General features: G+C 45.2%; 54 protein-coding genes and 1 pseudogene (1 of these 55 only partly in view). 25 read left to right on the forward strand and 30 right to left on the reverse strand.

Annotation, left to right across the window (positions count from 1 at the left end; all coding sequences use genetic code 11):
* Positions 1 to 1,027, forward strand: the 3' portion of a protein-coding gene (locus AR383_RS07875) for an iron-containing alcohol dehydrogenase (protein ID WP_055732636.1). The gene continues 131 nt to the left of window position 1, outside the view; only the last 1,027 of its 1,158 coding nucleotides appear in the window; its start codon lies beyond the left edge, outside the window; its stop codon occupies positions 1,025 to 1,027.
* Between the two features lie 45 nt (positions 1,028 to 1,072).
* On the opposite strand, the gene AR383_RS07880 is transcribed toward AR383_RS07875, so the two are convergent.
* Genes AR383_RS07880 through AR383_RS07915 form a run of 8 tightly spaced genes read right to left on the reverse strand, consistent with a single transcriptional unit; the run spans position 1,073 to position 10,505 of the window.
* Complete coding sequence (locus AR383_RS07880) at positions 1,073 to 3,472, reverse strand: carboxypeptidase-like regulatory domain-containing protein (protein WP_198150219.1); 2,400 nt, start codon at positions 3,470 to 3,472, stop codon at positions 1,073 to 1,075.
* 9 nt (positions 3,473 to 3,481) lie between these two features.
* Positions 3,482 to 4,597 (reverse strand): glycerophosphodiester phosphodiesterase, encoded by a 1,116-nt coding sequence (locus tag AR383_RS07885; RefSeq protein ID WP_055732638.1) that lies wholly within the window; start codon positions 4,595 to 4,597, stop codon positions 3,482 to 3,484.
* A complete protein-coding gene (locus AR383_RS07890; RefSeq protein WP_055732639.1) occupies positions 4,576 to 4,956 on the reverse strand; it encodes a hypothetical protein in 381 nt (126 codons plus the stop codon). Before AR383_RS07890 ends, AR383_RS07885 begins: the two co-directional genes overlap by 22 nt.
* Positions 4,940 to 6,427 (reverse strand): hypothetical protein, encoded by a 1,488-nt coding sequence (locus AR383_RS07895; RefSeq protein ID WP_055732640.1) that lies wholly within the window; start codon positions 6,425 to 6,427, stop codon positions 4,940 to 4,942. Before AR383_RS07895 ends, AR383_RS07890 begins: the two co-directional genes overlap by 17 nt.
* Complete coding sequence (locus AR383_RS07900) at positions 6,427 to 6,720, reverse strand: hypothetical protein (protein ID WP_055732641.1); 294 nt, start codon at positions 6,718 to 6,720, stop codon at positions 6,427 to 6,429. The genes AR383_RS07895 and AR383_RS07900 overlap by 1 nt, the downstream gene beginning before the upstream one ends.
* Positions 6,713 to 6,982: a hypothetical protein gene (locus AR383_RS07905; RefSeq protein WP_055732642.1), complete on the reverse strand. Its 270-nt coding sequence runs from the start codon at positions 6,980 to 6,982 to the stop codon at positions 6,713 to 6,715. The genes AR383_RS07900 and AR383_RS07905 overlap by 8 nt, the downstream gene beginning before the upstream one ends.
* A gap of 3 nt (positions 6,983 to 6,985) precedes the next feature.
* Positions 6,986 to 9,862, reverse strand: coding sequence for an FtsK/SpoIIIE domain-containing protein (locus AR383_RS07910; RefSeq protein WP_055732643.1), 2,877 nt, complete (start codon positions 9,860 to 9,862; stop codon positions 6,986 to 6,988).
* A gap of 10 nt (positions 9,863 to 9,872) precedes the next feature.
* The gene (locus AR383_RS07915) at positions 9,873 to 10,505 is read right to left on the reverse strand and encodes a hypothetical protein (RefSeq protein ID WP_055732644.1); all 633 of its coding nucleotides are present in this window, start codon (positions 10,503 to 10,505) and stop codon (positions 9,873 to 9,875) included.
* A 555-nt stretch (positions 10,506 to 11,060) separates the two neighbouring features.
* Here AR383_RS07915 and AR383_RS07920 point away from each other — a divergent pair.
* The 5 genes from AR383_RS07920 (at position 11,061) to AR383_RS07940 (ending at position 15,657) form a co-directional block, all read left to right on the forward strand.
* Positions 11,061 to 13,103, forward strand: coding sequence for a PhoX family protein (locus AR383_RS07920; protein WP_055732645.1), 2,043 nt, complete (start codon positions 11,061 to 11,063; stop codon positions 13,101 to 13,103).
* Between the two features lie 72 nt (positions 13,104 to 13,175).
* A complete protein-coding gene (gene tatA / locus AR383_RS07925) occupies positions 13,176 to 13,391 on the forward strand; it encodes a twin-arginine translocase TatA/TatE family subunit (RefSeq protein ID WP_055732646.1) in 216 nt (71 codons plus the stop codon).
* A 2-nt stretch (positions 13,392 to 13,393) separates the two neighbouring features.
* On the forward strand, positions 13,394 to 13,693 hold the full coding sequence (gene tatB / locus AR383_RS07930) for a Sec-independent protein translocase protein TatB (RefSeq protein WP_055732647.1): 300 nt from the start codon (positions 13,394 to 13,396) through the stop codon (positions 13,691 to 13,693).
* Positions 13,690 to 14,442, forward strand: a complete 753-nt coding sequence (gene tatC / locus AR383_RS07935) for a twin-arginine translocase subunit TatC (protein ID WP_055732648.1) — start codon at positions 13,690 to 13,692, stop codon at positions 14,440 to 14,442. The genes tatB and tatC overlap by 4 nt, the downstream gene beginning before the upstream one ends.
* Positions 14,443 to 14,550: 108 nt before the next feature.
* The gene (locus tag AR383_RS07940) at positions 14,551 to 15,657 is read left to right on the forward strand and encodes an adenosylhomocysteinase (protein ID WP_055732649.1); all 1,107 of its coding nucleotides are present in this window, start codon (positions 14,551 to 14,553) and stop codon (positions 15,655 to 15,657) included.
* Positions 15,658 to 15,932: 275 nt separating this feature from the next.
* Here AR383_RS07940 and AR383_RS07945 read toward each other — a convergent pair whose 3' ends face one another.
* Positions 15,933 to 17,114 (reverse strand): EAL and HDOD domain-containing protein, encoded by a 1,182-nt coding sequence (locus AR383_RS07945; RefSeq protein ID WP_055732650.1) that lies wholly within the window; start codon positions 17,112 to 17,114, stop codon positions 15,933 to 15,935.
* A gap of 240 nt (positions 17,115 to 17,354) precedes the next feature.
* On the opposite strand from AR383_RS07945, the gene AR383_RS22520 reads away from it, so the two are divergent.
* The 8 genes from AR383_RS22520 to AR383_RS07980 all read left to right on the forward strand — a co-directional run bounded on the left by AR383_RS22520 (position 17,355) and on the right by AR383_RS07980 (position 26,492).
* Positions 17,355 to 17,918 (forward strand): sugar O-acetyltransferase, encoded by a 564-nt coding sequence (locus AR383_RS22520; protein ID WP_198150220.1) that lies wholly within the window; start codon positions 17,355 to 17,357, stop codon positions 17,916 to 17,918.
* Between the two features lie 169 nt (positions 17,919 to 18,087).
* Positions 18,088 to 19,551 (forward strand): SLC13 family permease, encoded by a 1,464-nt coding sequence (locus AR383_RS07955; RefSeq protein ID WP_055732651.1) that lies wholly within the window; start codon positions 18,088 to 18,090, stop codon positions 19,549 to 19,551.
* Between the two features lie 226 nt (positions 19,552 to 19,777).
* A complete protein-coding gene (locus AR383_RS07960; RefSeq protein WP_055732652.1) occupies positions 19,778 to 20,527 on the forward strand; it encodes a hypothetical protein in 750 nt (249 codons plus the stop codon).
* A gap of 166 nt (positions 20,528 to 20,693) precedes the next feature.
* Positions 20,694 to 22,190, forward strand: a complete 1,497-nt coding sequence (gene dgt / locus AR383_RS07965; protein WP_055732653.1) for a dGTPase — start codon at positions 20,694 to 20,696, stop codon at positions 22,188 to 22,190.
* Between the two features lie 198 nt (positions 22,191 to 22,388).
* Complete coding sequence (locus AR383_RS21725) at positions 22,389 to 23,525, forward strand: Na/Pi cotransporter family protein (protein ID WP_198150221.1); 1,137 nt, start codon at positions 22,389 to 22,391, stop codon at positions 23,523 to 23,525.
* A gap of 2 nt (positions 23,526 to 23,527) precedes the next feature.
* Positions 23,528 to 24,109 carry a hypothetical protein gene (locus tag AR383_RS21730; RefSeq protein WP_198150222.1) on the forward strand — a complete coding sequence of 194 codons (582 nt, stop codon included), beginning with the start codon at positions 23,528 to 23,530 and terminating at the stop codon, positions 24,107 to 24,109.
* Positions 24,110 to 24,222: 113 nt separating this feature from the next.
* Positions 24,223 to 25,812: a putative bifunctional diguanylate cyclase/phosphodiesterase gene (locus tag AR383_RS07975; protein ID WP_083481541.1), complete on the forward strand. Its 1,590-nt coding sequence runs from the start codon at positions 24,223 to 24,225 to the stop codon at positions 25,810 to 25,812.
* Between the two features lie 110 nt (positions 25,813 to 25,922).
* The gene (locus AR383_RS07980) at positions 25,923 to 26,492 is read left to right on the forward strand and encodes an NnrU family protein (protein WP_055732655.1); all 570 of its coding nucleotides are present in this window, start codon (positions 25,923 to 25,925) and stop codon (positions 26,490 to 26,492) included.
* A gap of 52 nt (positions 26,493 to 26,544) precedes the next feature.
* Here AR383_RS07980 and AR383_RS07985 read toward each other — a convergent pair whose 3' ends face one another.
* From AR383_RS07985 to AR383_RS07995, 3 genes are all read right to left on the reverse strand, one after another.
* Positions 26,545 to 26,970 carry a VOC family protein gene (locus AR383_RS07985; RefSeq protein WP_055732656.1) on the reverse strand — a complete coding sequence of 142 codons (426 nt, stop codon included), beginning with the start codon at positions 26,968 to 26,970 and terminating at the stop codon, positions 26,545 to 26,547.
* A gap of 205 nt (positions 26,971 to 27,175) precedes the next feature.
* Positions 27,176 to 27,514 carry a tRNA-binding protein gene (locus AR383_RS07990; RefSeq protein WP_055732657.1) on the reverse strand — a complete coding sequence of 113 codons (339 nt, stop codon included), beginning with the start codon at positions 27,512 to 27,514 and terminating at the stop codon, positions 27,176 to 27,178.
* 112 nt (positions 27,515 to 27,626) lie between these two features.
* Positions 27,627 to 28,334, reverse strand: coding sequence for an AraC family transcriptional regulator (locus AR383_RS07995; RefSeq protein ID WP_055732658.1), 708 nt, complete (start codon positions 28,332 to 28,334; stop codon positions 27,627 to 27,629).
* Between the two features lie 154 nt (positions 28,335 to 28,488).
* Here AR383_RS07995 and AR383_RS08000 point away from each other — a divergent pair, with 154 nt between their 5' ends.
* Complete coding sequence (locus AR383_RS08000) at positions 28,489 to 30,222, forward strand: GGDEF domain-containing protein (RefSeq protein ID WP_055732659.1); 1,734 nt, start codon at positions 28,489 to 28,491, stop codon at positions 30,220 to 30,222.
* Positions 30,223 to 30,886: 664 nt separating this feature from the next.
* Here AR383_RS08000 and AR383_RS08005 read toward each other — a convergent pair.
* The 6 genes and pseudogenes from AR383_RS08005 to AR383_RS08030 all read right to left on the reverse strand — a co-directional run bounded on the left by AR383_RS08005 (position 30,887) and on the right by AR383_RS08030 (position 35,696).
* The gene (locus tag AR383_RS08005; RefSeq protein ID WP_055732660.1) at positions 30,887 to 31,519 is read right to left on the reverse strand and encodes a sensor histidine kinase; all 633 of its coding nucleotides are present in this window, start codon (positions 31,517 to 31,519) and stop codon (positions 30,887 to 30,889) included.
* A 41-nt stretch (positions 31,520 to 31,560) separates the two neighbouring features.
* Positions 31,561 to 32,478 carry an IS5 family transposase gene (locus tag AR383_RS08010; RefSeq protein ID WP_055732661.1) on the reverse strand — a complete coding sequence of 306 codons (918 nt, stop codon included), beginning with the start codon at positions 32,476 to 32,478 and terminating at the stop codon, positions 31,561 to 31,563.
* Between the two features lie 65 nt (positions 32,479 to 32,543).
* Positions 32,544 to 33,416, reverse strand: a complete 873-nt coding sequence (locus tag AR383_RS08015) for a sensor histidine kinase (protein WP_157051673.1) — start codon at positions 33,414 to 33,416, stop codon at positions 32,544 to 32,546.
* Between the two features lie 25 nt (positions 33,417 to 33,441).
* Positions 33,442 to 34,169: pseudogene (locus AR383_RS08020) on the reverse strand (winged helix-turn-helix domain-containing protein).
* A 105-nt stretch (positions 34,170 to 34,274) separates the two neighbouring features.
* Positions 34,275 to 34,994, reverse strand: coding sequence for a spondin domain-containing protein (locus tag AR383_RS08025; RefSeq protein WP_055732663.1), 720 nt, complete (start codon positions 34,992 to 34,994; stop codon positions 34,275 to 34,277).
* 6 nt (positions 34,995 to 35,000) lie between these two features.
* Positions 35,001 to 35,696: a spondin domain-containing protein gene (locus AR383_RS08030; RefSeq protein ID WP_055732664.1), complete on the reverse strand. Its 696-nt coding sequence runs from the start codon at positions 35,694 to 35,696 to the stop codon at positions 35,001 to 35,003.
* Between the two features lie 651 nt (positions 35,697 to 36,347).
* Here AR383_RS08030 and AR383_RS08035 point away from each other — a divergent pair.
* The 4 genes from AR383_RS08035 to AR383_RS08050 all read left to right on the forward strand — a co-directional run bounded on the left by AR383_RS08035 (position 36,348) and on the right by AR383_RS08050 (position 39,651).
* Positions 36,348 to 37,199, forward strand: coding sequence for a helix-turn-helix transcriptional regulator (locus AR383_RS08035; protein ID WP_055732665.1), 852 nt, complete (start codon positions 36,348 to 36,350; stop codon positions 37,197 to 37,199).
* Between the two features lie 18 nt (positions 37,200 to 37,217).
* Positions 37,218 to 38,090, forward strand: a complete 873-nt coding sequence (locus AR383_RS08040) for an AraC family transcriptional regulator (protein WP_055732666.1) — start codon at positions 37,218 to 37,220, stop codon at positions 38,088 to 38,090.
* Between the two features lie 100 nt (positions 38,091 to 38,190).
* On the forward strand, positions 38,191 to 38,670 hold the full coding sequence (locus AR383_RS08045; RefSeq protein WP_083481543.1) for a DoxX family protein: 480 nt from the start codon (positions 38,191 to 38,193) through the stop codon (positions 38,668 to 38,670).
* A gap of 12 nt (positions 38,671 to 38,682) precedes the next feature.
* Positions 38,683 to 39,651, forward strand: coding sequence for a hypothetical protein (locus tag AR383_RS08050; RefSeq protein WP_055732668.1), 969 nt, complete (start codon positions 38,683 to 38,685; stop codon positions 39,649 to 39,651).
* Positions 39,652 to 39,860: 209 nt separating this feature from the next.
* Here the strand turns inward: AR383_RS08050 and AR383_RS08055 are convergent, their stop codons facing one another.
* The 9 genes from AR383_RS08055 to AR383_RS08105 all read right to left on the reverse strand — a co-directional run bounded on the left by AR383_RS08055 (position 39,861) and on the right by AR383_RS08105 (position 45,852).
* Positions 39,861 to 40,448, reverse strand: coding sequence for a TetR/AcrR family transcriptional regulator (locus AR383_RS08055; RefSeq protein WP_055732669.1), 588 nt, complete (start codon positions 40,446 to 40,448; stop codon positions 39,861 to 39,863).
* A gap of 293 nt (positions 40,449 to 40,741) precedes the next feature.
* Positions 40,742 to 41,224 (reverse strand): TlpA disulfide reductase family protein, encoded by a 483-nt coding sequence (locus tag AR383_RS08065; RefSeq protein ID WP_083481544.1) that lies wholly within the window; start codon positions 41,222 to 41,224, stop codon positions 40,742 to 40,744.
* 119 nt (positions 41,225 to 41,343) lie between these two features.
* Positions 41,344 to 42,099, reverse strand: coding sequence for an HvfC/BufC family peptide modification chaperone (locus AR383_RS08070; protein ID WP_055732672.1), 756 nt, complete (start codon positions 42,097 to 42,099; stop codon positions 41,344 to 41,346).
* A complete protein-coding gene (locus AR383_RS08075) occupies positions 42,099 to 42,992 on the reverse strand; it encodes an MbnB/TglH/ChrH family RiPP precursor modification enzyme (protein ID WP_055732673.1) in 894 nt (297 codons plus the stop codon). The genes AR383_RS08070 and AR383_RS08075 overlap by 1 nt, the downstream gene beginning before the upstream one ends.
* A gap of 24 nt (positions 42,993 to 43,016) precedes the next feature.
* On the reverse strand, positions 43,017 to 43,304 hold the full coding sequence (locus AR383_RS08080; RefSeq protein WP_055732674.1) for a BufA1 family periplasmic bufferin-type metallophore: 288 nt from the start codon (positions 43,302 to 43,304) through the stop codon (positions 43,017 to 43,019).
* Between the two features lie 12 nt (positions 43,305 to 43,316).
* Positions 43,317 to 43,643, reverse strand: coding sequence for a thioredoxin family protein (locus AR383_RS08085; protein ID WP_055732675.1), 327 nt, complete (start codon positions 43,641 to 43,643; stop codon positions 43,317 to 43,319).
* Positions 43,644 to 43,649: 6 nt separating this feature from the next.
* The gene (locus AR383_RS08090) at positions 43,650 to 44,126 is read right to left on the reverse strand and encodes a YHS domain-containing (seleno)protein (RefSeq protein ID WP_055732676.1); all 477 of its coding nucleotides are present in this window, start codon (positions 44,124 to 44,126) and stop codon (positions 43,650 to 43,652) included.
* A 584-nt stretch (positions 44,127 to 44,710) separates the two neighbouring features.
* Positions 44,711 to 45,175 (reverse strand): nucleoside deaminase, encoded by a 465-nt coding sequence (locus AR383_RS08100; RefSeq protein WP_229711274.1) that lies wholly within the window; start codon positions 45,173 to 45,175, stop codon positions 44,711 to 44,713.
* On the reverse strand, positions 45,169 to 45,852 hold the full coding sequence (locus tag AR383_RS08105) for an FMN-dependent NADH-azoreductase (protein ID WP_055732678.1): 684 nt from the start codon (positions 45,850 to 45,852) through the stop codon (positions 45,169 to 45,171). Before AR383_RS08105 ends, AR383_RS08100 begins: the two co-directional genes overlap by 7 nt.
* A gap of 133 nt (positions 45,853 to 45,985) precedes the next feature.
* Between AR383_RS08105 and AR383_RS08110 the strand changes: the two genes are divergently transcribed.
* Together AR383_RS08110 and AR383_RS08115 are read left to right on the forward strand one after the other, a co-directional pair.
* Positions 45,986 to 46,840, forward strand: a complete 855-nt coding sequence (locus AR383_RS08110) for a LysR family transcriptional regulator (protein WP_055732679.1) — start codon at positions 45,986 to 45,988, stop codon at positions 46,838 to 46,840.
* A gap of 443 nt (positions 46,841 to 47,283) precedes the next feature.
* On the forward strand, positions 47,284 to 48,201 hold the full coding sequence (locus AR383_RS08115; protein WP_055732680.1) for an IS5 family transposase: 918 nt from the start codon (positions 47,284 to 47,286) through the stop codon (positions 48,199 to 48,201).
* Positions 48,202 to 48,390: 189 nt separating this feature from the next.
* Here AR383_RS08115 and AR383_RS08120 read toward each other — a convergent pair.
* Positions 48,391 to 49,568, reverse strand: a protein-coding gene (locus tag AR383_RS08120; protein WP_157051634.1) for an IS3 family transposase whose coding sequence is annotated in 2 segments (ribosomal slippage) — positions 48,391 to 49,298 and positions 49,298 to 49,568 — 1,179 coding nt in all. Because the reading frame shifts where the segments join, the coding sequence is not laid out codon by codon here.
* 428 nt (positions 49,569 to 49,996) lie between these two features.
* Here AR383_RS08120 and AR383_RS08130 point away from each other — a divergent pair.
* Entirely contained in the window at positions 49,997 to 52,057 is a 2,061-nt protein-coding gene (locus tag AR383_RS08130; protein WP_055732681.1) for a bifunctional metallophosphatase/5'-nucleotidase, read from the forward strand.
* Positions 52,058 to 53,396: 1,339 nt separating this feature from the next.
* Here AR383_RS08130 and AR383_RS08140 read toward each other — a convergent pair.
* On the reverse strand, positions 53,397 to 53,951 hold the full coding sequence (locus AR383_RS08140) for a carboxymuconolactone decarboxylase family protein (RefSeq protein WP_055732683.1): 555 nt from the start codon (positions 53,949 to 53,951) through the stop codon (positions 53,397 to 53,399).
* Positions 53,952 to 54,261: 310 nt separating this feature from the next.
* Between AR383_RS08140 and AR383_RS08145 the strand changes: the two genes are divergently transcribed.
* On the forward strand, positions 54,262 to 54,849 hold the full coding sequence (locus AR383_RS08145; RefSeq protein WP_055732684.1) for a TetR/AcrR family transcriptional regulator: 588 nt from the start codon (positions 54,262 to 54,264) through the stop codon (positions 54,847 to 54,849).
* 57 nt (positions 54,850 to 54,906) lie between these two features.
* Positions 54,907 to 55,584 (forward strand): haloacid dehalogenase type II, encoded by a 678-nt coding sequence (locus AR383_RS08150; RefSeq protein WP_055732685.1) that lies wholly within the window; start codon positions 54,907 to 54,909, stop codon positions 55,582 to 55,584.
* A gap of 447 nt (positions 55,585 to 56,031) precedes the next feature.
* Here the strand turns inward: AR383_RS08150 and AR383_RS08160 are convergent, their stop codons facing one another.
* Entirely contained in the window at positions 56,032 to 57,030 is a 999-nt protein-coding gene (locus AR383_RS08160; protein ID WP_055732687.1) for a hypothetical protein, read from the reverse strand.
* Between the two features lie 184 nt (positions 57,031 to 57,214).
* Between AR383_RS08160 and AR383_RS08165 the strand changes: the two genes are divergently transcribed.
* Positions 57,215 to 57,589, forward strand: a complete 375-nt coding sequence (locus AR383_RS08165) for a LysR substrate-binding domain-containing protein (RefSeq protein WP_083481545.1) — start codon at positions 57,215 to 57,217, stop codon at positions 57,587 to 57,589.
* Positions 57,590 to 57,671: the final 82 nt, after the last annotated feature.

Genomic DNA, 57,671 nt, shown 5'->3' on the forward strand with positions numbered 1-57,671 from the left:
CGGCGTTTACCAACAAGTGATGGATGCACTGAGCCAGCAGCAAGTATTTGAGTTTTCCGGCATCGAGCCCAACCCGCATTTTGAAACCTTGATCCAAGCAACTGAGCTGGCGAAACAAAAAGAAGTTGAGTTGATCCTCGCCATTGGTGGCGGCTCGGTGATTGATGGCTGCAAATTCATCGCGGCGGCCGCTTGTTATCAAAGCGACGCATGGCAGATCATGGAAACAGGCGGAGCCTGCATTGAACAAGCCCTGCCCTTGGGCTGTGTACTCACTCTGCCGGCCACCGGCTCAGAAATGAATAAGAACGGCGTGATCACCCGAGCGGCCACTCAAGACAAACTGTCTTTTGGCTCTGATTTAGTGCGCCCACGCTTCTCCATTCTCGATCCCGAAGTCACCAACTCACTACCGGCCAAGCAAATAGCCAATGGCGTGGTCGACAGCTTTATTCACGTATTAGAGCAATACCTTACCTATCCGGTAAATGCCAAAGTAACCGACCGCTTCGCCGAAGGCTTACTGCTTACCATTATTGAAGAAGGGCCGTTGGCGCTGCAGCAACCGCATAACTATGAAGTGCGTGCCAACCTGATGTGGGCCGCTACTATGGCGCTTAATGGTACGGTTAAAAATGGCGTGCCCACCGACTGGGCCACCCATGCCATCGGCCACGAGCTCACCGCCCTATATGGCCTCGATCATGCTCAAACACTAGCCATCGTATTACCAGCGCTATGGCGTTACAAGCAGCAACAGAAACACGCCAAACTGCTGCAATACGCTAAACGCGTCTGGCAACTCGATGATGCTAACGAGCAGCAATGTGTAGAACAAGCCATCACTCTTACCGAACAGTTTTTTAACGCCATGGGCGTTGCCAGCAAGTTATCTGACTACCAGCTCGATCAGAGCCACATTGAAGCGGTAATCGACAAACTAACTGAGCATGGCATGACTGCCCTAGGCGAGCATAAAGATATAAGCCCAGAAGATGTGCGTAAGATCTTAGAGCTAGCCCTGTAAACCGTGCAAAAAGCCGCCTAGTTAGGCGGCTTTTCAAGCTTAGCGCTAGCTTTTACTGATATTAATTTGGTGGGTTTGGGTTTTCTGATTATGTGCTACCCATACTCGCTTAGTCTTAAAGCCCGGCGCGCTCACCTCAACATTGTAGTTACCAGAGGGCAATTTAATTCCCTCGCGGTACTTCGGCTTAATATTCATTACCCGAATTTGCGCGCCAGGTGCATTGGTTTTAACCACAAAGGGCAACTCAAGCAATTGACCCGATTTAGCAATAGCCTGCTGCTGCTCATCAAAGCCAGCTTGCATCTCTTCAGAAGCCCCCGCTTTTTGGGTGTTTAGCTTAGCCATTACAAAGCTATCCATGCGGCCAATTGGCTGCTCCAATACGCGCTTAAACAAAGCAGTAATTTGCATATTATCATCTAGCTTGGCCCCAATCGGTTGCACCATGGGCTGAGTATGCAATACCCACTTCATCACCAAAGATCCCGCAGGAGAAACCGTTTCGTCAAACTTATCAAGGAAGTAACTGGTGGTTGATTTAGCTTCAGTAAACTTAGAACTGCCCACCACCAAAGGAACCACAAACAGGGTGACAATTAGCAATACTGACAATACTGGGCTAAGGTATTTTTCCCAAGCCGCTTGTTGCTGGCTGAAATCTTTATCGTAATCAATTAAAGCCCAGAATTTAAAGGGTAATTTCAGCACCGTTAATAATACCAACAACAAGGACAGCGACATGGAAATAGGCGGCACGATGATTGAGCGAAGTGCCGATTTGCCATTTTCAGCTAAGGGCGCACCATCTTCAAACTGAGCGCGAGCAGATTCAATATAGCTGAGCCAATATTCGGCCTCTCGCTGAATATTGACCTTCATAACCTTGTTATAAAACTGCTTGTTGTTCCAGTCAGCCATCATCGGTTTAACGTAATTACGCTCACCCATTGCTTGCAGGATGCGTTGTTGAATTTGCGGATGCTGCTGGAAGGCTTTCCACGATAAATTCGGTTGCAGACTCAAGCCGCGTTTGGCTATTTCTCGCTTCCACTCAGCATTGATACGACGACGCGCTTCCTTTTTAACGGCACTCTTAAACACCGAAATCTGCGTGACGCGCCAACTCTTATCTAAGGAAATCCCCTCTTTAGCCACTCGCTGACGCACCTTTTGCGAGGTAACAGGGTGAAGACGAAATGTTCGAATGCTATCGAGTCCCATTGGATAGCCTGTTTCCTTTTCAAACTTGTCTTTCCACAACAGCAAAATGCGTGGTGTGTAAAAAGCCACTTCGTTGGTATAAACGTTGCGGATGTCTTTTTCCCCGGCGTCTCCTGAAACGATTTCTAAGCCCGCTAAAATAGCAGACAAGCCCAGCGTCATCGCAGTTTCACCCAAGCTTGTTTCACCTTTGGTTCGACGCACTTCCTGCTCTAACCAATAGTCCATTTCAACAAAGGGTAAACCCGCCTGCTTTAAGGTTTTCGCATATTGCTTTTCTTCATCAGTAATACAGCGGTTCAAACGTTCCGCTTTATTCTTTTTATTAGCATAACGGTCAATACATCGATTTCGGTCTTCGAAATGCTTGTATATTTTGGGCGCAACGGTTTGAGCTCGTGCTTCAGCGCGCGCTAGATAAGCTTTTTCGGCGTTCTGGTAGTCTTTCCAACCCTGCATAATTTGCGTTTCAACGTCCTCCCATGCTTGATTGGCTCGCCCTGAAATCGCTTGAATATTACTGTTATATTTTTTCACACCTTGCTGGTACTGCTGATAAGAGCCCGCCACTTCATCACGCATTTTTTTGTACTTATTGAAGTAGTCATCAAACTGACTATTGGCCTTATTTTCGATGTAACGATTTAAAATCTGCCGCTTCTTATCTTCAACATGCTGAATAAATTCATTATTGGCGTACACCAAACCGCCCATCATCGCTAAGAAGGTCATCTCGGTTGCAGAGGTCGCATGGTCGGCATCATAGGGAAGGCCTTTAATTTTTACTGCATTTAGCGCCAAACCGGAGCGCAAAATAGAAGCAAAAAAAGCCTCTTGGCGTTGTAAAGAGCTAGAAGGCTCCACTAGCAGTTTATCCACCAACAGCTTTTGGCCAAAGAATACGCTTGGCCATACGAGCAGAGCGACCGCAATAAAACTGAAAATGGCTCTAGGTACAGTGCTAACAAACCGCCCTTTCAGCAATAGGTCGGCTAACAATAGGGTCACCCCAATTCCAGAAATAGAGCGACCAAACAACTCAACTAAATGTAAGGTTTGCTCATCTATCCCGGCCCCTCCGGCCACCTCCACTAATTTAGCGTTAAATACGATCTCGGGAATAAGATAGAGCAAGGAAAGAACGAATAGGGTAATGGCTAGCCACTTAGGCTTAGGATTAGCGGATTTCACTGGCATAGTTTGCTTATTATCTGCGGACATAAGGACGTCTTAGTTTGGGATCTCAATATTGATAGGAGTCAGTTCGAGGTTCAGCTCTTCATCTTCTGGAATATACACGGCCGATGTAGTTGGCTGATGAGGCTGTGTTACTGCAGCCTTCGGCTTAACCGCAGGTTCTTTTAAAGAGCGGATCTGACCATTGGCAGTAATATAATGCTGGTCCCTCAAATACATTTGTTGCTCTTGCAGCAGGCTAAAGTTGGCATCGTTCGGTAAGCTCATTACCACCCTTCCCAGCTCAGTTATTGGCTGATAATTCACCTGCTGAGAAGCCAAGTTGGGATATAAGCGATGGCAAATTTCGAACTTGGAGGTATCCATAATCGCCTGGTCGGGTAATGGCCGAGCCATATTTTTCAATGCCAATAATTGGCTCTGATGGAAATCACTGCCATTAATACTATAAGTCACCACTTTGGCTAAGCCCGCCTGCTTAGAACGGCTATAAATGGTGGGCGCACCAACAAAACTGCGAATATCTACGTGCAGGCCACTATTTAAACCCAGCGCTTCACGTACCGTTTTAGCCGAGTATTTTTGCGATTTACTGCGTGAGCGTTTACGCGCTTCATAATCAGATACCCAGTTAATTTGCCGTTGGTATTTTTGGTACAAAACATCGGATTTAGTGGCCTTACGTGCCACCGCTTTCACCTCGGCAATGGAACTAGAATGTGGCTCCCATACATAACCCAAGTAAATGTTACTATCGAGTTCACGTACTTTCTTCAATACATCTAACTCTAAGGAGCTAAAAAAATAGCTACCTTGCGGTAGGCTCTGACGAGCCATTTTCAGTAGATGGTTTAATTCAACAATATCAGCATCTTGTTTTATCTCGATGTTGAGTTGCTGACCTAACTGGTAACTATTAGCCCATCGCTTAAATACATCAATAGCATAGGGCGCACGCTCTTGGCTTAACTGGCCGTCTTTATCGCGTACCACCAAGCTATTCCATTGCTCAGCCTTAATCCGCGACATTCTAAAGTGTTTTCCATCACTACGGCCAGTAGCGCGACCAGTCACACTGTCATGGTGCACAACCCAATAGCCATCACGGGTTAACATCACATCAATTTCTACGCCATCGAAGCCGCCCAAGGCCCCATCAATACTGAGGAAGCTGAGTTTTCAGGGTAGAGATAATGACCGCGGTGGGCATAAACATCCAGCGGACAACTTTGCTGGTCGAGGTAGGCCGGGGTTTGCGCGGCTGTCCAATAGAGGCCTCGCGCTTGCAGCGCATATTGAATATCTTGAATTTGCGGCTCAGAGTAAGCCGAAAGCTTAAATACACGTCCTTCGGCGCCAATTGGCAAGTGGCTCAAGCCAGCAACCTCATCTTGCAGCGCCTCATCTGGTGACTCACTGGTACTGGCACACCCTACTAAGCCCAAGGCTAGCCCCAACAAAACCAGCTTCAGGCTGCCACTCATACTGCGCTTAGATTTTTGCCACATAAGTCCCCGCCGCTTGTTTTTTTTGCGCGATCAGCTGCTGCTGTTCTTCCACCTGTTTACACAAGCTCTCGCTAGTACGCAAACTGCGGTCTCGCTCTTCACTCTGCTCACTTAATTCACCAAACAAACGGTTGTGCTGCTCCTGATGATGAGCGGCTTCCACCAATAATTGGCTCAAACGTTCAAAAGCTTGTGCGCACAGTTCGGTGGTATCGATAAACTGCTGGCTATGGCGCAACAACAGCGCGTAAGAATCGGCCAATGGCACCATGTTGCGACTATCAACTTGACGCCCAGCAGCGTCGTTCCAATGCGAACGCAGGACCTCCCAGTGTTCTTCATAATTACTCTTAGAGTAAAAGGTGTTTTCACGCTCTTCTGCCAAATGGCTTAAGCTGGTTCGAAAATAACTCGGTTCAAATGACGGCATAGGGACTCTGTAGCGATTAACGACGCCCAAGGGCTGGTCGAAGGCAAGTAGTAGTGCGGCTTTATCTTGCAGCGTATATTTCAATGAAAAGGCTTCACCTTGAATAGCTTCCTGACTGTTGGCAACATCGCGTAGCTGCAGCAGAGCTTGGTTGGCTTGATTATCCAATTGCGCTAGCACATCGCTTTGCTGCTGACAGGTTTGCTTAAATTGCTGTAAGCCCGTTTTCACCTCTTCCAGTACTTGCAAGCAGTGTTGTGAGTAACTAAGACTGGAGCTGGCTTGGCGCTGCCCATCATGAGCTAATTCCAAAGCCTGCTCCGCCATATCAACGGAGGTGCTGGCATCAGCAAGGGCTTGGCGAGCGCCGTGTAGCTGGGCATCGGCTCGGTCACGCTCAGCCACTGCGGCTTGTTGTGCCGACACCGCTCGGTTTAACGCTGCACGACAAGCGTTAACTTGACTCTGTGCCGCCGCGACTCGCCCTTCTTCGTAGCTGGTATCAGGGGGATAATATTCATAAATAGCCCGCCCTTGGCTATCTTTACCCACATATACCTCGCGGCGAGGACCGGCTCGAGCAATGCGTAACTGAGTCTCAGCCCGGCTTAGCTCACTATCGGCCCTATCACTGTCCACTCTTGCTTGGCGAGTGGCTTCAATACAGGCGCTTAAGTGTGTTTGGGCTTGTGATAACCAGCTTTCCGCCATCTCGGTCTGCTGCTGCCAAGTCTGTTTTAAGGCATGGGCATCATCTAGACTTTGACTGCTGTGTTTAGCCACTGAGCTGGCATTATCGGATTGTTCTTCAACACGGCGGTGACGCATCTGAGCCTGCTGGCTCGCGGCTTGATAGGCCTGCTCTAAACTGTCATACAGTTCATGAATCGCAAACACATCTGATTTAGCAAAACCAATATAGTCTAGGCTTAAACGATTAAGCGCTTGGGCTTGTTGTAATAATGAACCGACCAGTTCTAACTGATAATCAGTTTGATAATCTAATTCTTCCAACTGACTGACTAACCATCTCGGTTGCATTAGGGCTGCTCCTTGGCTTGCTCTGTCGAGGTCACCCTAACATCACCACCCGATTCGATATCTGGCTCACATTGCTCACGCCAATCGGCTAGCTTATTTAGCAATTGCTCGGTCTGGGCGAAGATAGTGCTAATTTCCGATTCCACACCTTCGGCAGCTAAGCCCAAATAATGTTCACGTAAAGCTGCCCAACGGCTTCGCATGGCATCTAGCCCATTTTCAATGTGACTATGGGCTAAATTAGTACTAGCAATTAAATCCTGTAAGGCCGCCTGCTGGCGCAACTTAGTCATGTAAATAACTCCTAAGTTGGGCCAACTTCAGCTGCAGTTGCTCGCCAAGTTCGGCGCAGCGAACCTTGGCGATCAGGTTAGCGAGATCTTCAATCTCAACTAAGTCACGCTGTAAACCGAGCAATTTTGCTTCAGGCAATTCTGGAAGAGAGCGCTCCGCCTGCACATTTAATTGAGCAACTTGCTTAATCATCAACGAGCTGAACGCTTCCAGCTCGCCCAGCAGTAAGGGAATTTGCTCTTCAACAAGGTCTAAAGACATCGATTAATTCCATTGTGCAAAGAGCTGAGCAAGGTGGTTTAAGTTAGCTTCTAAGCCTACTGCATCGTTATAGCAATAGGGTTTAAACTTACTCGGCCGATTTTGCATCTGATCGATGTGCAGCGCATAAATCGGCTTCTTACCGTCGACTTGCAATTTCGCCGCATCTCGCGTTTTGAGCAGTCTGAAACTGTCTTCCTCAGACATTTGTAGCGCAACCTTATGCCGCACCCCTTCGATGTCGTTGCGATCGAAGGCCTTGCTCACTGAACGCACATTATCAAAGCTGAAGATTAAGTGAATGCCGTATTCTGAGCCGTGCTCAAGCAGGGCTGCAAAATGATTAGCACTACCCTCGGCATATTCTTTCATACCGTAGGCATTGTCTTGCTTAACCAGTTCCTTAACCCGTTGCGCTTCGTTGATCACGAGGAAAATAGAAGGCTCCGCCAACATATCCTCTTCGTCCATCGCTCGCCGTTTATCGAGCTCGGCGGCCACGGCATCAAGATGCACCGCAAAATCACTGAACTTTTCACTAAAACTGGCTGAATTATTTAAGGCCTGTTGATTAGCCGCGCCCATAACGCCATACCATTGTGAGCCTTTAATACTGCGGTCTAGTAGGTGAACTTGGTATTGCTCGGTGCTGGCATTGACCGGCATTTGCGCCACCAAATAAGCCAACATTCCGCTACGGGCTTCGTTACTGTCGCCCACCAAGAGCATGTGCTCGTTAGCGCGTCGACGGAACACCACTTTGGCCTGGCCGTGAATGTTCATTTCCTTACCCAACCAAAACACCGAGGGGCGCTCAATCGGGTACCACTCATTTTCGTTCAAGCCACCTAGGTGTTGCGGCTTGTTGGCATATTCAATCCACTGATCTTCGTTGGGGCGCTGAGGATGAGAGGCAAACAGTGTGTTCAACTGCAAGTTGTCCGCTAACTCGGGTTGCTCTGAACCATCCAGTAGTACGGTCTGATTTTCTCCGCCTTGCTGCTGCCATTTATCCACCAACTGGCTTAATAGCTGCTTGCGTTGACCCTCTTCAATGTAGGCCACTCGGCCGGTATCACAAGGCACTTCGTCCACACCACCATTGTGGCTTACCACCACTTGACCCGTTTCAGTACACGCTCGGATCAATTGCTTACCTTTCGCGCCAAATTCTTGTAGTGAAGTGATTTCTTCACCACTCATCTTCATGGCGACCCGCAGGTTAATGTTGCTGAATGTGGCCTGAGGTTGAGACATCCCAGGAACCACAAATTTTTGCGAGCCGACAAACATGTGAATACCCGCACTACGGCTTTGCGAGGCGATATTGATCATCAGCTGTGAACCCAAGCCGGTTTTATCGTCTTCAAACAAGGTTTGATATTCGTCGATAACCAACATTAAACGCGGCAACTTCCCATTTGGAGAGCCTGCTTTTCGATAGCTGATGAAGTCAGAGAAACCGAGAGACTTAAACAGATCATTACGGCGGTTCATTTCATCAAGCAATTCTTGCAGCACGCTGCGCGCTAACTGAGGACTGGTGTTTAATGACACCACTCGGGCGTGTGGCAATTGCGGATAGTTTTGAAACTCCACCCCTTGCTTACCATCAATTAAGTAAAACTGAACATCTTCAGGGCTGTAGCGGCTAGCAATCGACAAAATAAAGGCATGATATAAATTCGACTTACCGGCACCAGTCATGGCGGCCAACATACCGTGAGAGGAAGGTTGTTTATTACGTTCGCCAAACCACAACTCAATATCATTTTTACGGCTGCCGGAACCGCCAATGGGCGCCGACAGTACTTCCGTGGCATCTTCCTGCCACCACTGGCTAGGGTCGGTGGCAATCACATCGGAAAAGCCGAGTTTCGTTTCCTTAGGTTTAGCACGACTCAAGCCATCTAAAATGGCATTCATCATATCCGAGCTCTTGATACCTTCGGCAAAGCCCTTACCCAAACCCCAGGTGAGTTGATTGCTATTTAAGTAAGCATCACGTAACTCGGGAAATAACTGCTTGAGTTGCAAGCCGTTAGGCAGTTCGGCCTTGTTATCAAGATCGAGCAACACCATTTTACCTGCTTTAGGACCGGTATTGGCGATTTTGGCTAACAGCTCAATGGAACGTCGGTCATAGGCCTGAGGAAAATCCTTGGCCACAATCAACTCAAACTTGGCATTGCCGAGGATCTCCTCATCAACATCGATGAGGCGTTCAGTATTGTTGTCGAGGTAAGTACTTTGGATACGTACAATATCATTTAAAATATCTTCCAGTACTTTTGCCACATCGTTATCCACCATACGCTTGAATGGCAAACGTTTGGTATAGGGAAAACTCTGCCCCATTTTTAGCGGATCAATCAAAGTGAACTGCGAGGAATAAGGCAGCATCGCCGCAAGGCGAAATACAAAGTAGTTAATCCGATTAACCGAATCCTCATCGCTATCAAAAAAATAACAATAATCAGATGCATAAAAAGGAATTTCTTTTGGCACTCTCACCACCGCAGTGCGTCCATCGCCTAGCGGGTATTCTAGTTTTTCAAAACAAAATGGTAGGTTTCGCGGCAAGTAGTTTTTATCAAAGGCATAGGCGTTCCAATCAACTCTTTCGAGTAGCGGTTGCAAGGGCTCGGGTAAACGCGCCAGCACGGCATTCATATCGGCAAGACTTTGACTTAGTTGTTGCTCACTGTCTGCCACCGCACTACTGGCATGTTGTTTTACCTGCGTGAGTAAGTCTTGCTCCAGAACTTGCAGCTCACTCAAGCTACTATCAGCGTTACTATCGATGCATTCTATTAACTCTTCAGCCAAACGTTGACGCGCAAGGGTGGCGTCTTTAAGTTCACTATCTAATTCAATCATCTCTACCACCTTAGGCCATCATTTGGACTTGAATAAAGCCAGCCACAACGAGAATAAATGCCGCTGTAAGAAGTAATTTTTTCTTTAAACTCTTACGCTTAGCTTGAGCTTTTTCTTGTGCCACCTCCAAACGAAGCTGCTCTAAACGTTGTTTCTTTCGTAAATCGGAATAACGACTAAAGTAGCTTTGTTCCATATGACGCAGCTGTGCAAGCGTATTAGTTAGCGGTTGCCATTGTTGAGATAATTGTTGACGTAGTGTGGTAAGTTTTTCAGTAGCGGGCTGGTCGAGCGGAACGCTCTTAGAGAGCTCGCTAAGTTTTTCAATTTGAGTGGTAAACTGTTGGATGACATGGGCTTGCTCACGCTCTTCTATAAGCTCTTCAGAAGGATCGCCATCATCGTTCAAGCCGTCTAGGGAAGTATTGAGTACCGTGTTTTGCTGCTTCCGGTAGCGACGAATCTTTTTCACCCCTGCTTGTAGCTCTGCGCAATATGCTTGAATAAGCTGCTCACTTTCTGCCACCGATTGCTGTGCATTTTGGATATTATTGCCTGCATTTACACGCGCACTGTGCACCGGTAAAAAGGCACGTCTAAAATCTTCGATACTCTCGAAGGATCCTAAGCCTTGATTTTGCATATCTTCCCTAATAAGTAATGAATACCGTTCAAGTTATCAACAGAACAGTGCCGTATTCAATTTAAACACAATGAGAAAATGACCAAACGGTCACTTTTTTGATATAAACAACAATAAAAACAGTGTTATATGGCTGTATAATAAGGAAAAACTCTAGCACAGCACTATTAAGCATTCAATTTGCTAGACGGATAAAAACCCATTTAATTTGTATTATCTTAACCCTTAACAAGCGATCTTTGCTGAGTGGCCTAGAGGCGGATAACAGACAATAAATGTATCAGTGATATCCTGCAAAACACCGAAACAAATTAGCTATCATTAGAAAACTCACCTATCACAACAAACTCGCTAGCTAAGCATCTTAAAGGCAAACTGCTAAGTTCCTATCAAGCGCATATCGCCACTAAAGACAACACAAATTGATAACAAGATTAATACAAGAGAAAAACCCAGCTGTCTCATTTCGGTAAAACTTTTGTCACATTTCTTTTCTATGTTACTCCGCACTCGTATGGATTAAGCCAGCGAAAAACAACGACTCAGGAGAGAGAAATGAGCAAGGAAATATTTAACCCTACTCGCTTTAACAAAAGTGATAATCCAGATTTTGACCAAGTATTAGAAGCCCACTTAGCTCGCCGTAGCGTATTAAAGGGTGGTCTGGGTTTAGGGGCAATGGCCACTTTTGGCGCCTTTGGCTTAGCTGGTTGTAACTCCAGCAGCAGCGATACGCCTGCCCCCACAGTGTCTAAAGCCAAATTAGGCTTTAACTCAATTGCTGGCTCGAAAACAGATGCGGTAAGTGTGCCAGAGGGCTACAGCGCACAAGTGCTTGCGCCATGGGGCCAACCACTGACTGACCGAGCCTCGGCTTGGCAAGCAGACGGCAGCAATAATGCCGTTGATCAAGAAAATGCCATGGGCATGCACCACGACGGTTTGCACTTCTTCCCCCTAAATGACTCAGGCAGCGATGGCCTACTTTGTGTTAACCACGAATACATCGACCAAAATGCACTACACCCCACGGGTAGCGATGCCGATGCTAACGGAGTGCGTAGCAGTGTTGATCAAATACGCAAAGAAATTAACGCCCACGGCGTGGCAGTAGTGCGTATTCAACTGCAAGACAACGGCCAATGGAAGGTGGTGGATAATGACCCACTAAACCGCCGTTACACTGGTGCCACCACCATGGATATTTCTGGCCCACTGGCTTACTCAGATAAGTTGGCTACGCCGTTTTCACCCGATGGCAGCCAAGCGCGTGGCACCTTAAACAACTGTGGTAATGGTTATACGCCTTGGGGAACTTACCTCACTTGTGAAGAAAACTGGCCGGGCTACTTCATCAATACCGGCACAATCACTGACGATCAAGAGCGTATTGGTATCAGCACTTCTGGCACCGGTCGTTATGGCTGGGAAACCCTTGCAGGTAATGCCGAAGAGCGAGTGGATGAATTCTCTCGTTTTAACGTCACCCCAAGTGGTAGCAGCGCCATGGATGACTACCGCAACGAAGCTAACGGCCACGGTTTCATTGTAGAAATTGACCCTTACACCGCTAACTCACGTGCAGTAAAACGTACCGCTTTAGGTCGCTTCCGCCACGAAGGCTGTACCTTTGGTAAGCTAGTAGCAGGCCAACCGATTAGCTTTTACTCTGGGCACGATTCGCGCTTCGAGTACATGTATAAGTTTGTTTCAGCTGCAGCATGGGATCCTGCCGATGCTAACGCGAGCGATCGCCTAGCCATGGGTGACAAATACATGGATGAAGGAACCCTGTATGTAGCGAAGTTTGACGCCGACGGCGTTGGTAGCTGGCTACCCCTTAGCATGGACGGCGCAACTCAAGATGGTGGCAGCTTAAGCGATCATTTCGACAGCTTGGAAGACATCATCCTAAATACCGCGGGTGCGGCCGATTTAGTAGGCGCTACGCCAATGGACCGCCCAGAATGGTGTGCGGTAGACCCTATCACCGGTGCGGTTTACCTAACCCTTACCAATAATACCCGTCGTAATGAAACCACCGGCACCAACCCGGCCAACCCACGCCTAAACAATAAGTTTGGCCACGTGATCCGTTGGGACGAAGGTGACAGCGTGAACGAATTCACTTGGGATATTTTCGTATTTGGCTCAGACGCTAATGGCGACGCCGCAACCAACCTATCTGGCCTTAATGAATTTAACCAATTTGCCAGCCCCGATGGCCTGTCTTTCGACCAACGCGGTATTTTGTGGATCCAAACCGACAACGGCGCCAGTGAAGTCACCTCTTATACTAATGACCAAATGTTAGCAGTAGTGCCTTCAACCATTACCGACGATGAAGGCAACTTAGATACCATTAACGCCGATAACCAAGGCGAATTACGTCGCTTCTTCGTTGGGCCAAACGGTTGTGAAGTCACTGGCTTTACCATCACTCCAGACTACACCACCATGTTTGTGTCGATTCAACATCCCGGTAACTGGCCCTACAGCAGCAATGCTGCCGAAGCCACTCCAGCCGGGGTAAACATTCGACCACGCGCGGCTCTGGTAGCCATTCGTAAAAACGATGGTAGCCCATTAGGGGTTTAAGCCTCCTTTTAGCTCAACTAGGCAGGCCTTCAGGCCTGCCGCTTTTAACGACTCAAAATGTAAGGAAATATCATGGCAGGAATTAGCATTTGGCAGCTCGCCATCATCGCAGTAATCGTTGTATTACTGTTTGGCACCAAGCGCCTACGTGGGCTAGGCGGCGATCTGGGCACCACTATAAAAGGCTTTAAACAAGCCATGGCTGAAGATAAAGACCCAGAGCAACTTAGCCAAGCCAAGCAAACGGCTTCAGCAAACGCAGAACTTAAACAACAGCAAGGTAGCTAAGCGTGTTTGATATCGGCTTTTGGGAACTGAGTCTTATCGCCATTGTGAGCCTAGTATTAATTGGGCCACAGCGCTTACCCGACACTCTGCGTAGCGTGTTTGCTGGCTGGCGACGAGCCAAACAAATGGCGACTGAAGTAACAAACAAACTAGAAAGCGAGTTGGGTTTAGAAGAACTTAATCAAGGTATAAAACAGGTGCAACAGCCGCTAGTTAGCCCCAAAGTACGCCCTCGAAAAAGCGCGGCTAGCATCAGCCAAAGCGACTCATCAACTAATGCAAAGCTTAAGGAGCAAGCATGAGCCGCCGGCAAGCTTTAGTGCAACACCTCATAGAGCTGCGTAAGCGCTTATTACTGGCGCTAGCCTGGCTAGTATTAAGCTTTATTGGCTTGCTGTGGTTTGCTAACGACATTTATCACTATCTAGCTACTCCCTTACTCAAGCTGCTTCCCGAAGGCAGTAGCATGATTGCCACTGACGTAGCTGCGCCGTTTTTCACCCCGATTAAGCTAACCTTGTTTTGCGCTTTTGCCATCTCAATACCGATGCTTATCTACCAGGCATGGCGCTTTATCGCGCCGGGCTTAAAAAGCCAAGAGCGTAAGCTATCTATGCCGCTGCTAGTATCAGGCTCATTACTGTTTTACTCAGGCGTAGCTTTTGCCTATGGCGTAGTATTACCGGCGGCATTTAGCTTCTTTACCGCCACCACTCCTCAGGGCGTAGCCATGGCCACCGACATCAGTAGCTACCTCGACTTTGTATTGGCCTTGTTTAGCGCCTTTGGACTGGCCTTTGAAATCCCTGTAGTGGTCTTTCTGCTATGTAAACTAGGGATCTGCGAAGTCAGCAGTTTAAGTCAGGCGAGACCGCATGTGGTGGTAGCTAGCTTTGTGCTGGGCATGCTGCTCACGCCACCGGACATCATCTCGCAAACCTTACTGGCAATACCGATGTGTTTGTTATTTGAATTGGGCATACTGGCTAGCCGCTGCTGGGCTAGTACTTCGGTAAAACAGACGACAGTGGCCAACCACATAATCAGTTAATAGTAATCTTAAACTCATAATTCAAGTAAACATAAGCTAGAACAGCCACTTACCTTAAGCTTTAAAAACGGTAGTATGATGTTTTGGTGATAATTTGGAGCTTGGATAATGTATCAAGATTTCGCAGCTGAGCTGGCGTGGGCCACTCAGCATATGCCCAGAACGGCTGCGGCAATTGCCGCATTGCCCGATTTAGCAGGTGTGAGACTCGCCTGTAATATGCACCTCGACCTAAAAATGGCGCCATTGGTCGCCGGCCTGCTGGATAAAGGCGCAGCCATATTCTTAACTACCTGTAACCCAACAACAGTGCAAAACGAGGTAGTGGCTTACTTGGTGGAAAAAGGTGCCCAAGCCCACGCTTGGCGAGATATGAGCGAAGCGGATTGGTCAGACTCATTTGATCAAGCACTAGCATGGCAGCCCAGTCATTTATGTGAAATGGGCGCCGACTTAAGCACTCGCCTACACCAGAGTGACAAGGGCCCGCAAATTATTGCCGGTCTAGAAGCCACGGGTTCTGGTATCAATCGCTTAGGCGGTGTTACGCCACGTTACCCCATTTTCAATTGGGACGATTTGCCAGTAAAAGAAGGTTTGCATAACCGCCACATGGTAGGGCTAACCGCTTGGCATACTTTTTTTCAAACCACCCACCTCACCTTACACGAGAAAAAAGTACTGGTTATTGGCTACGGCTTAGTGGGCCAAGGCGTGGCTGCGGCCGCCAAAGCCTACGGTGGTCAGGTTGAAGTAGCCGAGCTGAACCCCGCCCGAGCACTGCAAGCCAAATACGATGGCTGGCCAGTGGTGGATTTGGCCGAGGCCATTCCCCATTGCGATGTTATCGCTACCGCCACCGGTGCTTACGGCGTATTGGGCGGCGCGCAATTGGATGCCACCAAACCAGGGGCGTTCATATTAAATGTTGGCCATGTGGCACAAGAGATAGACGTCCCCTATCTGAAACAACATGCAACTCACTGCCAACCGATGCCCTATGTTGATGCCTATACACTCGGCGAAAAAACCCTCTACCTATTAGCAGACGGCTCCATGTTCAACCTAACAGCTGGCTATGGTGATAGCTTAAATGCCTTTGATGTTACCCTAGCGGTGATGGCCGCAGGCATTGGCCACATTGTGGGCGAAGGCGCCAAGCATGATAAGGGCTTGTATTTACTGCCAGAAAGCGCTTGGATGAAGTCGCTTTAAGCTCTGTAGAGCCAATAGTGTTTTCTAGCGGCTGTTAATAAAGATTGTCACTGTGGGGAAATAACAACTGGAACGTTGAGGCTACCAATAGGCGATAGCAAAGGCTTAATACATAGCGAGCTAGTATGAACACGCCAAATTGCTCGCCTTTAGGATCCCTTACCCAATAAAGCGGTTTAGTGTGAAACACATTGCGCTAAACCCCAGCCCGCATTTTTAGGCCTACTAGCATTGCTTAAAATAAAAAACCGCTTTAACTGAGGAGTAAACGCGACTTACAAGCCATGGTAGAAACCCAGTAACTCGTTAACATTGAGTTGGTGGGCCTTAGTGTGAGCAGCAAGCAGTTGCCAGTTACCTTGTTCAATAGCATCAATCATTTGCAACAATTCCCCCCAAGCGCCCTCTCTTGAGACCAGCGCTTGGCTAATGTCTTCTGGCAAACGTAACTGCTGGCATATTTCCGCCATATCCACCGCGAGAATGGCATCAAATAAAGACAATAAGCCCACACTGTAGGCAACCTCAGCATCGCCACCTAAGCGATAGTTGTTAGCCATAAAGGCCATGGTCTGGGCTCGTTTAATGGCATTACTGTATAGAATGGGAGGACGATTTACCGCCAGTTCCGCAGTAATCACTATACGAATCAACTTTTTCAGCTCAGCCAAACCAATGTAACTCACCGCATGTTTAATGCTAAGAATAGGTTTACTCACCATGCGGCTATTATCGTTGGCTTTACGTAACAACACCGTCATTAGTGCAGCGTCTTTGGCAATGTTTTCGCTTACCTCCTCCATCGTTGTATCACTTTGACTGACCAAATTAAGCAACTCTAACAAAAACAGTTTTCGCGGATTCAACACCTTTAAGCTGGTCACGATCGGCTTATAAAAGTGAAAACCTTGAAACAGATGGTAGCCATATTCCAAGTAGCGAAGAAACTGTTGCTCGTCTTCCACTTTTTCGGCCAGTAGGCGTACACTCATGCCCTTAAAGCGGCTGGCAATCTCTTTAATATCTTGTTCAGGGCAGGCCATCACATCCACTTTAATAATATCGGCGAGATGAGCATACTCCAGCCAAGGGCTGCTTAACTCGAAATCATCTAAAGCGATGGTATAACCCTGAATACGCAAATTTTTCAGGGTATCCAACAAGGGCTTAGTAGGCTGGCAGTGCTCTAATATCTCTATCACCACACTTTTTTGCGGCAACAAACTGGCTTTGTCTTCGAGTAAATCTTGTTCGGTAAAGTTAACAAAATAACGCTGTTCACCCTCCAAGTGATTAACAATGGCCAAGATGAAGTTGCCGCTAATAATATGGTCGGTGGCCCGATCAATTTGGTCGGGTTGATTACGAATACTCTCCGCGCCACGAAACAATAACTCGTAGGCAACGATCTGATTCTCGACATCAACAATGGGTTGTTTAGCAAACGAAAAATTCATCTATTGGCTTACCACAAAAGACAAAACTCAATTAACTAAGCATTGCAGAAGACAGGCCAATTTGCCATAAACCTTACATTTTCATAACAATAATATGCTTGGCTGAGTTAATCCCGCGCAAAACAGCTAAAAAGATGCACAAAAACGCTACGAATATCAGCTTACGAGCGGCCTAGTAGCGACTAGACTTCGAGCAGGCTAAGCTTGCCAAACAAGCTACAACAACCTGAGTATTCTGTTATGTCATCAGCCTTAGAACAAATGAGAGCGGGCCAACGCTATAACATTAATGATCCACAACTGGTGGAAATTAGAGATACCACTCGCGATAGAACCGCGCTGTATAATCAACTGCCGCGCCGCGAACGCGAGCAACAACGTAAGTTATTGGCGTTAATTTTTGGCCAAATTGGCGAAGACGTGCATATGGAGAAATCAATACACATTGACTACGGCATTAATACCCGTATCGGCAGTCATGTATTTATTAACTTCAACTTCACACTGTTGGATTGCGCGCCAGTAAGCATTGGCAACCACGTATTTATTGGACCCAATGTGCAGCTTTATACTGCTCACCACCCCTTAGATGCCACCACCCGCAAGCAACACATAGGCTTTGCCGAACCGATTAACATTGGTAACGATGTATGGATAGGTGGCAATTGTGTGATTTTACCCGGCGTGAACATTGGTGATGGTGCAGTAATCGGCGCTGGCAGCGTAGTGACCAAAGATATTCCCAGTAATAGCATTGCCGTAGGCAACCCTTGTCGAGTGCAAAAAAGCTGTCCTTCGAGCTAAACCACTAACCTAAGCTCGGCGATAACATCACCAGCTAAGCTGGTTGTTTATTTGGATCAAAGATTCGCCATTTACTTGCTAACAAAACCCATACTAACCGTATGGATTACCTATAATTATTTCGCAAACGAAAATTAATTATAAGCCTCCTACAGGATAAGGATTTGTTATGTCGGTGACCCTGCTTAACCCCAGCTATAAACACCAACACTTAGCCAAATTATTGGGTTTGCTGCTGGGGCCTTTGGTGTTAATTATCACCCTACTCAGCCCCTCTCCTTTTGAGCAGCTTCCGCATATTGCTTGGGTCACCATGGGCCTAGCTACCATGATGGCGATTTGGTGGGTCAGTGAAGCTGTGCCTATTCCGGTGACGTCCTTCCTGCCGATGGTATTGTCGCCACTACTGGGTATTACCGATCTAAAAATGGCCACGGCCTCTTTTGCCCATCCACTGATCTTCTTGTTCATGGGAGGCTTTATTCTGAGTTTGGCCATGGAACGCTGGCAACTGCATAAGCGCATCGCCTTAGTAGCCATGCTCGCTGTAGGCACCAAACCCGCCCATCAAGTGGGTGGCTTCATGTTAATTACCGCTTTTTTAAGCATGTGGATGAGTAATACCGCCACCGCGGTGATGATGCTTCCCATAGGCCTGTCGATTATCACCATGATGTCGCAAAAAGAACCACAACCCGCTTTTAGTGCCGCCTTATTATTAGGCATCGCCTATTCAGCCAGTATTGGCGGCTTGGCAACGCTTATTGGTACCCCTCCTAATGCACTTCTGGCCGCCTACCTTGCCGACAGCTATCAAATTCACATTGGCTTTGGTCAGTGGATGTTATTGGGCTTGCCGCTCTCTGTGGTGATGCTGGTGATTACTTGGTTTTGGCTCACCCGCATCAATTATCGCCTAGACAATCATATTGAAGGCAACTCCAGCGAGATGTTACACCAGCAACTACATGAACTAGGTAAAATGAAAAATGCCGAAAAAGTTGTGGCCTTAGTATTTGCATTGGCGGCACTCGCTTGGATCTTTCGTCCCTTGCTAGCCAAGTGGACGGGCCTTGCCATTAGCGATACCGGCATTGCCATGCTAGCGGCAGTGATTTTGTTTGTGATCCCTGTGAACTGGCGCGAACAAATCATGGTGATGGACTGGGAGACCGCGAAAAAACTGCCCTGGGGCGTATTGATGCTATTCGGTGGTGGCCTTAGTTTAGCGGCACAAATTAAAAGCTCCGGCATGGCCGATTTTATTGGTCACAGCTTGAGCTCGGCTTCGACGCTGTCACTGATTTGGGTGATCGTTATCGTGACCGCAGCGATTATTTTCCTTACCGAAATCACCAGCAATACCGCCACCGCCGCGGGATTTTTACCGCTACTAGGGCCAATTGCCGAATCCATGGGCAGTAGCCCTCTGCTACTAGTAGTGCCAGCAGCCTTAGCCGCCAGTTGCGCCTTTATGATGCCGGTGGCCACCCCGCCCAACAGCATCGTATTTGCCTCAGGGCAATTAAAAATTTCGCAAATGGTAAAGGCAGGCTTTGTACTTAATATCGTTGGTACCATTCTTATCAGCGGCTTTAGCTACTGGTTAATCGCCAAAATACTATTACCCTAAACACTGCTACGGCGGCCTTAAGTTAAGGTCGCCCTTACTCTCTAAACGAACCAATACAAGCCCAAAGTATAACTGTCAGCATATTTTACAACCGGCCTATTTAGACTAATCACTCCACAATAAAATATATAAAAAACAAAGCATTAAAATTTTGGCTTAGTTTTTGCTAAAACCCCTCGTTTTTTATTTATATGATCTTAGTGCAATACGCGAAAAAGGACCTTTCATGAAAAAATACTTAGCCCTCTCGGCTTTATTAGGCTTACAACTTAGTTCATTTAGCGCAATGGCCACTCCAATCTCGGTTGATCTATCAAGCTGGAGCTCAGAAGGGCAAGGCGACTGGCAGGTTCAAAGCGGCAACGACGCTGTTCGCCAATCAATTAATGGTTCTCCTACAGTATTTTTTAACTCTAGCCTTAGCGCCCTAGATGCCGCTATATCTGGCACCATCTCTGTTCGCACCAGCTCCGATGACGACTTCATCGGCTTTGTATTAGGCTACCAAAGCGGTGAGCTAAACAGTGCCAGCGCCGATTTCTGGCTAGTAGACTGGAAGCAAAGCGCGCAAATCGAAGCACCTAGAGGTTTAGCCCTAAGCCATGTTACCGGTACCCAAGATTATTGGCGACACACTGGCAGCGTTAATGAAATTGCCCGAGGCGCTACCTTAGGCTCAACCGGTTGGGCAGACTTTGCTTCCTACGATTTTGACTTGGTTTACACCAGCTCCTTGCTGCAAGTACTGGTAAACGGCAACTTAGAATTAAGTGTCACAGCCGCTCAAGCTGGCGTAGCAGAATTTGCCGACGGTGCCTTTGGTTTTTACAACTATTCTCAATCCGACGTTTTATACTCTGGCGTGATTGAGCAAGCTGCCGAAGACGTGGCAGTAAGCGTAAGCGAAACCACCAGCATTCCACTATTTGCCTTAGCACTGGCTGGGCTATTCGGCTTGCGCCGTAAAACCAAATAAAATTTACCAGTGCACTTACCGCACATAGCTAGGCGAACCTTAGGTTCGCCTTTTTATTGGCTGAATATCAAACGCCTATGGCTGCAACTAGCCAATAGAACAAGCATTGATTTCGATTAGCGATTACCGCACTATCAAAACACTTATTGAGCTAATGGTGTAGAGCATGACGGTAAACTTCTCTCGTAAAATTCGCGCCACCCGACCTTATCAAAGCCAGTCAGAGGGCGCTGCTGACTTAAGCGTATTTGAAAGCGACCGCGGCCGCATCATCAACAGTGCGGCGGTGCGCCGCTTACAGCAGAAAACCCAAGTATTTCCGCTAGAGAGAAACGCCGCCGTGCGCAGTCGCCTCACTCACTCTTTAGAAGTGCAACAAGTCGGCCGCTATATTTCCCAGTTGATTTGCCAAGCACTGCAACACCAAGACGACCGCTACCGTCTAAAGGGGCTGGAGCGACAACTCGAAAGCATTGTGGAAATGTCTTGTTTGATGCACGACATTGGCAACCCGCCCTTCGGCCACTTTGGTGAAGAAGCGCTAATAGATTGGCTGGGCCAAAAGCTCAATGATTTATACCAAACCAGCCAAAGCGCGAGCGGCGCCGCCCACGCCAAAGACCTCCCCCGCGAGATCCAGCAAGACTTAGTTAACTTTGAAGGCAACGCTCAGGGAATTCGCTTAATCCATAGCTTATTGCAGCTCAACTTGAGTTATTCGCAGGCCTCGGGGATCTTAAAATATACCCGCTGCGGCAGCGAGGCCAAGCCCACTAACGACGACCCCTTTAACTATCTCAAGAAAAAAGTCGGTTATTACTTAAGCGAAACTAGCTATATCAGCGACCTGCAAAAGGCGCTCGACTTAGCCCCCTATTGCCGCTCACCGTTTTCTTACATTATGGAAGCCGCCGATGATGTCTCTTACGGCATTGCCGATTTAGAAGACGCGGTAGAAAAAGGCGTACTGAGCATTCCCCAGCTCAAACAAGCGCTGCTCACCAGCTTTAAGCAACTACAAGAAACAAGCGGCCTAGCAGCCACTGAAGACATGGCCAAGATCCTCGACTTTGCCCATCAAACTCAAAAAGCCGATTTAAGCGAAGAAGAGCGTAACAGCATGTTTTTTGTGTATCTGCGCGTGGCGGTGAATCAGCGCCTCCCTAAACATGCCAAAGAGCAATTTATTGAACATTTAGAACAAATCTTCCAAGGCAGTTTCAATCGCGCCTTAATTGAGGATGGCAGTGTCTGCCACCTGCTAGTTCAAACCTTTAAAAGCGTGGCGCTAAAACATGCCTTTTGTCATCCAGAGGTAGAAGCCCGCGAGCTGCAGGGTTATAAAATTATTACCGGCTTAATGGACTGCTACCAAGATTTGCTCGCCCTAAGCCAAGCGCAATTTGAATATTTAGTGGATAACAGCAAAGCTAAACAAGACATTCCTGCCTACCTCACCCGCTTGTTTAAAAAGCTACCCAATAAACACTTAGCGGCTTATAAGCGGGCCATGCACGCCGCGCCAGTGAGCGAGTACTTTGGCGACGAGGGCTGCCGAGAGTTTTACTATCGAACGCGGCTGCTCATCGACTACATTAGTGGCATGACCGACCAATATGCCTACGATGAATACCGCGCCTTTCATATTATTAGCGATTTTTAGTCGCAAAGGCTGTTCATTCACCCGTGTATTGTCGATTAACAATACGGTCCATTTTGCCGCCGTGTCTTGTTCCTGCTCAGCCTTGGCCAAAGCGTGATAAACGCTCAGTTAGGCTCACATTTTTATTAAGTTAATCAATGCCTGGGCGCAGTAAGCGCTAATCTTAAACAAGAACAATAAAAATAACAGGTAAGTTACATGTCTGAGATCCACTACCTTCCTATGAGTGTTGGCCTCTTTGGTGGCTTGGCCCTTTTTCTCTACGGCATGGAAAAAATGTCGCTGGCGCTAAAACGCGCGGCGGGCGATAAAATGCGCACCATTTTAGCCAGACTCACCAGCAATCGCCTTGCTGGCGTTGTCACCGGTGCAGGCGTTACCGCGGTGATTCAATCTTCCTCGGTCACCACTGTACTGGTGGTGGGTTTTATCTCAGCCGGGCTGATGAATTTAAGCCAAGCGGTTGGAGTCATCATGGGAGCCAATATCGGCACCACCGTTACCGCTCAAATCATCGCCTTTAAAGTCACCAAAGCGGCCCTAGCCATGGTAGCCATTGGCTTCTTTTTAGAATTTCTAGCCAAACGCGACATCAATAAGCATTACGGCAGCATGCTGTTTGGCTTGGGACTTATCTTTCTTGGCATGAATATGATGAGTGAGGCCATGTCGCCTTTAAGAACTTATCAGCCCTTTATCGAGCTAATGACTCATATGGACAACGTCTTGTTGTCCATCTTGGTGGCCGCCTTATTTACCGCCTTGGTGCAATCCTCTTCGGCTACCACCGGCATTATTATTGTGCTTGCCGGACAAGGCTTTATCTCGCTAGAAAGTGGCATAGCCTTAGCCATGGGCGCTAACATTGGCACCTGTATTACCGCCTTATTGGCCGCTATCGGCAAATCAAGAGAAGCACTGCAAGCCGCAGCGGTACACATTAGTTTTAATGTGTTGGGAGTAGCCCTATGGTTACCGCTACTTGCCCTATTAAGTGCCATTAGCATTAGCATTTCACCAAACTATCCGCAGCTTGTTGGCATCGACAAGCTGGCCGCCGAGCTGCCCAGACAAATCGCCAATGCTAATACTTTATTTAACCTACTCAATACGATACTCATGGTGCCCTTTGCCGGAGCTTTTGTGTGGTTAGCACGCAAGCTTATTCCCCATCGCTCAGCCAGCCCCAGCGAGAAAAAAGCCAAGGCCATTAGCCCCAAATACATCAATGAGTCTTTCATCGAAACTCCCGACATCGCCTTAGATCATGCTCAGCTAGAATTGGGCCGCGTGGGCCGCCGAGTCTGTAATATGTTGGACTTACTGCCCCCTTAGCGATGAATTACGCCAGTAGCGCGGATAAAAGCACGGCACTGACCAAGCTCAATCAAATTGAAAGCATAGAGAAAGAAGTGGATGAGTTGCACGCCGCCATTTTGGCTTACCTAGGTCGGCTGCGCACTGCCCCTTTATCGGATAAACAAAGCAATCAGCAAATTAAACTGATTAGCATCACCGACCAAATGGAAAGCGCCGCCGATTTAATTGTGAGTGGCATATTACCGCTGGCCTATAAAGCGCTTAACGAAGGTACCACCGCCAGCCCAATGATGCGCCGTACCTTAGATGCCATTCAAAACCGCGTACAACAAGCCATGCTCGATTGCGTAAACGGGATTCGCCGTAATGACGATGCACTGGCCCACAAAGTGCTGAGTGCCAAACGCGAGATAAATTCTCAATTAAATAGCGTATTGGCCCACCAAGCCGAGCGCCTAGCCGAGCAAAATCCCACTCGGCTGCGCATATTTCGTTATGAGATGGAATGGGTGGAGCAGCTCAAGCGTATTTACACCTTAAGTAAACGCATTGCCAAGCTACAATTAAGAAAACGCCACTTAATTGTGAATGACCACTGAATTAAGCTGAATAAGAGAGTTTTCATAAGACTGCCGTCGTTACAGTAAGCTAGTTTTGGCCTATCCTATGCTAAGACCCGATACGACCTAAGCTCGATGGAATGGACCACTAAATGAAGATAATCGCACTATGTTTGATTTTATCGGGATTCATTTTACTGTCGCTTAGCTTACGACCGACCAAAAAAATTTTACGTCGAACCCAAAATACCGGCTGGACATTGTTGTCGGCTCTCATCATGTGCTTTTTAGCCGCTTATGCTGCCTCATTTATTTACATTCTCTTCGACCAAGAATACGTTCATGCTTACTTGGCTCACGGTGTGCTACTTGCTGGAGGAGGCTTATTCGTATTTTTGGTTACGCGCTACTGTTACAACAGTCTTCTTGAACAAGAATACCAAGCGTCTCATGACCGCGTGACCCAATTAAAAAATCGACATTCCTTCAATAAATCCATCAGCATGCTAGCCAAATCCTTAAGCCCTTTTTATATCATGCTGATAGATCTAAATGGCTTTAAAAAGTTCAATGATGCCTTTGGACATCCGTTTGGCGACGAGTTACTGCGCCAAGTAGCCGAAAAGCTGTCTAAACAACTGCCTGAACATTGCCGCCTTTACCGAGTTGGTGGAGATGAATTCGCCATTTTAGGTCACAACCGACAACAGCATCACCTAGAAAAAGACATCAAAATAATACAGCAACAGTTTGAGCAACCGATCTCGGTGCGTAAGCAAAACCTGCACATTGGCATTAGCATCGGCGTCAGTTCCTACCCAACTCACAGTAATAATGCACATGAGTTAGTTCAGCAGGCTGAGCAGGCTTTATATGCGGCAAAATCCCGCAAACGCCACTGGAAAATATACTCAGAAGATTTAAACAAAAATGCCCTAGAACACTTGGCTATTGCCAATAAACTACAAAATGCCATCGACAAACAACAGTTTCAGCTCTTCTATCAGCCAATTATCAAGGCCAGTAATAACTCCATTCATGGTGCCGAGGTATTGCTTCGCTGGAAACAAGCAGATGGTAGCTATATTCCACCGGACACGTTCATCCCCATTGCCGAGCAAAGTACGTTGATTCACGACATTACTTGCTGGGTAATAAAACAAGCGATTGAGGATTTAGCGATACTCGATAAACAAGGTTTTACCGGGTGTTTGCACATTAACCTTTCGGCGAAAGATCTACACAATAATATGCTGCTTACCTGCCTTGATAAAATAGCAGCCAAGGTAACACCGCAACGTATCATATTTGAAGTCACTGAAAGCGCCATGATGACCGACATAAAACAAGCTACTAAAGTCATGGTTGAACTAGTAAACAGCGGCTTTGCATTCAGCCTAGACGACTTTGGTACGGGGTTTTCTTCGTTTCCCTTATTACGAGATTTACCTATAGAGCAAATCAAAATTGACCGCTCGTTTGTAATCAACATGGCATCACATGAAGCCAACCAATCAATCGTGCGTTCTATCATCTTTTTAGCTAAGTCACTCAATTGCACAGTAGTAGCAGAAGGCGTGGAAGACAATACCAGTATCGGATTATTGCAAGTGATGGGTTGTCACTATTTGCAAGGTTACTTTTTTAGTCGACCAGTATCACTAGAGCAATATCAACAACTACTTGATGCTCTGCCACCAGCAAGCAGCGAATCCCATCAAACAAGGCTTAACTCGTTCTAATAATCTTGAATGTGACGAGATGCGCTATCTATGACTTAAATAGCAGCTATTAAATGGCCAATATAGGCTAAGCTAGATACGCAGCTTATATGATAAAAAAGGAAATAATCATGCTCAGCTTAATCATTGGCTTAGTGCTATTTTTGGGTATCCACTCTGTTGCTATTGTGTCACTTGATTGGCGAAATCAACAAGCTGCAAAAAATGAATGGTTATGGAAAGGCTTTTATGCCGCGGTTTCGTTACTTGGCCTCTATTTTATCGCTGTAGGTTATGCCGCAGCTAGAATGGAGCCCATGGTACTTTACACGCCGCCTTATTGGCTACGACACCTAACTTACCTATTAATGACAATAGCAATGGTGCTATTTTTTGCGCCTTACTTACCCGGAGCAATTAAGCGAACAGCCAAACACCCTCAGTTAGTCGCGGTAAAGCTATGGGCGGCCAGCCATTTATTAGTAAACGGTAGCCTAGCCGATGTTATTTTGTTTGGCGCATTTTTAGGGTGGGCAGTATTAGATAGAATTTCAATGAAAAAGCGCCCACAACGCGCTCTTCCAGGGCTAAAAGAATCTAAGTTCAACGACATTCTCGTGGTCATTATTGGCCTAGCGCTCAGCTTTGCATTTATTCGCTTTTTGCATGGCAGTTTAATTGGTGTTCCGCTGATGCCCTAAGCTGGCCATAGAGTATGACATTCACACTCCGTGAGCAGCGTTATAATCTGGTTTACTTGGCAAACAATTGGGAGAGATCTTTAAAGGCTTTAAATTCTAAGGCGTTGCCACATGGGTCTAGAAAAAACATGGTGGCTTGCTCGCCTACCTGCCCCTTAAAGCGAATATAAGGTTCTATAACAAATTGCGTGCCTTGCTGCTTTAAGCGCTCGGCTAGCTGATGCCATTGCTCCCAAGTCAGTACCACACCAAAATGCGGCACCGGCACATCATGGCCGTCTACCGGATTGGTTTCGGCTTGTTGCTGTGAGGGTGTTTTAGGATGGTAGTGAATCACTAACTGATGGCCAAAAAAATTAAAATCGACCCACTTTTCATCACTGCGACCTTCTTCAAGCCCAAAAATATCGCGATAAAACCCCCGCGCTAAGGCAACATCATAAACCGGTATGGCAAGGTGGAAAGGTTGTAAGGACATATTGTTCTCCTGTTTTTATTATTGGCTAGCTAATCCGTGAACCAGCCTAACATCAATAAGCCTAGCAACAACTACACCATAGTCTATCTTGCTAAACCTACCGCCTCTGGCAAGCGTAAACTCGGCAAGGCTAAGTACAATAAGGTTTTAATACAGTGCTTTACCAGCGATGCCAAGGGCGATTACCAGTGCCTGTAATTCCCAGCTAAGCCAAGCGCGCGCCGTTTGGCATGGGCTTATCTACCGTAGAGAGCACCACCGAGCCGTCGGGTCGATATAGCCCCGTCACTAAGCATTCCGACATAAATGGGCCAATTTGTTTGGGAGGAAAATTCACCACTGCCAGAACCTGTTTTCCAATAAGCTCGGCTTTACTATATAGCGTAGTAATTTGCGCACTGGACTTTTTAAGCCCAAGTTCTTCGCCAAAGTCTAGCTGTAACTTATAGGCAGGCCTGCGCGCTTGAGGAAACTCCTCCACCGCCACAATCGTGCCAACTCGAATATCCACATTCTGGAAATCACTCCATTCAATTGTCTTCATTTTACTCCTTAGCTCAAGTTCCATAATGCTTGCTTACAGGAGTAACAGCTTATAGTAACCACCAGCCAAGTAGTGTGCCGATGAGACACTATTGTTGTTTTAACAGACGCAGTTAACGAGAATATTGAGAGGGCGACATACCACAATACTTAGCAAAGCTTCGGCTAAAAGCGGCGTGGTCGCTATAACCCACGGTTTGAGCAACTATTTGAATCGGATAATCGGTATGGCGTAGCAAGGCTTGGGCTTTTTCCATTCTAGCTTGCCTCACATACTGGCTTACGCTTAAGCCGGTTTGTTGTTTAAACAGCTTCTTTAGCTGGGTTAAGCTTAAGTAGGCCACAGCAGCTAACTGCTGATTTGAGAGCGAAGTCGCTAAATGGCTTTCTATGTAGTCCAATACCTTTTGGATGCGCTGATCAAAAAACCGCAAGACTTGTTGTTCGGCCAACAAACAGCAGAAGGTCTGCATCATTAACTGCTCAATTTGTTGATTAACTTGGCTGTTTAACTGCAGCTCGATAAAAGCCAAATACTGCAACAACGGAGGATTCACCGAAAACACCAGCGACTCTGCTTCGCTTAAGTTACTCGGGAGCTGCTGTAAATCGGCAACCACAAACCTAGCTTCAGTTTGCGCAGTAAAATAATGAAACTCGCCAGCTTTTACCACCACACACTGACCCGGCCGAATACTTCCCTGAAACGACCCCACCTCAATATTCAAGCCGCCTTTAAGTGGTAACACCAGCTGATGAAAAGCATGGCTATGCCCTTGCTTCATCAGACTGTATGAGCGAATAGATAAACTGTTTTTCATTATCAAAAATCACATATGAGTATAAAAAACTAAAAATAACTTAACTTAGAACAAAATCGCGCCAAGCGTAATAATAGCGTCATCAAACTGTCACCTTTTGTTCAAACTTGCCTGCTACACCTAACGACCTGAACGGACTTACGGCATAGGAATTATGCAAGAACAGTTGCAACGAGAGTACGATGATATTCTCAAACAACAAAATATCTGTACCGCTTTCCAAACCATTTGGGATCATAATAATTACTGCGTGCTTGGCTATGAGGCGTTGTCTCGCGGGCCTTCTGGCAGCTACTTTCATTCACCGCTAACGCTATTTGAATACGCTCGCCAACAAAATCAACAACTCGAGTTAGAACTAATTTGCGCCCAACTCGCCTCGGCTCGCTTCAGCGAACAAGGACTAAGCGGCCAGCTATTTATTAACTTTTCTCCCGACACCCTAGTCTACGCCTTTCAAAAATACGGTGAAATTCTGTTTAAACGGCTTATCCCTAAAAACGCCAAGCTTGTGATAGAACTAACCGAACACCAACCCATTGAGTATGACTCGATACTTGCCAACTGCCTAAGCGCCTGCCGTAAACTCAATATTCGCTTTGCCTTAGATGACTTTGGAGCGGGTTATGCCGGCATAAAAAACTGGCTACAAATTGCCCCAGAATACCTCAAACTCGACCGCTACTTCTGTGAGCAATTGTTAGTGGAGCATAAAATCAGCTCGGCGCTAACCGCCATACTAGAACTAGCTGAAAACATTGGCAGCCGAGTAATAGCCGAAAACATAGAAACCGCCGAACAATACCAACTACTGCTAAATTTAGGCGTCCCCTATTTGCAGGGCTACCACATAGCCCGCCCTGCCGTGCAGCCGCAACAGCAACAAGCCACACCCAGTGTATCGCTTAATCCCGAACCCTATTCGGCGCTGTCTTTAGCCACGCCGCAAGCCAGCGTAGCACCTGATTTATCTTCCAAGGCGCTGTTAGATAAAATGCTCGAAGACAAAAGCCTTAGCTCATTGCCGGTGGTAGATCACAATCAACGGGTATTAGGCCTGTTAAAGCGCGAAGAACTACTAGCGAGGTTTTCTGGGCCCTATGGCCACTCCTTAAATCAGCGTAAAACCGTGGCCGATTTAATGGATCGCAATCCGCTGATTGTGGATATTCATACCAGCCTAACAGAAATAGGACGGCGCTTAAGCCAACACACCGCCAGTGGTTTAGATGCCGCCTTCATCGTTACCCAAAACAATCAATATTACGGCATAGGTTTAGCCGTAGAAGTGATGCGCAAATTGGCGAACTACAAACTACAGCTGGCCCGTTACGCCAATCCCCTCACCGCCTTACCCGGTAACGTGCCGCTGCAACGCTGCTTAAATCAGCTAATAAGCAATCAGCAAGACTTCAGCCTCGCCTACTTTGACCTGAACAACTTTAAGCCCTTTAATGACATTTGTGGCTACGAGCGAGGCGACCAAATGATCAAGCTAGTTGCCGAACTGATAAAATTACAGCTCACTAAATACGCCCACTTTATCGGCCATCTTGGCGGCGACGATTTCATTGTGATTTTTACCCAAACAGGTTGGCAGCAAGCCATTTTAAACCTATTAAAACAGTTTGATGTGAAACGAGAAGCGCTGTACCGACAAAAGGATCTCGACGCTGGAGGCATCATTGCCAAAGATAGAGATGGCCAGCAACGGCGCTTTCCCCTATGTGGCTTAGCGGTGGGAGTAACCCCTTGGACGGCCAACTGCGGCTTAAGTATTGAAGCGCTTAGCGAGCAAGCCAGCTTTGCCAAAAAACAAGCAAAGTTAAGCGCTCAATCCAACTTATATATTGCCAATACCGCACCAGCAGTAATGTTGGTGGAGTAAGTTCAAATGGGGCTTGAGTAGCTCTTCTATTCAGGAAGCCTATGAGTAAGGCAATCTAGGGCGGAAAATTTGGCTTAGCTTCACCGCCCCCAAAGGGGAGTAGGATTCGCGCAAGACGATGAAGCATAGTAAAACAAGTGATTTAAGGGCTTTAGTTTAGTTACCCCATTGTAAAGCCATTAATAAAGTGGCTAGCGCAACGCCAGAAAACAGCGTTAGCTCTTCGGGGCCAAACTTTGCTTAAGCCTCGGCTTGAATGACTAAAATCGCCCGCCAATGCGCCGTAGTAATGCCTTGAATGTTCATAAGTATCCGCAATTAGCCTGGTAATTATCGCCATTATAAAGGTGGAAGTTGGAAAGGTTTCTAGGGGCAGAGCACCCTCGAAATACAGCAATTAGGATCTTAAGGAAAGACGCGCTAGAGAATGGAACACGGGACAATAGCTACCATCTTCACTGATTATTAGAGACTGTGATATATCGTTTCAGGCAACGGCTTAGCAGCAAACTAAGCCTACGTGGTTACCACACCTAACTGGAGGAATTATGGCCGGCCAGTGCGTTGAGCAGGCTAGATAAACCCGCTCGTAAGCTAGCTGAACAACACAAGGGGCGTATTGGGATTACTGCGCTCATACCACAGAATTGAGCAATAAAGCTCTTTAGAATGACTCAACATTCTCTGCTAATGAAAGCTCAAAACTAAAGCAAGTGCCTTCACCGAGCTTGGTTTCAACCTTTAATTCAGATTCAAACAAAGCAACCAGTTTTCGACTAATAGCCAAACCAAGACCCGCATTGAAACGTTTGTCTTTCACTGAGTTTGACGCCTGATATCTTGCATCAAAAATCAAAGCGACTTCATGTTCACTAATTCCAATACCTGAATCGCGTATTTCAAGGCGAACTTTAGCATCGCTATAAACAATGCCGATATCAATAACCCCACCTTCTGGAGTGTGTCGAATCGCATTATCAATCAAATTCGTTAATACTCTTTCTAACTTTCCAATATCGGCAAACACGTGGTAATTAAAATGGTGTGGTGTAATTGATAGAGAAAGCGCCTTCTCCCTAACTTTAAGCGAGAACTTGGCAACGACATCGTGCAGCAGCTCCCCTAAAGGAAAAGACTCAGAATTTACGCTAACCTGCCCGCCTTCTAAATAAGCCAATTCAAAGATCTGATCGATGAGATGTTTGAGGTTATTGGCATTTTTCAAACAAACATTTAAATACTCCTTACGGTCACTAGGCGAGTATTGTTCTTCATTTATAACGGCCTTGTTGATCAATTCAGAGCCAAGAATGCAGTAACCCCAAGGCGCTTTCCTCTTTATTCAGCTAGCTGACGAGCAGGCATACCTAGCCTGCTCATTTTGTTCAACGCGCACACTCCGGCCATGATTTCGCCGACTTGGGCGTTGTAACAACGTAGACTCAACTTGTCGCTAAGCAGTTGTTTGAAACGATACATCGCCGTCTCCGATAGTGAACGAAGATGGTAAGCATTGTCCCGTTTCCAGTTTTCCAACTCACCTTGCTTCAAGGCTTTTACTACAACGTTCCGTGGGTGATCCGCTTCCCACATACCTGCATTCTTGCGTGGAGGGATTAGTGCAACAGCCTTCTTACGTTGTACTTCTTGATAGCTCTGCCGTGTGTCATAGGCACCATCAGCGCTTACTGCTTTCACTTTGCGCCGCAGCGGTCTCAACAAGGTGGGTAACACTTCACTATCGTGAACCCAGTCCATCGAGACCTCAGCACTCACTATCTGATGGCTCTGGGCATCTACTGCCATATGCAGTTTTCGCCAGACTCGACGCTTTTCAGCGCCGTGTTTACGCACCTTCCACTCTCCTTCGCCAAACACCTTAAGACCTGTAGCATCGATAACGAGGTGAGCCACTTGACCTTGGCTAGGTAGGCGATAGTTGACTTCAACAGTCTTTGCTCGCTTGCTTATACAACTGTAATCGGGAGATTTTAAGTCGACCTTGAGCAGGCGAAACAATGAGTTGATGAAGCCTTCAAGAGCGCGCAGTGGTAACTTGAATACGCCTTTAATCATCAGCGCAGTTGCGATAGCGGTGTCACTGTAAGTTTGGCTGCGCCCTCGACGACCACTACGCTCAGTGTTATTCCATAGTTCTATGGCTTTCTCATCCATCCAGAAGGTCAATGAGCCGCGTTGCTTCAGTGCACTGTTGTACAGCTTCCAGTTGGTGATGTTGCCTTTCGCTTTACCCATGTTTGGTGACCCGACAGATATAGATACAGATCAGATCCGCGACTGCTGAGTTAGTTCAATCTGATTTAGGAAACAACGCCATTTATAACCAGTGTTTCTATATATCCCTGCAAGCTAGCAAGTGGAGTTCGTAAGTCATGAGATAAATCGGCAAGCAATGTCCTACGATCGCTATCAATTTGCTGCAGTTGAGAAAACTGCAGGTTGATGTGCTGCAACATGTCGGTAAATGCACACCCTAGGCGATGGATTTCATCATTGCTATCCCGACGCCATTTCCCCTGCTCGATTAATGCAATAGAGCGCTTAAAATCTTCACGTCTAAATTTTTCAATATCAGCAACCAATCCGTTTAATGGTTTGGTAAGAAATCGAAACAGCACGAGAAGAGCAATGAGTAAAAAAACCAAGCTTGAGACGACAAAAACAAAAAAAATGCGCGTACTCTGACTGCTACTTAAAGAGTTAATGGTTGAATCATATATTTCGCCACCCAGAATAATATAAAGAAACCCTTGGAGCTGATTAGCTTGATAAACGGGCGCAACTGAAAAAACTTTCTTCGCATCATTATCGCGAGGATCATCGCCAAAAACCGGTAAGGGAGCGCTGTTTTCAATCACACGTTTTAGCGGTGTAAGGTCGACATGGGAACGCTTAACTTTACCGGCTTCGGCGGAATAAGTGAGGATTTTGCCTGTAGGATCTAAAAAGTAAAACTCAAAGTTAGGCCCCAATACCATCAATGTATGGAAGAGCTTCTTTAAACTATCGTAGTTGTACTCGCCCCTGCTTAAATGAGGATTATCAGTCGCTAATTGTTCAGCAAGACGAAGATGCAAGGTTTGTTGCGTCTCACTACGAACCAATTGCTGCAGCTGGTTATTCAAATGAAAAAAAATGGCTAACAACAGCATAAATACTGCAAATAACCACAAGGCAATTCGCTGGTAAAAGCATAGGCTAAACAAGTAAATCAACCCCTTTAGGACTAAACTTGTAACCTACCCCCACACCGTTTGAACAATTTGCGGGCTGGTTGCATCGCGTTCAATCTTGGCCCGAAGACGATTGATATGAGAATTTACGGTATGTTCGTATCCACTATGGTGGTAACCCCACACAGAATCGAGTAACTGATTGCGGCTAAAGACTTGGTTAGGATGGCTGGCCAAATAAAATAGCAGATCAAACTCGGTGGCAGTTAAATCAACCGCTTGCTCGTTCAACAGGACTTGGTGATATTTTTGGTTTATCCGCAAGCTGCCAATAACTAATTTGGGCTCTTCTGGGCTATCCGCATCTGAATGCAGTTTTCTTACGATCTGAGCTTTTCGTAATTGGGCTCGCACACGAGCTCGCAACTCCCTAACACTAAATGGTTTAGTGATATAGTCATCTGCGCCGAGCTCCAAACCCAGCACCCTGTCTAATTCAGAGTTCTTAGAGGTAATAATCATAATGGCCAGATGAGGCTTACGCTCTCTCACTTCTCTACAAATGTCCAAGCCATTCATTCCAGGCAAAGTGACATCAAGAATTAGCAGGTTAAAATCACACTCTAGGGCCAACCTGTATCCCTCTGCACCGTCAACAGCTGCCACTGTATCAATGCCTAACTCTGCTAAATTTACCCGGAGTAATTCTGCTATATCGGCATCATCCTCAACAATCAAAACCGACTCTCTCATACCTGCATCCATATGGTTAAATGAAATCAACTACACATCGATACACAACATAGCCCGGTTTCAATTTGGCACAGGGGTTTTAAGGTAACTAAAACCGGGCAATACTTACTGTTGTATTCGAGCTATCTGAATTTTAGCGGTAGGATTGTCAAACTTGTGTTGACCCGATAACACAGATTCAAGCAAACCATCATCCGCAGATAAAACCCCTTGATGCACAGCAACAAAATTGACATCGTCTCTGACAGAATCAAATCCTACGCCACCATCGGCGGGTCCAGGTATAGTGCCTGCCATTTCCGAGTTCTTTTCTGTGCCTGCATCGAATGTCGAACTATAAAACGTGACACTCTGACCTTCGCTCAACGAGCTAATGTCATAAGCATCCAGACCGGTGAAAGCATCATTTGTATTCACTAACATGCTTACAAGAGACAGCTTGGCACCTGTTCCACTCTCAACTTCAACACTAAGAGTTTCACTCATGCCTGGCTGCAATAGCCCTACACCACTGCTATGAGCCAATACCATTGGGTCTACAAACAACTCAGCAGCATCACCACCCTCAGCCATTTTTTCCAAAGACACCGTGGCCGGCTGACCGACTTGCCACAAATTACCTGCACTGTGTATAACGACAGCCACTGGTGACATTGGTTGTGCGTGAGTTAAATTTGTTACGGTTACCTCATAAGACACGCTTACAGGCTCCTCGGTATTTGGATGCTCTGCGTTACTTCCATCATGACAACCGGCAAGCGCTAGTAAGGCCGACGACGTAAGCAATACCCCTTTAAAGCGGGATTTAACACCAATAATCATCATAACCTCCTAGTTAACGTTGATGGTGACCTTGGCAATGGGATTCAACCAGCGATGTTTGGAACTGGTGATATCGCTTATCCCTGCCTCCATGTCTTCATCACCAATGCTGCCACGGTGGATGTGAACAGTGTTGTTGTTTTCAACACTTGAAACCCCCGTACCACCGTTACCGATTAACGCTTCTAATGGCGGTGGAACCGGCATACCAGGAACACCAATTGCGCCACCACCACGGATTTCGTCGTTCGCTTCGGTACCTGCATCATATGCATTCAGGTATACAGTATAAGTACCTGGCTGCTCCGGAATTACCCAATCGTCCAAACCTATGAACCCATCGTTTGAAGGCAGGATCATGGCTACTAATGATAAAGAAGAATTACCAGCAGTATTGGTTAACGAAATTTCCCCCATCGCACCAGGAGCGGTTAATCCTTCGGTGTGGGCGTAATTCGCTCCAACGGCCTCACTTTGGGCTATTAGTCCGGCCAAAGAGCCGCCTTCGGCCATTTCCTGTAGTGCAAGAGATGCTGCCTGCCCAGGTGTAAACAACTGAGTTTCAGAGTCATGCGCTACAGCCAGCACCGGTGTAAAATAAACGCCCTGAGTTAAATTCTGTACCGAGACAGTTAAGTCGGCAGCATACGACGTGATGGGAAGGGCAAGTGCGCCCAGAGCAAATAGCTTTGATAGATTTTTCATCTCATTCCTCTTGTGATATTAAAAAAATCTCTTGTAGTCTCACGACCAGTTATCACAAAACAATCACGATACCGTTACGATTTAATCTCATTTCTAAAAAACCAATCCCCCCTGCAAAACTGTTCAGCGAGGCACAAATTAGAACTTGCCGGCGCCTAGGCCAGATCAACAAGTAAACAGATCGGTATATTTTTATATAGCAAACAATCACTTGTTAAATTCAGGCTATTTTTTCGCCAAAAACACTTGCCCAAAGTAAACCGATCAGTGTACTTTTAATTGGAATTCTAAGAGAGATTTAGTTTTTAGCTGAGATTTAGCCTCGATTGTCTAAATACTGAATTTAACTTTGATTGGCTTTAAGAACACCGAAGTCGGTAGATTCGGTCTCTTATCTCGCGGTTTATCTAGATAGTAGGTGATAAGCCTCTAACAAGACGAGCCGTGAGCAATAGAGAAAGAACCAATCTACCGCACACATTTTATGGATGTTAATTGCACGTATTTTGCGGATGAAGAATCAGATAAAACTGCCTTTACCTGCATTTAATACACTGTTAAGTATAGTATTAAAGCCACTATAGTCAGCCACGCTAGTGGACGATGTTTGGGCTTCTTTACTACATCCCTTAACAGTTAGGGAGAGAGAGCATGAACAGTTTGAATGAAATTTTAGATCAACATACTTTTTGCGCTGAAATTAATCACAATGGCCCGCTAAACGGCACTAAACACTTTGGACAAAACGGGCAACTGCATTTTTTGGTGTCGGGACAAATGCGTCTAATCAGATCAGGAAGGCCTGAAGTTTTAATGGATAAACCATCATTTGTTTTATTACCAAAGGGCGATACTCATCAGCTGGTAGCCTGTGGCAATCAAGCAGTTAAGCTCATCAGTGCCAGTATCTCTTTTAAAATATCGCGTACTTCTCTCATTGTTGATTCATTGCCAGAGCTTGTTTATCACCAGATTGATAAATCATGTTCTCTTTCAAACACAGTACAAATTTTATTCCGCGAGGTATTTAGTCAAAGGTTTGGCAAAGACGTTATTGTTAACAAGCTAGGGGAGCTTTTTATGCTGCAAGTGCTTAGATATGCAACCGAGCAAGGTAGCCTGTATGAAGGTGCATTAGCTGCAATGAATCACCCGCAAATGTGTAAGGTAATTGAAGCAATACACCACTCACCAGGTGAGCACTGGACATTAAATGAGCTGGCATCGATTGCCGCCATGTCTCGCTCTAAATTTGCTGAAGTATTTAAAAACCTAGTGGGTCAGACGCCAAATGACTATTTGACGGATTTAAGACTAGCTAAAGCACAAAAGTTATTACAATTAAACAAGCCAGTTAACTATATTGCCAATGAAGTGGGTTATGAACATGGCTCAGCCTTAGTTAGGGTTTTTAAGAAAAAACTTGGCGTTTCTCCTCGTCAATGGTTACATCAAACAAGTCAATCTAAGCCTTACGACTTGGCGGTACGTAGTCCAAACTAACCAGCACAGAGTAATTTAATGGAAAACATAGCAGACATCATAAGAAGTATGTCACTAACAGCAGAAGTCTTCTTTAGTGGGCGATTATGTGGAATTCAGTCGTTCTCTTCAGAGGGTAAGGGCCACTTGCATTTACTCAAAAAAGGTAATCTAACGGTCATCATGAAAGACGGCACCAAGCTGGTCATTGATAAACCATCTGTCATCTTTATACCTGGTGATATTGAGCACCGAATCCTGTCTGAGCAATCTGAAGGTGCAGAGATGGTGTGCGCAACACTAAATATAGAGTCGACCAATCGAAAACTATTTTTAGATGCCTTTCCTGCATTTTTAGCGCTTGATACCGATAGTGCAGCTTACATAGCAAGAACAGCTGAATGGCTATTTGAAGAGGCCTTTGGCCGCTCGGTAACGCGAAGTGTTGTAATAGACAAACTCAGCGAGTTGTTTTTGCTTCAAGTTATTCGCTATGTGATTGAAAATGATTTAGTTAAGGGCGGCGTATTAGCGGCGTTAACTAATCCGATGATGGCCAAAGTGATCTCTTCAATACATAGCCAGCCACAGGTTGATTGGACAGTTGACTCTTTGGCTGAGCTTGCAGCCATGTCACGTTCAAAATTTGCAGCCACCTTCAAATCAGTACTGGGAACCACACCAAACGATTATTTAAGTGACGTAAGAATCGCAATAGCGCAAGACATGTTAATTAAGAAAAAACCGGTCAATTTGGTAGCTAATTTGGTTGGTTATGAACACGGCTCAGCCCTTGCGAGACTATTTAGAAAAAAACTGGGCATGTCACCAAAGCAATGGCTCAAGCTAACAGACAGTCAAACTCAGCTTCCTATCAGTGTCCACGATAAAAATAAAACTAAAAAGGTATAAACCCGAGACGAATGGTTTCTTTTTATGCTCAAGCCCACGGTAAATTTAAATCAGCTGACAACAGCACTAATAATCAGGTTTAAATGAAAAGGACAATATCGTGAGCTTGTTACTAAAACTCCTTAAACAATATGACAATGTACTGGATACATTACTTCCATACCTTCAATCTCTACTCAGCATTAGTGGGCGCTTCTATGTTTCCTGGGTATTTTTTTCCTCTGGGTTAACTAAAATAGCCGACTGGGAATCCACACTGTTTTTATTTGAATACGAATACAGTGTTCCCTTATTACCCATAACTCTCGCGGCCCTTCTTGCTACTGTCGGAGAGTTAGTATTGCCAGTACTGTTGACCCTAGGCGTTGCCGCGCGGGTGAGTGCAGTGGGTTTATTTATAGTCAATATTGTAGCTGTAATTAGTTTAGAAGACTTAGCTCCGGCGGCCTTAGCTGCTCACGTTATCTGGGGCCTAATACTGCTTCATATTTCAGTTTGGGGAGCAGGAAAAATAACTGGGGACTATTTAATCATTCGCAGAATCCTGCGAAAAAAACAGGCTCAACTTTCAGCTGTATAATTGAACGTCTTTATGAAAAAGCCAACCATTAATGGTGAGCAGCCCATTGAAAATGCTCCGATTATTCAGCTTGATAACGGAGCATGCTGTATCCCACAACATTACTTAAGTTATTCTCATTCAGTATCAACCATTCAACAAATCATTAGCAACTGTGACTTTGACGACGATTACAAGATTTTCGCTGGGCAAGATTTACTTGGGCTATACATACAAATTGGCGTTGTCGGTTTTGATACTTATCAATCGCCACAAAGTCAGAAATCAAGGAAGATACTTTATGGAAGACGCTGGCGCATTGAGCCTTATTTTCCTACATCGGAGCTAATACAAACTATTTATTTAGCGATTAAAAAAGCGCGCGAGCATGAAGTTCGTGAGAGCTTAAAGTTGAATATTAATGGTAAATATAGCGCGCCTTTTAGCTCTCATCAGGATCTTCCCCTAATCTGCGATCAATTTGAGCACTTGGCATCAGCTGAGCAGGAGTATTCTTTTGCGGAATTCAGACGAGCAGTAGCAAAAATCACTAAATCAATTCGCTTTGATCATTGCTCTTTACGCCTAATCAACATAGAAAAGAGATACAAAGATCAAATTCTAATTGATGTTAAATTTGCGACATCAGAGTGGTCTGAGTTACCAGAAATCCACCATGCTTTTTTAACTATCATCATTAATAAGCCGAGTATTAACCTTTTCTTACACGAGCTGATGGATGCCATAATTAAACATAGTGATGATTATGTTGCAGAAAATTTTCACTACAACCACTCTCCTCGATTCAGTAAAAGTGCCAGTCCTTTGAAGCTTGCCGATCTTTCTCAACAAGTGAGGCGAAAACAACCACAGCAAGAACACTGCGAATTTTACCAGCGCCTTGCCCAACATAATGAATGCGTAGATAAACTGAGAGCTCCAACCCCGATAAGTAGTGAGTTCAGTGAAGGTATCGCAAAAGACAGAGCAATTCATGGTTAGGGCCTGTTGGCCCTTCAAGATGCTTTTTGCAGCTGTTTACGAGATGTTTATACTAAGCAGAGGCTTTGATATGCCGTTATTCTACCTGATAAGCTGATAACACATTGAAAGCCCCCACAAACACTGCCCGAAGGGTTCGGCCAACAAGCGCTAGGGAAGGCCTGGTTGCTTAGCCCACTCTCTGAATAATGACTAAGGCAAGATACCTTCTATGGGCAATGCAGCTCAAGCAAGGATAATGCAATTTGTTTTGCTACCTGGGCTGCATTTTTATTACTTGTAGTATGCGCATTAACAATTGCACCATCGGCTAACACTGCAAACTGCAAGGCTAAGTCGTGTTTATTTGCCAGTTGAAGCGGCTCTAGTAACTCTTCAAGATACTGAATAACCAGACGCTTATGCATCGTACAAATAACATGCACAGGATGATCTTGGCGAGGATATTCGGCAGAAGCATTGATGAACATACATCCTGAAAACTGAGGTGACTTGGTCCACTCTTCAATAGCATCAAAAAATGCCAAGGGCTTAGCAAACAAGGCATTTCCCTGTTGCTGGCTGGCAAATTTATTAACACCGGTTTTGATCATGTTTAAAAACTCATCATCACGCCGTTGCAGCGTAGCGATAACCAGTTCATCTTTAGACTTAAAGTGGTTATACAGAGTACGTTTAGAGATGCCTGCGTGCTCAAGCACGGCATCGATACCAGTGCCCTTGATACCCTCTCGGTAAAATAGCTGTTGAGCAGCCTCTACTAAATGCTCTCTTTTGCTCTTACGGCCTTTAGTCACATAAACCTCCTTTAAGTACACTGATTAGTATACCTAAGATCGAGTGCAAAGAAAGAAATTACTGACAGTTATTAGAGCTAAGACGACTATATATAAAAACAAAAAATGGTACACAGTAGCTGATTAGCGCGCGAACTGGATAAAATGGCTTTTGAGATGTAAAAGCATCATATTGGTTGATTAAAGTGATAAAACTGCCAACCAGCAAAGCAGTTTTTAAAGCATTAAAAAGAATGGTTTTAGATATATTTTTACGCCAATTTTCGTACACATAGTTGAAACTTTTACTCACCCTAATCCTCCAGCGCCTGCTCAATACCAAGCGGAAATTGGTGACCGCGGTAGAGAATTTCTTGCGCTTGAGAAATGACCACAAAAACAGGCGTGCCGGATACTCCATAAGCAGCAGAAATAGCACTTTCTTCATCAAAAATGATTGGATAATTAACCTGATATTCTTGAACGTAGTCATTAATTTTAGCGATTGAGTCATTAACCCCAACATTAATACCAATAACACTTATTTTTTCAGCATATTTGCTAGAAAAATCAACCAAGTTGGGTGTCTCTTTTTTACAATACGGACACCATGTTGCCCAGAAATATAGCATTACTGGCTTTTGTTCTAATACCTGAGACAGTGTAAGTTGCTCACCAGACAATGCATGCGATGTAAAGTTGCTTGCCCGCAAAGGAGCGGATGTTGACTCTTGGCCTACTACATCAAACCCCATAACACTCCATACAATGAACAAGAAAAATATAAAACGATTCATCACTTCCCCACTTTTTTAGTTAATACGTTTGTTAAAAGCTAAGTTAAAGCTCATAAGCTATTAGTTTCTCACCGTTACCTTTATGTATATGGAGCAATAAAGGCAAAGCTGAGACATAGTTACTTTGCCAAGCCAACAAGCCACTCATTTACAATTGAATCGGAAAGCCATGTTGAAAAATCAAAATCAGGAAAGCTGTCTAATAGCTCTCCAATTGGCTTACCGCGTTGAATGGAATTAAGCCAATCAAAATATTCTTTAGTTATTTCAACAACTCTTGGTCCACTGCCACTTTGCCATACGAGGTAATAGCCAGTTTCATCGGAATTAAAAACCTTATATAGCTGTTCTTCTTTGGGTAATTGCTCTTTGTCACCATTGCGGTGTAATCGCCACAAACCATATAGAGGAAAGTCGCTCGAGATCAGCGTTAATGAACGCTGAAGCTTAATCGCTACCTCTTCAACATGTTCATCTTCTAGCAAGGTTAACGACGCTTTATCTAATGGCTCGGCTACACTTCGCGAGGCAACTTGAAAAGCCCACTCTAACTCTGCCATTTGGCTTAAATAAGGATGGTCTTCATGTAACTCACTTTGTTGAAGAATGTTTGAGAACTCCCGCCCCCAATCAGCCCAGTCGCCTGTTACCGGCCTTTCTCTATCGATTAGCCGCTTAGCAAGAACGTATTGCGCCTGCTCTCCAATCATTTTATAAATTACTGGATAGCTTATTGATAAGCTGCGTGCAGCCGTCATGCGTAGATTGTTCTGGTAAACTCTCAGGCCAGCGTCTTGAGTTTCGGCCTGCTCACTAAAAATGTCAGTCAGTAGATGAGTTTGATATAGCAGCGCACTGTTACGGTTTGGATTCATTAGATCAATTCCGTCTTAAGTCGGTTCATCCACCCATTCGCTTTCCTCGCTTCGCTAATCAGTTCATCCCAGGCGGGTAAGTTATTGTCCCACTCGAGTAAAACCGCAGCTTCAGGAAAACGCTTAATGGCCTCATAGAAAAGTAACCAACATTCATCAGAAACAGCTTGGGCATGATCATCAACAATCATTGCTCCCGGTGCTGGCTCGGAGCTTCCAGCAAGATGCAACTCCTTAACCGCATCTGAAGGCACTTCTGTAAGCCATTGTTTTGCCACTTCTATTGGCTTACCTACAGGAAAGTTCTTGAAGTTAACTAATAGGTTGTTCAGATCAACCAATAACCCACACTGGGTATTTTCCACCAGTCGGCTAAAAAACTCCGTTTCACTAAAGTCGTTATGCGCAAAAGACTTATATGAAACGATGTTTTCCACAAGGATCTGGCGACCCAGAAGCTGCTGAACTCGGTCAACATTATCACTTAGCGCTTGCAGTGTGGCTCTATCAAATTGTAAAGGCAGTAAATCCCCTGCATGCACCGGTTCATTGGTTAAATTCCCCCAAGTAAAACAAGCATGATCGGAGATTAAAAATGGCTTTATTCGATTCACCAATCTAGCGAAGTTTTTCAAGTATTGGTCATTAATACTGACTCCAGAACCCAGCCCCATACTCGTTCCATGAATGCTTACCGGATACCTTTCAGCCACTTGGTCAAGTAAATAGCTTGTAGCACCACCTTTTGCGAAGAAATTCTCGGCATGCACCTCGACAAAATCGATGGAGGGGGATGAGGGTTCTAATGCAAAGTTATAGTGCTCGTGCCTAAGCCCAACGCCAACAGGTGAATTGCCTAAAGCTTCTAAGCTACTTTGGGTTAAAACCGTCATCTTTATTCCTCCATCGCAGCCAACTTAACTGTTGCGCTTTGTCTCTTGGTAACGCTTTTTAGCTTCGGCTTTCAACATGCCACCCATAGACTCACAACTCCCCTTGGCGACTAACTTCCACTCGCCGGGGTCGTTGTCGACTGTTGATTGACCTGCACAACTATGTGTACCAGCCAGATTTCCACAGTCGTTTTGACCAGCAGCAGCTACCCCGTAACACTTCTCTTTACCAGCTGCGTGTGCAGGTACTGTAGCGATGGTAGAAAAAGCCATAACTAATGCTGCTGCAGTTAAAGTACGTTTCTGATTCATAAGTATTTCCTCTTAAGTAACTAAATTGATATGTGAATCAAGCCATTGAGTAAGTTCGACATAACTGCCTGCTCCCACTTTCGTATCGAGACGCGTCTCTCTATCCAACAGAACCAAAGTAGGTACAGAGCGAATACCAAATCGTTGTGCTATTTCTGACTGTTGGTCGGTATCAACCTTAACGATCTTAACGGTACCGGCATAACCCTGCTCAATCATGCCAATGACTGGCTCAATCTGCTTGCAGGGGCCACACCATGTCGCACTAAACCACAGCATAACGAAAGGTTCCGCAGTCTGATTAAGTGCAATTGAGGTCCCCTTGTTATTAGGTTCCATGCACTGTTACTCCTCAGCGTTGGCTTCAGCAACAGTAAGGTCCTCAATACCATCCCAAACGCGGTTGGCGATTTTCAGATTTCCTGGAACGTCTTCAAGCCATTTCTTTTGAACAGTTTTATTTAAGTTGAGATAAAGCTTGTCACCTTTGATATAGAAAGCCGCAGGATCAACATCTAGCTTTTTGTTCAAAGCAACGCCCATTGCACAATAGCCGCCGAATTGTGGAGCATATTTGTCGGCATTGGCTTTAAACATGTCGCGGTTTTCGGCGCTAGAGAAACGGTAAATCGCTCCCTCGTGTGTCGCGGTATACTTGGCCGATCCTTCTACGGGTTTGTTGTTAACAAAGTACGCTACTGGGTCATAGCCATGAATAGCGACGTCGTTTTCGCCAAGGTTGACAGCAGAAGCGAAGCTTAAGCTACTAAAGAACAGTGAGCCAGCCAGGCCAGCCATTGCTACTAAACGTGAAATTTTCATACGGTGTATCCTTTTAATTGACAGGTTAATCGTTATTCCAAAGAGTCAGTTGGGTTATCAACTCTAGGTGCTAACTAAGTTAAGAGATCCTGAACATTCAAAGGAAACCGTTTCACCACAAATTAACGCCATTCGTCCAAACGGAGCAATCACTGTTGCATCTGCATAATTAAACCCTTTTGAACGAGTAAACATGATTACTATATTGAGGCCCACAACCATGCTGAAAGTACTTAGGCATAACGTGGCCACGTTGTCGCGACGCCAAGGACGAAGAGGCTTTCTGGCGCGCCATTAAGCGCGCCAGCTGCAAACAAGCATGTAGGCGGGTATCAGCAAAGGTTCACTAAATAGCACTAAGGTGTGGTGGTGTATTGAGTCTCTATCGCCATGCAACACCAAGGCCTTAATAAGCTAAAACTTGAGGTAAGTGGTAAGCACAGTTGGAAAGACAAACAAAGCTTATACACCCCCATCAGCAAGCGGCTTAAGCCGATGGAGGTTGGTCGCCAAGGTATGGGTGGGATAGCCGCAATATGCGCGCTTTACTCACGACGGCAAAAAGCGCAGTTCAAGCTCACAACTCAAGCTAAGCCTTTTTGGTAGCGAATAAATGGAGCCAATTTAAACTCATTGGACAGATCCACTCGTTTAACGCTAGGTGTTATTTCATGTTGCGACTGATAGGTCCAAAGGTAGTCAAAGCCAAGCTGCTTGACTTCATCTCTATCTAGCAAAATGACAACCTGAGTGATTTTAGCTAGCCGTATCGCCAGGTAGCATAAACCACATGGCTCCCCTGAGGCGAACAAGGTAGTTCCGGGCAGAGAGGTACATCCTAACTTTTCACAAGCTACTCTAATTGCTTGTATTTCGGCATGAGCCGTACAGTCATTCAATTGATTAACTTGATTAAGCCCTTCTGCTATACAGTCACCCTGTTGATTAACAATCATTGACGAAAAAGGTAAGCCGCCTTTTGCCACTTGTTGTTCTGCTAAAGCAATTGTTTGTTTAGCAAAATAGTTAATTTGCATTGTATCTAACATGTTTTAAACCTCAGTTTATTGGCTAACTGAGTAGCAACTTCATCGGCTTTAAATTCTGCTATGTGCAATGACTTCTGATGTCTATGATCGGCAAACTCCTGATACTCAGAGGCTATTTCGTGGATCTCTGTAACGCCTAAATATTTACTTAAAGTACGTAAATGTGGAACCAAATGACTAGAGGTTTCGTTTACCCCACCTTTTTCAAAGCCAAACTCACCACTAGAGGTAACTATAACCAACACCTTGCCAGACAATAGCGGAGCTAGAGGCCGATCTCCTCGGCTTAAATCAAAATCAAAGGTTTTGTTAATACGTATGATTTGATCAAACCAAGCCTTTAACTGCGCCGGCATTCCGTAGTTATACATTGGCGACGAAATAACGAGGATATCCGCTTTTTCAAGCTCGGAAATAAACTCGTCAGACTGCGCCAAAATCTGTTGCTGCTGCACAGTTCTTTGGTGCTCAGCGGTAAATACCGCTCCTATCCAATCTTGAGTAATAAACTGAGGTGGATTTGCGCCTACATCACGATAGATATAGTCATCTATTCTAGCTTGCTCATGAAGCTGAACGATCAATTTTTTGGCTAGTTTCTTGGAAATTGAATCGTGTTGTGGATTGGCATTGGAAACTGCTCTAACACTAGAGTCTATGTGTAAGATAACGCTCATTTTGGGTACCTTTAGTTGTTTAATCCGGCCTCCATTTTTGAGCGTGATGGAACAAATCACAAACGAGTAAAAATATTTACAGATGAGAAAAAATCATCTATTTTTTTAATCAATTGTTTAAAGAGTAACAATCATGCAAGTTTCTTTGCCAGCACTTAAAGCATTTGAGTCGGCGGCAAGGCTGGGCAGCTTTAAGGCCGCCGCGGCTGAGTTATCTATCTCTCCAACCGCTGTTTCTCATCACATCAATAAACTAGAGCAGCGACTAAGCGTGACCTTATTCACTCGCTCAGCAAGGAAAGTGACTCTAACAGCACTCGGCAAAGAACTCTCCACAGCCACTAGCCAAGGCTTTCAGTCTATTGAAATAGCGATCGATAAAATCACGGCAAAGGATAAACAAATCCATGTTACAACCACCTCGTCGTTTGCCGCTTTAGTATTAATCCCCACTCTTCAAGCGTTTTATAAGCAATATCCTGAGATTAAAGTGAATATAACAAGCGGAGAAAACATTGATGCCAACAACTTCACTTTACCTATTCGGCTAGGAGAAACAGACAAACAATCGAGCGCAGATGTCATCAAGTTTGAACAATTTAATCTGTTTTGCACGGCAGACACCGCGGCAAGGTTTAACCAAGCAGAGCGGCTAACAATCTACACCACCAATTGGAAAAATAGCAGCTTACCCAATGTGCCATTACAAGCATGGCTAGAACTCAACGGCTTACAAAACGAACAAATTCAAGTGAGACATTTCGACCAAGAACTATTTGGTATTCAGCAAGCTTTACTAGAAAACGCTTATGTGTTCTGTTCAAGAACGCTCACGCAAGGTTATTTAAAAGCAGGAGTACTAACTGAATTAAACACCCTAGCCATTAACTCACAGCTTTGTTACTACATAGCCAATAAAGAAAACCACCTTTCTCGGCATAACTTTATGTTCATAGAATGGTTGGAAAACATACTTAACAAGAGCTAATTTTCATCAAGCAAAGCCTAAAAGGGTGCCTTTATGTCGGTGATGCCAGCGCTCGAGCAGCTCTTGTACTGACCAAGACTCTGCTTGCTGTTTATTCACCGGCAGTGGCACATGAGTATGATTGCTCACCACCGCATAAGCGCAAACATCGATGGCGAAGACATCTGTCGGTGTAGGGTGGCAAATATTTCGCCGCGATTGTGGGAGTCTCGTTTATTTTTTTGAGGGAGCACTTAATCTCCCCTCTTATTCTTTCAAATATCCAAAGCTATAAGTTCAATAGAGCCGAAAAGTTTTTTCGGTTAACAGCGTATCGCCTTGATAAACGGCAAAATGCCACTCCCCTGCTTGAGCTTCCCATGGGGCGTTGTTTCCTAAATCAGATTGAACTAACTCAGCAGTCGCGGATCTGATCAGTATCTATATCTGTCGGGTCACCAAACATGGGTAAAGCGAAAGGCAACATCACCAACTGGAAGCTGTACAACAGTGCACTGAAGCAACGCGGCTCATTGACCTTCTGGATGGATGAGAAAGCCATAGAACTATGGAATAACACTGAGCGCAGTGGTCGTCGAGGGCGCAGCCAAACTTACAGTGACACCGCTATCGCAACTACGCTGATGATTAAAGGCGTATTCAAGTTACCACTGCGTGCTCTTGAAGGCTTCATCAACTCATTGTTTCGCCTGCTCAAGGTCGACTTAAAATCTCCCGATTACAGTTGTATAAGCAAGCGAGCAAAGACTGTTGAAGTCAACTATCGCCTACCTAGCCAAGGTCAAGCGGCTCACCTCGTTATCGATGCTACAGGTCTTAAGGTGTTTGGCGAAGGAGAGTGGAAGGTGCGTAAACACGGCGCTGAAAAGCGTCGAGTCTGGCGAAAACTGCATATGGCAGTAGATGCCCAGAGCCATCAGATAGTGAGTGCTGAGGTCTCGATGGACTGGGTTCACGATAGTGAAGTGTTACCCACCTTGTTGAGACCGCTGCGGCGCAAAGTGAAAGCAGTAAGCGCTGATGGTGCCTATGACACACGGCAGAGCTATCAAGAAGTACAACGTAAGAAGACTGTTGCACTAATCCCTCCACGCAAGAATGCAGGTATGTGGGAAGCGGGTCACCCACGGAACGTTGCAGTAAAAGCCTTGAAGCAAGGTGAGTTGGAAAACTGGAAACGGGACAATGCTTACCATCTTCGTTCACTATCGGAGACGGCGATGTATCGTTTCAAACAACTGCTTAGCGACAAGTTGAGTCTACGTTGTTACAACGCCCAAGTCGGTGAAATCATGGCCGGAGTGTGCGCGTTGAACAAAATGAGCAGGCTAGGTATGCCTGCTCGTCAGCTAGCTGAATAAAGAGGAAAACGCCTTGGGGTTACTGCATTCTTGGCTCTGAATTGATCAACAAGGCCTTCCCATGGCTCTTCTAGTAAGTACATATGGCAATGTTCAGCTTTACCATTCTTAAGACTTAGAGTTTTTTGTAGGGTGCTGTTGATAAACGAATGACCTTGTTGGTCGGTCAATTTAGGGTGAGTGTAGTGGTCAAGTAAAACTGGCCACGGTTTTATAGTTTTTCCAGTACAACTCTTCAGCCTGATTCGGTGGCAACATCTTGTTGTGCTGATGTGGCCTGACTTGGCTGAAATACCCTACGATATAATCCGTTATGGCGTGCTTGGCTTCTAAAAAAGTTCGGTAGCCTAGCTCTGGCATCCATTCTGTCTTCAAACTTCTAAAGAAACGCTCCATCGGCGCATTATCCCAACAATTACCACGGCGACTCATGCTCTGTTTGATTTGATATCGCCATAGCAACTGTCGATATTTAACACTCGTATATTGGCTGCCTTGGTCTGAGTGAAACATTAGTCCTTGAGGCTTACCTCTCAGTTCATAAGCCATCATCAGCGCCTTGCTAATAAGTTTACTGTCAGGGCTCAAAGACATTGCCCAACCAACAGGTTTCCTTGCATATAAATCCAGTACAACCGCTAAATAAGCCCAACGATTCCCAGTCCAGACATACGTGATATCACCACACCAAACTTGGTTAGGCGCATCCACCGTAAACTGGCGAGCAAGAACATTGGGTGCAACAGGATGCTCGTGTGTCGCTCGTTTATAGCGATGCTTTGGTTGTTGGCAGCTAAACAACGCAAGTTCACGCATCAAGTTGCTAGCGACATAACGGCTTAAGGGTGTACCTGTTTGCGTAACCATTGCTGCAATAGTGCGAGCTCCCGCAGAACCTTCACTCACTTCAAATGCTTCTCGAACTTTCTCTTTAAGCACAATGCGATTCGGTGTTTCGCCGACCGCTTCATCACGCCAATATTTGTAACTACTTCGATGAACACTGAATAGCTGACATAAATGATTAGCGGGAAAGCTCTCTTGAAGCCGATGAATTAACGCAAACCTTTCAGCTCGTCCGACATCAAGAGAGCGGAAGCCTTTTTTAAAATGTCTTTTTCCATTTCAAGGCGTTTGACCTGCTTTTCTAGCTCACGAATACGGCGTTGCTCATCCGTCATGGGTGTCGCCTTAGGTGATTCACCACGGCGCTCTGAGCGAAGTTGTCGCACCCATTTATCCATCGTTGAGTTACCCACGCCCATGGCTTCAGCGGCCTCACGAACGCTGTAATTTTGGTCTACAACAAGCTGGGCAGCTTCTAGGCGAAATTCGGGGCTAAAGTTAGGTCTTCTTGGTTTTGTCATTAGTTCACCTGTTTTGTCTCTGAGGTGAGTCTATCACCTCTAATCAGGTGGCCAAATTCACTATGCCACTACAGAGTAATCGTTTCTGTAAGCTGTAGATGTTTACCGCTAGCGTGAACATCAAAACAATAGCCGAAAGGCGTTCCAATTTTAGCTGAGATATCAGTAGTTTGCTCGGACAGAATTTTCAGATACAGACGCTGATATCAATGCTAAACAAAATATTCAAAAATAAATAATATTCTTTTCTCGAAACCAGATTATCTAGTACATGTGTTAGATTACATTTATTTTGCTGCCATATAGCGTTAATTAAACCTTAATATTAATTTAATTTAGCACTGCCATTCTCTCCGGAAACTTAATTTACTCGTTTCTCCTTAAACGGAGAAATCACTTTCTGTTATAGGGAAATAGTTTCGGTGACAATGATGAAAGCCTCTTTATTATTTAAAAAACATAATTTAGCCATATTCGTTGCAACAGCATTAAGCGTTGCGCCTTTAACTGGTTGCGATTCAGATGACGACGATTCATCTAATATACAAAGCGCCTCCTATACTCTACAACTTCTACATGTTGCCGATATGGATGGCTCCAATGCAACGGCACTATCCAATGCGGGCAACTTTGCCAGTAATGTTGCTGCTCTTACCGGAGAGTATCCGGACAATACGTTATTTCTAAGTTCTGGCGACAACTACATTCCAGGCTCTCGTTATGAAGCAGGGGCAGATATTTCAATGGAAAGTGTCGATGGTGTTGGCGTCTCAGGTGTGGGTCGTGCCGATATCGCTATGCTTAACGCGATGGGGCTACAAGCTTCAGCCGTTGGTAACCACGACCTAGATGGTGGCACCGCAGAATTTGCCAGTATCGTCGCAGCAGAAACCGCTGAGGATTCGGAATCAACAACAGACAGTTATGATTATCCGGGCGCTCAGTTTCCATACCTGAGCTCAAACATGATTTTTGCTGATGATGCCAACACAGCACCTCTGGTTACCGCTGATGGTCAGACCGCCAGTGATATTCCTAACAGCCTAGCAGCTACCACTATTATCGAAGTCAATGGTGAAAAAATTGGTATTGTCGGTGCCACGACGCCAACCAATGAAGTCATTACCTCTACTGGAGATATTACCGTTTTGCCTGCAAGCGATGCGACCAATGAACTAGCTGCAATCATCCAGGAAAAAGTTGATGCTCTCACCGCAACTGGCATTAACAAAGTTATCCTTCTGTCTCACATGCAAACTATCGCGATCGAAAAAGAGCTTGCAACGTTACTTAAAGATGTCGACATCATCGTTGCTGGTGGTTCTAATACCCTGCTAGCAGATAACACAGACCGCTTGTGGGCCGGAGACAGCGCTGCCGACGACTATCCTCTTATCCGTCAGGATGCAGACGGTAAAGATGTGGCTATCGTAAACGTTGACGGTGACTACAAGTACTTAGGTCGTTTGGTAGTAGACTTTAATGAAGATGGCGATCTTCTGGTCGATACCATCAATAGTGACATCAGTGGTGCCTATATCAGTGACGATGAGATGGTGACTACACTGGGCGGAACACCTAACCAAGGCGTAGATGACATTGTTACTGCAATGAACAATGTTATTGTTGCTGCTGAAAGCAATATCATCGGGCACACTGCTGTCTACTTGAATGGTATTAAATCACAAGTACGTTCTGAAGAAACCAACCTAGGTAATCTCACTGCTGACGCTAACCTATGGTATGCGCAGCAGGAAGATTCGGAGGTGGTCATTTCTCTGAAAAATGGTGGTGGTATCCGAGCTTCAATAGGTTATGCTGCTTATCCCGCTGGCTCTACTAGCGCAGAAGATCTCGTTTATTACCCACCTGCCGCTTATCCTGATGCGGGTAAAGGCGCTGGCGACATTTCACAATATGATCTCCAATCCGCCTTGGCGTTTAACAATGCATTAGCCATTACCGAGCTCACCGCTACAGAGCTGAAAGCACTAATAGAACACGGTGTAAGTGATATTGACCCAACGGATGCTAGTGGCTATGGCGGTGGTAAATTCCCGCAGATTTCCGGTATGTCCTTTACTTTTGATGCCAATCTGGATGCAGATTCTCGCGTGACGATGTTGTCTGTCGACACTGATGGTGACGGCACTTATGACGACACCATTGTCAGCGATGGCATATTGGTGGGTGATACCAGCCGCACCTTTAAGATGGTCACTCTTAGCTATCTTGGCGAAGGTGGCGATGGCTACCCATTCACTTGTACTCAAGCGACTGAAAGTGACCCATGTAGCAATATGGTTTACCTAGAAGATAATATGACCAACGACCCGGCGAAATCAGACTTTGCCTCATCAGGAACTGAGCAAGATGCATTTGCTGAATATCTTCAAGCTAATTACCCAGATTCGGAATCATCTTACAACATGACTGATGATATAGAGGATGAATCAGTCACAGACTCCCGAATTATCCGTACCAATTAATTATGTTAAAGCCACCTAAATTATAGGTTGTCTCTTATACACAAATCCCTGTTAAGCAATTAGCAGGGATTTTTTTGAACTTTTTCAGCTGGTTTTAAGCCGATCTTCATACGTATTTAATAGCAAATAGGCGTCATGGGTAACTGTCACTTAGAATCGGCTGAGGAACAATTTGGCTATGCTGATTTAGGCGATCCCAGACGGGCCGCTCGTCCGGTAAAGTTATCATAAGCTTTAGCTCCCCCCCGAGGAAAGCTGCTGCTTCATGTGCAAACGCCAACCAGCCACCTAGCTCTAAAAGTAACAAAAACATCAGCATAAAAGTATGCAAGCCTTTGTGGAAAGTTGGAAGGGCAAGAAAACTGTGTATAAGCACAGTACATATCCGCAAAAGTAGAAATATTAAGGGTACATAGGCTTAATAAGAGTAGCTTTGAGGGAGCTGTAACACATAAAGGGAAAAAACGTTTCACCCTCGCTAGCCAAGATTGTGCTTTTAAATCCCATCATCTTCGCCGAGTAGCGCAAATGAACAAGGGGAGAAGTTGAAGTCTGTTTGAGCAAAGCGAGTTACTTCAACGCCCTTGTGAATGCGCAACGCAGGATCTAAGAAGATGCGGGGCAGCCTTTCTTTTGCTTCGTTTTCTTTGGCTGGTTCAAAGAAAATGACGTCGCCGTAGGCAAAAGCTTTTATCCCGTAACTAACACAGAATGGGGCAAAACCTTCACACTCTCACTAGTCAAGGTTACGCTTTTAAACCCACATCTTAGCCGAGTAACGCCTTTGACAAGAAATTAAGTTGAAGTCTATTTGAGCGTAGTGTTTACTTCAACGCCCTTGGGAATGAGGTGAAAGCTTGGCTCTAAACAAAGCATTGCTTTGTAAGCTTGAACACAGGGTCTAAGAAGATACAGCGTGGCCTTTCTTTTATATAACTAAGCTTTGGCCAGCAAAGCTTAGTATATCGCCGTTAGGGCGAAATTCTCACTAACAGCGCCATGCAAAAGTAAATGATATAAACCAGACTAATAGCCTCCAACGGCAAAAATAAACAAAAAAGGCGAAGCATTAGCGCTTCGCCTATAATCACAACCGGTTGAAAATTAAGATAAATACTGGATAACCAGCGTTTAAGTCTAGTCTTTTAACTCTTATTCACGACGAGTACCAAACAAGTGGCATACTGTCTTCGGCTAGCTGTTTTACCATTTGCCATAGATACTAAACCTTGTACCTTTGCCTAGCACTTAGCCGCGATATTATTGTGTAAAGTTAAAAGACACTGCTTAGTCTCACTGGCTAACCCAGCATTTCAATCAGCTTAATACCTCAGCTTAGTTAGACTTTTTTCTTCCAAGAGAACTGTTCAAACAGTGGTCCCACGGGTGTTTTTGCAACATGGTTGGTGTAATTGCTAATCACTTTTTGCGATAGTCCTAGGATCACTTCAAGTACTTGTTGTTGACCATAGCCTGCTGCAAAAAACGCGTCCATTTGTTCTTCCGACACATTACCGCGCTCACGCACCATCGCTAAGGTAAAGTCATGCAGTGCTTGTAGCTTGGCGCTTGGCATTGCTTCTTCGTTACGCAGCGCTTGCGTTAAGACAGGGTCTACTTTCATTGAGTGTGCAATAGCAGTATGAGCAGGAACACAAAAAGTACATTCGTGTTCAACGTTAATAGTTTGCCAAACCACCGTTAACTCTTCTTCATCGAACGAGCTGTTCATAAAAAGTTGGTGAAGTTGTTGGTATGCCTTAAATGTTTCTGGAGACTCCGCCATTACTGCGTACAAGCCCGGCACTGCCCCCATTTGTTTCACTGCACTTTCCAGCATGGGTTTACTTTTAGCAGGTGCAGTTTCTAATGTGTGAAATGTAAATTCGCTCATTTTTGTTACTCCAATTATTACTCAGTGTTTACAGAATTAAGGAGACACTAGTTGGTGTTCCCCCATAGAAAAGCGCAGTGCCCTCGTCGATGAAGTGAACTATACCCCACACCTGAACGATCGTTCAAGCAAATATTTGAGCGATCGTTCAATTATTTGCGTTATTAGATATATCCTATTGATTTTATAATATATATTTTTCTATCATTTTTGTTTTAATAGATAAGCCCTGTGAAATACAACTTTACCTCAATCAATGCCAGCACTATAATTGAACGATTGTTCACAATTGAAGTTACTAGGCCTTATCATGGCAAAGAGCGCAAAATTTGACCGCCAAGAGGTGGTAGACAAAGCGACCAACCTGTATTGGAAAAAAGGTTTTCACGCAACATCAATGCGTAATCTACAAGACGAAATTGACATGCGACCGGGGAGCATATATTCGGCATTCGGAAGCAAAGAAGGATTGTTTAAAGAGACACTTCGCAACTATACGGATATAGGATTAGCGCAAATTAAACGTTTAAGGGATGAGTACGACAATCCTGTCGACGCTTTGAAGGCGTTTGTTAAATTACAGGTTATTGAAACGCAAACCGATGCACCAAACGGTGTATGTATGCTTACAAAAACGATGGGGGAATTAACCCAGGAAAACCAAGAATTGTTAGATGTGACTAAAGCCTGCCTTGCTGAGATCTCTGATGAGTTTGTTAAGTTGATTAAAGAAGCCCAAGCACAGAATATTATTGATGCTAGCCGGGATCCTGAAGAATTAGCGACCCACGTACAAATCCAAATTACTGGTTTGCGCACCTTCGCCAAATTGAATAGCGACAAAGCTCTGCTTAACGCTAAAGTTGACGACATTTTTCGTCATCACCCGTTTGCCTAAATTTGTAATGTGAGAGTAAATAACAATAGCGTATTGAATAAGCGATAGGGAACAGACATGCCGGCACAAACCATTTTGTTTGACATTAATGAAACGGTGCTCGACTTAAGCATACTTAAACCCAAGTTTCTCAAATACCTTGGCAACGAGAGTTATATGAGCACTTGGTTCTCTATTTTATTGCACTCATCCACCGTGTGTTTGATTACCGAGACTAACAGTGATTTCAAAAGCCTAGCCTTGGCGGCCTTGAAGACGCTAGCAGGCCACCTCCATAAAACCATCACCGATGAAGGCTATCAGGATATCTTGAGCACATTTTCTTGCTTACCCGCCCATGACGATATTAAACCCGCGATGAAGGCACTTAAACGGGCCGATTTTAGATTAGTGGCATTCTCCAATTCTTCATCTGAACTGCTCAACACTCAGCTATCTTTCGCTGGTTTACAGGACTTTTTTGACAACATCATTTCTGTAGAGCAAGCCAATACCTTCAAACCGTCTAAATCTGCTTATCAATTTGCCCTACAACAACTACAAATTAGGCCGACTCAAGCACGGCTGGTAGCTACTCATGACTGGGATACACATGGCGCGCTTAGCGCTGGCTTAAAGGCAGCCCACATAAATAGATCTGGAGCGCCATACAACTCACACTACCTTCTACCCGATATACTGGCTAACAGCATGGATGAGATAGCACAACAAATTATACTTAAGGAAAAGTTATAGGCCTTATAAACGTATTACCAAACCTTAATACTCAACTAACGCAGAAGAAAACAACCCGCACATCAACAATAAGAAACTAACTAGCATCAACTTGTAGATTTTCTGGGTTTTTGCGTCAATAAGCTTTCTTTTTTCAATCAATCCGAACCTTTTAGCGTGCCTAATGCTCATGAATACTGTTCCATATTGCAATACTCCTTGAACAGCTAAAAAAATGTTTAGTGAAAATATTCTCTGACCGTCTAATCGTTCTTCTATCTCAATTAAACTTGTGTTCATAAGTCTTGCAACGATCATTAGCCAAATAACAAAGCCTAGGCAGCTAAAAGCAAATAAAGACAGGAAAAATGTTTGTATTGATGACATATATGAACCTAAAGGAAACTTGAACTATTAAAATCTTTGTAATACAGAATCTTACTATTCCCTTCCATCTTATAAATTGATTCACCTAATGCCTTGCCTGGAGAGCTTAGAGCCTTTGCCCCAATAACGCCTCCAACCCCTCCCGCTGCAATCGCGCACCAAAAAAAGCTTGTACCAGCTGGGTAAGCCAAAAATGACAGTGCATACTCCCCAAGTTGCTAATGAACCTCCACCAACGCCTCCAAGAACACCACCAACTGCACCACCAGTCTCAACATACTTAGATTTAGTACAAGCTTCCTTATCATCTTGCTGACAAGCTTGGGCGATATTAGCACTAGCCTCGACTCCAGCAAGAGCTATTCCTATGTAACCAACCCGCTTTAAATTACCAGCCACTTTAGCAATCTGTTGATATTGCTTACTTAGCTGGGGCATGGTGTCTGTAACAGCTCCAACTTTCTGCCATTGGTATACGATACTTTTTGTACTAAGCCCAAGGCTAGATTTTAAGTTTCCAGCTACCAGACCTGCACCAAGTTTCGGTTGCATCACCCTACTGAGCGCTTTATCCAAACGAACAAAAAGCTGTCTTCTTTTTGCTAGAAATGCAGGTGATTTTAATTTCCCATTACTGTTTAAGTCATTAGCATAAAGATAATCAATTTCTTTAAGTATAAGTTTGACTTGACTAACATGAGCATTCCAAACGTTATTACTGTTACCTAATAGCAGGCCATTGTATCTAGCGATATCTTCAAGAGTTTGGTAGTACCGCGCCACCGTTTTTCTTTCTTCTTGGCTCATGTTCTTGCGAATTTTTTCTATTTTCATCGCTTCTTTATAAAAGAACTCTTCCTCTAGTGTGCATTGAGTCGAATTTGGGGGACTAATTAAGACGACTTGTCCTACTTGCGCAATACCACCAGTAATGTGACGATTTACACTTAAGAAGTGTTGAATAGTGGCTTCAGAGGGAGCTTTATACAACTTTAGAATTAACGAATCCAAAGATGTCAATTCTTCAACAATATGAAAAACATATCCATCTGGTATATCAAGCTTTTGAGTCGTTCCCATAAAAAGTGTTCCTTCACTAATTTATTTATTGAGCTTTTTATCATAAAAAGATAAGCATGTACATGAAACCGAAAATAGTTTGAAATAAACCAATAATCTAAATACAACAACCTCTTCATCATTAAGCAGCCTTGTTAAACAATTCAGCGCATAAAGTGCAGCCCACCATGGCCTTCCCCATTTTATCGAACTAGCCCAGCACAACTGCCTGGCGTACCCTTTTACCTCCAGCAATACCCTTGCCCATTGGTCGCTCTCATCGCCAGATGGCGACAAACATACGGTGATTTTTGAACCTAAAGGTAATGCCGTATTTAACGACGACGCCAGCATGTTGCAAGCGGCCATGCAAGGTGTGGGGCTAATCAAACACTTAGACTTATGGGTAGTAAAACAGCTTAGAGAAGGCAAGTTAGAACGAGTTCTCACGAAGTGGTACAGCCCCTCCCCAGGGTTTTATCTCTACAATCCTTCTCGTGAAAATATGCCACGCAAGATCCGCGTATTTATGGATTTTTTAATAGAAAAACGCGAGCTGCTTAAACGCCACCAAGGCTAAGTTTGCTAAATCGGTAAAGTCATAATTGTGAGAGGCTTTGATAACTCCCACAGATTGAAATTACTCAGTGATCACATGTCAT

Source organism: Agarivorans gilvus (genome assembly GCF_001420915.1).
Taxonomy (GTDB): Bacteria; Pseudomonadota; Gammaproteobacteria; order Enterobacterales; family Celerinatantimonadaceae; genus Agarivorans; species Agarivorans gilvus.

What these genes read in the sequence shown, in the direction of transcription:
- AR383_RS07985 (WP_055732656.1), bottom strand. Translation starts at nt 26,970, where the DNA reads ATGTCCTTACAACCTTTCCACCTTGCCATACCGGTTTATGATGTTGCC.
- AR383_RS07920 (WP_055732645.1), top strand. Translation starts at nt 11,061, where the DNA reads ATGAGCAAGGAAATATTTAACCCTACTCGCTTTAACAAAAGTGATAAT.
- AR383_RS07915 (WP_055732644.1), bottom strand. Translation starts at nt 10,505, where the DNA reads ATGCAAAATCAAGGCTTAGGATCCTTCGAGAGTATCGAAGATTTTAGA.
- dgt (WP_055732653.1), top strand. Translation starts at nt 20,694, where the DNA reads ATGACGGTAAACTTCTCTCGTAAAATTCGCGCCACCCGACCTTATCAA.
- AR383_RS07940 (WP_055732649.1), top strand. Translation starts at nt 14,551, where the DNA reads ATGTATCAAGATTTCGCAGCTGAGCTGGCGTGGGCCACTCAGCATATG.
- AR383_RS08110 (WP_055732679.1), top strand. Translation starts at nt 45,986, where the DNA reads ATGCAAGTTTCTTTGCCAGCACTTAAAGCATTTGAGTCGGCGGCAAGG.
- AR383_RS08085 (WP_055732675.1), bottom strand. Translation starts at nt 43,643, where the DNA reads ATGGAACCTAATAACAAGGGGACCTCAATTGCACTTAATCAGACTGCG.
- AR383_RS08115 (WP_055732680.1), top strand. Translation starts at nt 47,284, where the DNA reads ATGGGTAAAGCGAAAGGCAACATCACCAACTGGAAGCTGTACAACAGT.
- AR383_RS08010 (WP_055732661.1), bottom strand. Translation starts at nt 32,478, where the DNA reads ATGGGTAAAGCGAAAGGCAACATCACCAACTGGAAGCTGTACAACAGT.
- AR383_RS08080 (WP_055732674.1), bottom strand. Translation starts at nt 43,304, where the DNA reads ATGAATCAGAAACGTACTTTAACTGCAGCAGCATTAGTTATGGCTTTT.
- AR383_RS08145 (WP_055732684.1), top strand. Translation starts at nt 54,262, where the DNA reads ATGGCAAAGAGCGCAAAATTTGACCGCCAAGAGGTGGTAGACAAAGCG.
- AR383_RS07895 (WP_055732640.1), bottom strand. Translation starts at nt 6,427, where the DNA reads ATGCAACCGAGATGGTTAGTCAGTCAGTTGGAAGAATTAGATTATCAA.
- AR383_RS07955 (WP_055732651.1), top strand. Translation starts at nt 18,088, where the DNA reads ATGTCGGTGACCCTGCTTAACCCCAGCTATAAACACCAACACTTAGCC.
- AR383_RS21725 (WP_198150221.1), top strand. Translation starts at nt 22,389, where the DNA reads ATGTCTGAGATCCACTACCTTCCTATGAGTGTTGGCCTCTTTGGTGGC.
- tatA (WP_055732646.1), top strand. Translation starts at nt 13,176, where the DNA reads ATGGCAGGAATTAGCATTTGGCAGCTCGCCATCATCGCAGTAATCGTT.
- AR383_RS08065 (WP_083481544.1), bottom strand. Translation starts at nt 41,224, where the DNA reads ATGAATCGTTTTATATTTTTCTTGTTCATTGTATGGAGTGTTATGGGG.
- AR383_RS08025 (WP_055732663.1), bottom strand. Translation starts at nt 34,994, where the DNA reads ATGATGATTATTGGTGTTAAATCCCGCTTTAAAGGGGTATTGCTTACG.
- AR383_RS08150 (WP_055732685.1), top strand. Translation starts at nt 54,907, where the DNA reads ATGCCGGCACAAACCATTTTGTTTGACATTAATGAAACGGTGCTCGAC.
- AR383_RS07880 (WP_198150219.1), bottom strand. Translation starts at nt 3,472, where the DNA reads ATGTCCGCAGATAATAAGCAAACTATGCCAGTGAAATCCGCTAATCCT.
- AR383_RS07910 (WP_055732643.1), bottom strand. Translation starts at nt 9,862, where the DNA reads ATGATTGAATTAGATAGTGAACTTAAAGACGCCACCCTTGCGCGTCAA.
- AR383_RS07960 (WP_055732652.1), top strand. Translation starts at nt 19,778, where the DNA reads ATGAAAAAATACTTAGCCCTCTCGGCTTTATTAGGCTTACAACTTAGT.
- AR383_RS08070 (WP_055732672.1), bottom strand. Translation starts at nt 42,099, where the DNA reads ATGAATCCAAACCGTAACAGTGCGCTGCTATATCAAACTCATCTACTG.
- AR383_RS08130 (WP_055732681.1), top strand. Translation starts at nt 49,997, where the DNA reads ATGATGAAAGCCTCTTTATTATTTAAAAAACATAATTTAGCCATATTC.
- AR383_RS22520 (WP_198150220.1), top strand. Translation starts at nt 17,355, where the DNA reads ATGTCATCAGCCTTAGAACAAATGAGAGCGGGCCAACGCTATAACATT.
- AR383_RS08075 (WP_055732673.1), bottom strand. Translation starts at nt 42,992, where the DNA reads ATGACGGTTTTAACCCAAAGTAGCTTAGAAGCTTTAGGCAATTCACCT.
- AR383_RS08100 (WP_229711274.1), bottom strand. Translation starts at nt 45,175, where the DNA reads ATGTTAGATACAATGCAAATTAACTATTTTGCTAAACAAACAATTGCT.
- AR383_RS21730 (WP_198150222.1), top strand. Translation starts at nt 23,528, where the DNA reads ATGAATTACGCCAGTAGCGCGGATAAAAGCACGGCACTGACCAAGCTC.
- AR383_RS07990 (WP_055732657.1), bottom strand. Translation starts at nt 27,514, where the DNA reads ATGAAGACAATTGAATGGAGTGATTTCCAGAATGTGGATATTCGAGTT.
- AR383_RS07995 (WP_055732658.1), bottom strand. Translation starts at nt 28,334, where the DNA reads ATGAAAAACAGTTTATCTATTCGCTCATACAGTCTGATGAAGCAAGGG.
- AR383_RS07980 (WP_055732655.1), top strand. Translation starts at nt 25,923, where the DNA reads ATGCTCAGCTTAATCATTGGCTTAGTGCTATTTTTGGGTATCCACTCT.
- AR383_RS08030 (WP_055732664.1), bottom strand. Translation starts at nt 35,696, where the DNA reads ATGAAAAATCTATCAAAGCTATTTGCTCTGGGCGCACTTGCCCTTCCC.
- AR383_RS08050 (WP_055732668.1), top strand. Translation starts at nt 38,683, where the DNA reads ATGAAAAAGCCAACCATTAATGGTGAGCAGCCCATTGAAAATGCTCCG.
- AR383_RS08140 (WP_055732683.1), bottom strand. Translation starts at nt 53,951, where the DNA reads ATGAGCGAATTTACATTTCACACATTAGAAACTGCACCTGCTAAAAGT.
- AR383_RS07945 (WP_055732650.1), bottom strand. Translation starts at nt 17,114, where the DNA reads ATGAATTTTTCGTTTGCTAAACAACCCATTGTTGATGTCGAGAATCAG.
- AR383_RS07890 (WP_055732639.1), bottom strand. Translation starts at nt 4,956, where the DNA reads ATGTGGCAAAAATCTAAGCGCAGTATGAGTGGCAGCCTGAAGCTGGTT.
- AR383_RS07905 (WP_055732642.1), bottom strand. Translation starts at nt 6,982, where the DNA reads ATGTCTTTAGACCTTGTTGAAGAGCAAATTCCCTTACTGCTGGGCGAG.
- AR383_RS08160 (WP_055732687.1), bottom strand. Translation starts at nt 57,030, where the DNA reads ATGGGAACGACTCAAAAGCTTGATATACCAGATGGATATGTTTTTCAT.
- AR383_RS08105 (WP_055732678.1), bottom strand. Translation starts at nt 45,852, where the DNA reads ATGAGCGTTATCTTACACATAGACTCTAGTGTTAGAGCAGTTTCCAAT.
- tatC (WP_055732648.1), top strand. Translation starts at nt 13,690, where the DNA reads ATGAGCCGCCGGCAAGCTTTAGTGCAACACCTCATAGAGCTGCGTAAG.
- AR383_RS08090 (WP_055732676.1), bottom strand. Translation starts at nt 44,126, where the DNA reads ATGAAAATTTCACGTTTAGTAGCAATGGCTGGCCTGGCTGGCTCACTG.
- AR383_RS07900 (WP_055732641.1), bottom strand. Translation starts at nt 6,720, where the DNA reads ATGACTAAGTTGCGCCAGCAGGCGGCCTTACAGGATTTAATTGCTAGT.
- AR383_RS08035 (WP_055732665.1), top strand. Translation starts at nt 36,348, where the DNA reads ATGAACAGTTTGAATGAAATTTTAGATCAACATACTTTTTGCGCTGAA.
- AR383_RS08000 (WP_055732659.1), top strand. Translation starts at nt 28,489, where the DNA reads ATGCAAGAACAGTTGCAACGAGAGTACGATGATATTCTCAAACAACAA.
- AR383_RS07975 (WP_083481541.1), top strand. Translation starts at nt 24,223, where the DNA reads ATGAAGATAATCGCACTATGTTTGATTTTATCGGGATTCATTTTACTG.
- AR383_RS08040 (WP_055732666.1), top strand. Translation starts at nt 37,218, where the DNA reads ATGGAAAACATAGCAGACATCATAAGAAGTATGTCACTAACAGCAGAA.